The sequence below is a fragment of the Citrobacter youngae genome, assembly GCF_003818115.1.
In the GTDB taxonomy this organism is placed as follows: domain Bacteria; phylum Pseudomonadota; class Gammaproteobacteria; order Enterobacterales; family Enterobacteriaceae; genus Citrobacter; species Citrobacter youngae.
On record NZ_RPOI01000014.1, the window covers coordinates 114,152 to 167,841 of the forward strand.

Consider the following 53,690-nt stretch of genomic DNA (forward strand, 5'->3'; position numbering starts at 1 on the left):
CGGGAGACCGGAGCGATGCAATAACTGTATGGCGAGGCGGGAACAAAAAAATCATTCGTCTTTTTGTTCTGATATGAAACAGATAAAAATGACATGCGTTCCATATTGAAACGGTTAACCCTGAAAATACTAAGGTTTGCGATCCCGATCCGTTCATTTTCCGATAAATCCTTGCAGAACGCGAAAATCAAATTCCCTTTGCCCCTCTCTGACGCCGTTAAAAGCAGTAACAAAACGTTTACTGTGCGGTGTGGCCAGCATTGAAAAGGCGATAAAAAAGTCGAGCGGGCTCGCATTGTGATCGTTCATCTCACAAATGCGTTCCATTACGGAACAAAAAATAACAATTACGTTCCGTAATGAAACTCATTTTGTCGCTGTTTTTTTCCACGCTGACTCCGCCAGAATCTCCCCATCGCCTCCGCACCATGACAATGCATTCGGGGGTTTGTCTTACACTCAACCTCGAGGAGCCGTTATGTCTCAATTCTTTTTTAATCAGCGTACCCAACTCGTTAACGACGTCATCGACGGTACGATTATCACCAGTCCGTGGAACAATCTGGCGCGTCTGGAAAGCGATCCGGCTATTCGCATCGTGGTACGTCGCGATCTCAACAAAGATAACGTGGCGGTCATTTCTGGCGGCGGTTCGGGACACGAACCTGCGCACGTTGGTTTTATCGGTAAAGGCATGCTCACCGCTGCGGTTTGCGGCGACGTGTTTGCGTCCCCGAGCGTAGATGCAGTGCTGACCGCAATCCAGGCGGTAACTGGCGAGGCAGGCTGTCTGTTGATCGTTAAAAATTACACCGGCGATCGTCTTAACTTCGGCCTCGCCGCCGAAAAAGCACGCCGCCTTGGCTATAACGTCGAAATGCTGATTGTCGGCGACGATATCTCCCTGCCGGATAACAAGCATCCTCGCGGGATTGCGGGCACCATCCTGGTTCATAAAGTGGCAGGCTATTTCGCTGAACGCGGCTACAACCTCGCTACCGTCCTGCGTGAAGCGCAGTATGCAGCAAGTAACACCTTCAGCCTGGGTGTCGCCATTTCCAGTTGCCACCTGCCGCAGGAAACCGACGCCGCACCGCGCCATCATGCGGGCCATGCCGAACTGGGCATGGGCATTCACGGCGAACCAGGTGCTTCGGTTATCGACACGCAAAACAGTGCGCAGGTGGTGAATTTGATGGTGGATAAACTGCTGGCGGCACTGCCCGAAACCGGCCGTCTGGCAGTAATGATTAATAACCTGGGCGGCGTGTCCGTTGCTGAAATGGCTATTATCACTCGGGAACTGGCAAACAGCCCACTGCATCCGCGTATCGACTGGCTGATTGGCCCGGCCTCGCTGGTCACCGCCCTGGATATGAAAGGTTTCTCGCTGACCGCCATCGTACTGGAAGAGAGCATCGAAAAAGCACTGTTAACCGAAGTAGAAACCAGCAGCTGGCCAACCCCGGTCCCACCACGCGAAATCAACTGTGTGCCGTCATCGCAGCGCAGCGCGCGTGTCGAATTTCAGCCCTCAGCCAACACGCTGGTTGCCGGGATTATTGAGCAGGTCACCGGAACGCTTTCCGATCTGGAAACACACCTCAACGCTCTGGATGCCAAAGTAGGCGATGGTGATACGGGTTCAACTTTTGCCGCTGGTGCACGTGAAATCGCTGACCTGCTGCATCGTCAGCGACTGCCACTGGATAACCTTGCCACGCTGTTCGCCCTGATCGGCGAACGCCTGACCGTGGTGATGGGCGGGTCCAGCGGCGTACTGATGTCCATCTTCTTTACCGCCGCCGGGCAGAAACTCGAACAAGGGGCTAACGTTGCCGAGGCGCTGAATACGGGCCTGGCGCAGATGAAGTTCTACGGTGGTGCAGACGAAGGTGACCGTACGATGATTGACGCGCTGCAACCCGCACTGACGTCTCTGCTGGCACAACCGCAAAACCTGCAAGCCGCTTTTGACGCCGCACAGGCAGGCGCAGAACGTACCTGTCTGTCGAGCAAAGCCAATGCGGGCCGCGCATCGTATCTCAGCGGCGAAAGCCTGCTGGGCAATATGGATCCCGGCGCGCACGCCGTAGCGATGGTGTTTAAAGCACTGGCAGAGAGTGAGTTGGGATAAGCCATAAGTGCCTGATGCGCTGCGCTTATCAGGCCTACGAGTGCAAAGCTTTGTAGGCCTGATAAGGCAACGCCGACATCCGGCGGAACGTTAACGATAAACGCGGATCCCGCCTTCTACGCCCCGGCTAAACAGTACTTGCCACAGCTCAATATCTCTGGCGCGGAACGCACCAGCACAAGCGCACAGGTAATAATTGAACATCCTTCTGAAAGTCGCGGAATAACGCGATGACAGCTCCGGCCACGCCTGATTAAACCGCGCATGCCAGGCCATCAGCGTTTTATCATAGTCACTGCCAAAGTTATGCCAGTCTTCCATCACGAATCGCGACTCGCTCGCTTCAGCAATATGAGAAATCGCCGGTAAGCAGCCATTCGGGAAAATATATTTATTGATCCACGGATCGACGCTCATCCCTTTTTTATTGCTACCAATAGTATGTAACAGGAACAGCCCATCCGGTTTTAAACAACGGTCGGCGATGCTGAAATAGGTGTCGTAGTTTTTCGGCCCTACGTGTTCAAACATCCCCACGGAGACAATACGATCGTAGTGTTTATCGAGGTCGCGATAATCCTGCAGCAGAATATTAACGTCCAGCCCTTCACAGCGCTGCTGCGCCATTTTTTGCTGCTCTTTCGAGATAGTGACGCCTTCTACCGCCACGCCGTAATGACGCGCCGCATATTCGGCCAGCCCGCCCCAGCCACAACCAATATCGAGTAAACGCATACCCGGTTTCAGTTGCAGCTTCTCGCAAATCATTTTTAATTTGGCGTTTTGCGCGTCTTCTAAAGTGGTTGCCTCTTTCCAGTAGCCACAGGAATATTGCATGTGGGGATCCAACATGAGTGCAAAGAGATCGTTGCCAATATCGTAGTGTTCTTTACCGACAATCCACGCACGACTGCGAGACTGCAAATTAAACAGGCGGGCGCTGGCAATACGTAATATATCTTTCAGATTTCCCGGCATTTGCTGGTCGAGTTTTGCTTTCAGAATTTTGCAAAACAGAACATCGAGGCGTTCACAGTCCCACCAGCCTTCCATATAGCTTTCGCCAAGCCCCAGGGAGCCTTGTTGCAGCACCCGTTTAAAGAAACCGGCATGATGAAGTTGAATGTCCCAGGGGCGGGAACCATTGATCTGAATATCTGCTTGCTGGAGCAGCTCTTTTCCCATTCGGGTCCAGTTATCATTTGTTTCATTGACGATGACAGCATCTGAACAAAGCGTGTTCATGGTATTTACCAAAAGTGGGCTATTAATTATTACGCAAGATTATTATGGAAAAAAGAATGTATGTATTATGATTTGCGGACAAGATCTATCGAACAGCGGCCACACCACCGGGAGCATTGACGATTTATTTATGGAAACTCTCGCGCAAAAACATTGGAATTCCTTCCCGGACGATTCCATGGCAGAACTGCCGCAGGACGTTTACTTTCGCTCTTATGTCCTGGAAGCCAACCACCATGTTCCGCAGCACTCGCACGCTTTTATGCAGTTTCATTTTGCCCGCAAAGGCAGTATGCGCATTGATGTCGCCGGCAAGTGCTGGATAATCCCCGCGCATTACGGCATCTGGATCCCCAATAATACTGAGCATGCAGTTTGGGCGCTGGATGATGTGCATTTAGAGAATCTGGATATTAAACCGGGTTTTCTCGAAGAAAGTATCCATGAGTGTAAAGTCGTGGCGATCAGTGATTTCGCCAGAGAGTTTATTCATTACGCCACGAATTCAATTTCAGGCCATTATGATAGCCAGTCAAAAGAAGGCAAACTGGTCAGTGTGCTGGTTGACATTATTCTGCAATTACCAGAGGTCGCCTTTGTATTACCCTGGCCGCAGGATCGTGAATTAACCCATGTGTGCCGAACAATACAAGCGTCACCGGCGCTGGAACATTCAGTAGAGTATTGGGCACAACATTTGGGTATGTCTGCCCGTACCTTTTCGCGTCATTTCAAAAAAGAAACCGGATTACCCTTCAGCGTCTGGAAGCAAAAAATGCGAATTCTGGAGTCTGTACTCATGCTGAAGAAAAATAAAAGCGTAACCGCCGTGGCGCTCGATGTGGGATATTCAAGCACCGCAGCGTTTAGTTATGCATTCCGCCAGGCGTTTGGCGTTTCACCGTCACATTATTAATTAACGTTCCGACGTTGATGCCAGTAAGCCGCGGCACGCACCAACTGCTGATCGAAAGCCTCAGTAGCAAAGCGGGCGCTCAGGTTTTTCACCACTTTTCCTTCGCCAGTTATCCAAATGAAATAATCCTGTGCAGGTACGGTCAGCTGTGAAAGCTGATCATTCACTGCCTGTTCGTCATGGCCGACAAACCACTGAATCGTAAAACCATCGAGATGAGCGAAATAATCCTGATACGCTGCATCGTGTACGCTAACCAGCGCCGTGACGTTTGGACGTACCGCTAAACGACCGATCGCCTCCAGCCGACGACGTAGCGCAGGCATTCCAGATTCATCACACACGTAAACCTGGTACGCATAATCTTCTGGTACCACCAGCGAGCCACGCGGTCCGCCAATCGTCAATTTGTCACCTTCACGCGCATTCATCGCCCACGTACTCGCCACGCCGCCGTCGTGGATATAAAAATCCAGCGCCAGTTCATGGCGTGCCTGGTCATACAACGGCGTGTAATCACGGGATACCGGACGCACACCCTCCGGCCAGACAATCCCCTCATCCGTCACTACGGGCGGCACAAAGTGACTGCCCTGCTCAGGGAAAAAGACCTTGGTGTGGTCGTCAAAACCATGTGAGCTAAAACCATCCAGAGCGTCACCGCCCAGTACAATGCGCTGGAAACCCGCGCTGATACGTTCAACCCGCAGGACGGTCAGTTCACGGAAGCGCAGCTCATTGCGAACGCGCTGTGGATAGCGTGGAATGTTATTTGTCATTTTTTCGCCTTCGTGACAGAGATTAGATATATCTAAATAAATTTTAAATGATAATGATTGCTAATTGAGAATATTGCAAGAACTTTTTTGATAGAGTATGGATAGCGCCCCTCAAACGTGAAACAAAAAAAATAAATATATAAATCAATAAATTAAATTAATATTTCTGCATGCACTTGCAAATAGAAAAAGTTTAGATATAAATTAGATATATCTAAATAACGTCAGGAGATGAATGATGCAAGATCATCATGAAGGGTGCTGCAAACATGCAGAACACCAGCACGAAGGCTGCTGTAAAGGTGAAGAACGTCATCACGAAGGCTGTAACAAAGAACACCACCATGAGCATGGCTGCGGACACCGCCACGGTCGCGGCGGCGGTGGCGGTCGACGTCAGCGTTTCTTCGGCCACGGCGAATTACGGCTGGTGATTCTCGATATTTTGACCCGCGATGCCAGTCACGGTTATGAGCTAATCAAAGCCATTGAAACATTGACTCAGGGTAATTACACCCCAAGCCCGGGCGTGATTTATCCGACACTGGATTTCTTGCAGGATCAGTCGCTTATCGCCATCCGTGACGAGGAAGGCGGACGTAAGCAAATCACAATCACCGAGCAAGGCCTGCAATGGCTGGAAGAGAACCAGGAACATCTGGAACATATCCACGAACGTATTAAAGCACGCTGTGTCGGCTTTGAATTACGCAAGAATCCACAGATGAAAAGAGCACTGGAGAATTTTAAAGCCGTGCTGGATCTGCGGGTCAATCACGGTGACACCAGCGAAGCGCAAATCAAGAAGATCATCGGTATTATCGATCGCGCATCGCTGGACATCACCCAGCTTGATTAAGCAGGCTGCGCGTCCTCTTTACGTACGCGGAACACTTTAATCATCTCTTTTAAGTGTAATGCCTGTTCGTTTAATGACGCCGCTGCCGCAACGGACTCCTCTACCAGACAGGAGTTCTGTTGCGTGGTGGTGTCGATCAGGCCAATCGCACTGTTAATCTGCGAAATACCGTCCGTCTGCTCGCGGCTGGCCTGACCGATTTCCCGCAATATCACATCCATTTCTTCAACGTTAGTGACCATTCCATTGATCAACGCGTTGGCTTTTTCAACCAGCACCAGTCCTTCCCGGGTTTGACTGGTGGAGTCTTCAATCAGATTGCGGATCTCACTGGCAGACGATGCGCTTTTTTGCGCCAGTTGACGCACTTCTCCGGCTACTACCGCGAAACCACGTCCATGCTCACCGGCGCGCGCCGCTTCGACAGCCGCATTCAGCGCCAAAATATTGGTTTGAAAAGCAATCGAATCTATCAGGTTGATAATCTCTGACATACGGTTAGAGGTTTCATTAATCACGCGTATTTTCTGCGTCACCTGATTCATCATCTCACCGTTGTTTTTCACCACCGCCGCCGCTCCCGTAGACAGCTTCGTCGCTTCATGGGTATGGTCTGCCGTCGTTTTGACCGTCGCGGTAATTTGTTCCATTGACGCCGCAGTCTGTTCTACCGAGCTTGCCTGTTCTTCGGTACGCGCAGCCAAATCCTGATTACCCGCGACAATCTGCGCCGCCGCCGCAGAGATATTTTCGGAGCCGTTTTGCACGTCCTCGACAATCTCTAACAGTCGGGTTTTCATTGCCATCAGCGCTTGCAGCAGCACACCGGTCTCATCCTTCTGTTCCATACTGATGTTGCGAGTAAGGTCGCCCTGCGCAATCGCCTCGGCAAACTGCACGGCTTCATTAAGAGGTCGGGTAATTGAGCGCACAATATACCAACCCATCACACAACCGGCGGCAATGCTTATCAGCGCCAGAGTAATCAACAGCGCGCGATTGGTGTGGAAATCATATTCCACCTGAGCGCCCGCCTTCTGCATCTGGGCATCTTCAATGGCGATCAATTCCTGCACTTTTGCTTTATACGCCTGCTGCACATTCACCGTGCGGGTCATCATCTCGTGCATCGCACCGGAGCGATCGTGATTCTGCAGCGCCTGCAGAATGCGGAATCGGGAAGCCAGATACTGCTCACGCACATCGCGGATATCCGCAACAATTTTTTTGGATGCATCATTGAGAGGTGCAGCACTCAGCGCATCCAGCAGAGCAGAAATTTGCTGGCTGATGGTATCGAGCTTTTTCTGGGACGCCTGGGTCCATTTGCCTTCCTCATCCAATAACATCAATTGTTGAGTACTGACAAACTCCTGAAAATTATCAATGAGCAGATTGGCTTTTACCGTAATCGGATAGTCATTGGTAATGATGTTCTGCATCCCACTGTTACTACGATCCAGACTCAACAGCGAAAGGCCCGAACTCACCATCATCAGTACAATAAACAAACCAAACGCGATAAATAATTTCGAGCGAATCTTTACGTTATGCAAGAACATATTTTCTCCCTGGAGACAGTTTTCTTCAGACAGATATCCTTATCGGTCAATACTCACCTAACTTTATGATATTGATCGTTTTTTAATTTTCATCAATGTTACGAAATAGTTTTTGACGATGAATAAAGCAAGACCGATCGTTATATAAGCGATATTTAACAATATTTAAAAACAGGACGCTCGCGGTCAGAACGGAATAAGGAAAATAGAATCGTAATACCAAAGTGGTATTATTTAATATATGATTAACAAAATCATTACAAAAAACGCCTACCGGGGACGATAAGCGTTTGGCGGGAAAATGGGATAGGGTGAGAATTAATGCAGCACGGTCACCGCATCTTCCAGGCGACCGGCACGATGTTTCACCATTGCTGAAATCTGCGCGCTCTCTTCGACCAGTTCGGCATTTTTCTGCGTAATATTGCTCAACTCATTTACGGCACGGGTCAGGCTGGAAAGACCATCTGACTGCTCCAGCGTTGAATGGCTGATTTGAGCAATCAACTGCGTCACATTCTGGACCTGCGCCACAATATCATCCATTGTCCGCCCTGCGGCATGAACCTGATCGGAGCCGGACTGCACCTTGTCGGCGCTGGCATCAATCAGTTTACGGATGTCATTTGCTGCGCTTGCACTACGACTGGCAAGATGGCGTACCTCTCCGGCCACCACCGCAAATCCTTTTCCTTGTTCGCCAGCCCTGGCCGCTTCAACCGCCGCATTCAGCGCCAGAATATTTGTCTGGAAGGCGATATCGTTAATCAGGGTCGTGATAGTGCCGATCCGTTGGGTGCTGTTGGCAATATCGTCCATTGTTTTAATGACTGTATCCATCGCCTCACCGCCCTGTGTCGCTGCGCTGCTGGCGGCAATAGACAGCTTGTCAGCCGCCGCTGCTGTCGCAGAGTTTTGCTTCACCGATGCCGCCATCTGATTCATGGTGGTGACCGTTTCCTGCACATTTTCTACCGTCTGCTGCGTATGCTTGTTTAAATCATCGCTGCCTTTCGCCAGCGTTTCACTGTCGTTACGCACACAGCTGACCTGACTCGACACGTCATGAATAAGCCAACGGCACATTAACCCTAGCTGCCCCACCGCCCGTAGCATCAGACCCAGTTCATCGCTACGGTTAAGATGGGTCACGCTGTTGCGCTCACCGGTCGCGACTTTCAGTGCCTGCTGGGCAACATTCTCAATGGGGCGCACAATCTGCCATTCGAAAATAACCGTCGCCAGCATCATCACCAGCGCGCTCACCAACAGTTGCGGCCATTCAGCGCCCATCTGCTGTAGCGCAGTTGCCAGGATGACAAACATAAAAGCCATGACACTGCGTACCCGCCAGCGAACCGGAAGCGACGGGAGTTTACCCAACCAGCCTTTACGTACCACCAGCCCCTTATGGACGCGCCGATGACAACGGCCTTCATTGAGTGCTTTATATAAAGGTTCGACCGCCGCGATTTCCGCTTCCGTCGCCCGGGTACGGATCGACATATACCCGGTTACGCGTCCTTCCCGCACCATCGGCACCGCATTGGCCCTCACCCAGTAGTGATCGCCATTCTTCCGCCGGTTTTTCACAATACCGCTCCACGGTTCCCCCTGTTTCAGGGTGTACCACATATCCGCAAACGCCGCTTTCGGCATGTCCGGGTGACGAACCAGGTTGTGCGGCTGAGCAAGCAATTCATTCAGTTGATAGCCGCTGACCTGAACAAAGGTATCGTTCGCATGGGTGATATAGCTTTGTAAATCGGTGGTCGACATGAGGGTGATATCATCATCCAGCGGTGTATTTTGCTGACTAACGTAGGGATGAGAAGACATGGTTGCGTCCTGTGCAGGTTATCTGGTTGTTAACTCTTTCGGCTTATGTTATTTCGGCGCTAATCTTTTTAACTTTAGTTGTTAAATTTGATTTAGATCGCAATTTGCGATTAAACCTCAAAATTTGTATGTTTTCTAATTCATTGATTTAAAATACTTTCATTGCGTAACTATTCAACGCGCCTTCACTCAGCGCACCGCAATAGTGCAATTTTCGCCCACTTTTAGCGCAATAACGCGTTTTTCTCGTCGGTTTTACGCGCGTAAACCTGGGCAAAATGCCAGCAAATGTTAATGTTTGAGATTAAATGTTGTACAAGCAAGATCTTCCCTGGTGTTTATCCCGATTTTCGTTAAGCGCGTCGGGATGGCGCAATCCCTGCAATACTTAATTCAGTATCATGTGATACGCGAGCTCCGGGAGCATATTTTGAACAGGTTACCTTCCAGCGCATCGGCTCTGGCCTGCAGCGCACACGCACTGAATCTCATCGAGAAGCGAACGCTTGATCATGAGGAAATGAAAGCACTAAACCGAGAGGTGATTGATTACTTCAAAGAGCATGTCAATCCGGGGTTCTTAGAGTATAGAAAATCTGTAACTGCCGGCGGGGATTACGGAGCCGTAGAGTGGCAAGCGGGAAGCCTGAATACGCTTGTCGACACCCAGGGACAGGAGTTTGTCGATTGCCTGGGAGGTTTTGGAATTTTCAACGTGGGGCACCGTAATCCAGTAGTGGTCTCCGCCGTACAGAATCAACTCGCGAAACAACCTCTGCACAGCCAGGAATTACTTGACCCATTACGGGCCATGCTGGCAAAAACGCTTGCTGCACTGGCTCCCGGAAAGCTGAAATACAGTTTCTTCAGTAACAGTGGGACCGAGTCGGTTGAAGCGGCGCTAAAACTGGCGAAAGCGTATCAATCGCCGCGCGGTAAATTTACATTTATTGCCACCAGCGGAGCCTTCCACGGTAAATCGCTGGGGTCGCTATCCGCCACCGCTAAATCAACCTTCCGCAAACCGTTTATGCCGCTGCTGCCGGGCTTCCGCCATGTTCCTTTTGGCGATATTGATGCCATGCGCACCGTCCTGAGCGAATGCAAAAAGACCGGCGACGATGTTGCCGCCGTGATTCTGGAGCCAATCCAGGGGGAAGGAGGCGTGATCCTGCCGCCGCAAGGGTATTTAACCGCGGTACGTAAACTTTGCGATGAGTTTGGCGCGCTGATGATCCTCGACGAAGTGCAAACCGGCATGGGGCGCACCGGCAAGATGTTCGCCTGCGAACATGAAAACGTGCAGCCTGACATTCTGTGTCTGGCCAAGGCGCTTGGGGGTGGCGTAATGCCAATTGGCGCGACCATTGCCACTGAAGAAGTGTTCTCCGTCCTGTTCGACAATCCTTTCCTGCATACCACCACATTCGGTGGCAACCCGCTCTCATGCGCGGCGGCGCTGGCGACCATTAACGTCCTGCTGGAGCAAAATTTACCCGCTCAGGCAGAGCAGAAAGGCGATATGTTGCTGGATGGTTTCCGTCATCTGGCGCGTGAATATCCGGATCTGGTACACGACGTTCGCGGCAAAGGCATGCTGATGGCGATTGAGTTTGTCGATAATGAGATTGGCTACAGCTTTGCCAGTGAAATGTTCCGTCAGCGAGTGCTGGTCGCCGGAACACTGAATAACGCGAAGACGATCCGTATCGAACCGCCGTTAACATTAACGATCGAGCAATGCGAACTGGTATTGCGATCAACCCGCAAAGCCCTGGCCGCATTACGGGTGAGCGTGGAGCAGGTGTAACCACTGCCGGATGGCGATACTAACGTATCTTATCCGGTCTACTAAAGGACCTCCTTTGTAGGCCGGTTAAGGACCGGAAGGCTGGTCACCGCTGTTTAACGGTGCGGCCACACAATCCCATGCGGATGCGGTAGTTAGCGTGATGCTCGATCCGAAAGAGTTCAACACATATGTCCCACTTGGCACCGCAGCACTGACCAATCCAGCCTTCGGCGCGGACATATACTGGCGCGGACGCGTCTGGGTGGATCAGTTCTGGTTCGGGCTAAAAGGGATGGCGCGTTATGGCTATCGCGCTGAAGCATTAAAACTGGCCGATACTTTCTTCCAGCATGCCAAAGGGCTGACGGCAGAAGGTCCAATTCAGGAAAACTACAACCCGTTGACCGGCGCACAGCAGGGCGCACCTAACTTCTCCTGGAGCGCCGCGCATCTCTACATGCTGTATAACGATTTTCTTAAACAGCAGTAACGTCGATTGGCTCTCCTGAAAAGGAGAGCCTCTTTTTTGAATCCCATCACAATCACGGCATTCCCCTTTTCCCTTTTACGCGGCGACGGCTAAATTAGTAACTCATCCGACCACATAACAATAATTTTACATACTGGACACCTTTATGAGCTATCCGTCGCTGTTCGCCCCGCTCGATTTGGGATTCACCACGCTTAAAAACCGCGTGCTGATGGGTTCAATGCATACCGGTCTGGAAGAGTATCCTGATGGTGCAGAACGGCTGGCCGCGTTCTATGCTGAACGCGCTCGTCACGGCGTAGCCCTGATTGTGACCGGAGGAATTGCGCCCGCGTTATCGGGCGTGGGTATGGAAGGCGGGGCGATGCTGAACGACACCAGCCAGCTCGCACACCATCGCGTCATTACCGATGCGGTTCACGATGAAGGCGGGAAAATCGCCCTGCAAATCCTGCACACTGGTCGCTACAGCTATCAACCGCATCTGGTTGCGCCTTCAGCCATTCAGGCCCCTATTAACCGCTTTACGCCGCATGAGCTGACGCACGATGAAGTGCTGCAACTGATTGAAGATTTTGCCCATTGCGCCCAACTGGCGCGGGAAGCGGGCTACGATGGCGTGGAAGTGATGGGATCCGAAGGGTATCTGATCAACGAATTCCTGACTCTGCGCACCAATCAGCGTAATGATGAATGGGGCGGCGAGTATGCCAACCGCATGCGTTTTGCCGTTGAGGTGGTACGGGCGGTACGCCAGCGCGCCGGCAATGACTTTATCATTATCTTCCGCCTGTCGATGCTCGACCTGGTGGAAAACGGCGGAACCTTCGACGAAACCGTCCAGCTTGCACAGGCGATAGAAGCTGCAGGCGCCACCATTATTAACACCGGTATTGGCTGGCATGAGGCACGCATTCCCACTATCGCGACCCCGGTACCGCGCGGCGCGTTTAGTTGGGTGACGCGAAAGCTGAAAGGGCATGTGACGATCCCACTGGTCACCACCAACCGCATTAACGATCCTCAAGTCGCCGATGATATTCTGGCCCGTGGCGATGCCGATATGGTGTCGATGGCTCGCCCGTTCCTCGCCGATGCCGAACTGCTGTCAAAAGCGCAAACCGGACGAGCGGATGAGATCAATACCTGTATCGGCTGTAACCAGGCCTGCCTGGATCAGATCTTCGTCGGCAAAGTCACCTCTTGCCTGGTCAATCCGCGCGCTTGCCATGAAACCAAAATGCCGATCGTTGCGGCCACTCAGCCGAAAAATCTGGCGGTGGTCGGCGCGGGCCCTGCGGGTCTCGCCTTCGCCATTAATGCCGCCGCGCGCGGGCATCACGTTACGCTGTTTGACGCATATGGCGAGATTGGCGGGCAGTTTAATATCGCCAAACAGATCCCCGGCAAGGAAGAATTCTATGAAACCCTGCGCTACTACCGCCGGATGATCGACGTGACTGGCGTGACCCTGAAACTGAATCACTTTGTCAGCGCACGCGATCTGCACACCTTCGACGAAGTGATCCTCGCCAGCGGGATCGAGCCGCGCATGCCGCCGATCGAGGGGATCGATCACCCTAAAGTGCTGAGCTATCTCGACGTCCTGCGCGATAAGACGCCAGTGGGTAAACGCGTGGCGATCGTTGGCTGTGGCGGGATCGGTTTTGATACCGCCATGTATCTGAGCCAGCCTGGCGATCCCACCAGCCAGAACATTGCCGAGTTCTGCGTGGAATGGGGAATCGACACCAGTCTGCAACAGCCCGGCGGTTTATGTCCGGAAGGCCCACATCTACCCCGCAGCCCACGCCAGATAGTGATGTTGCAGCGTAAAGCCAGTAAACCAGGGCAAGGTTTAGGCAAAACAACGGGATGGATCCACCGTGCTACCCTGCTTTCACGCGGCGTAAAAATGATCCCGGCGGTGAGCTATCAGAAGATCGATGATGACGGGTTACACGTGATGATCAACGGCGAGCTACAGATCCTGAATGTGGATCACGTGGTGATTTGCGCCGGACAAGAGCCACGCCGTGAACTGGTCGATCCGCTGCACGCGGCAGGTAAAACGGTGCATCTGATCGGCGGCTGCGATGTGGCAATGGAACTGGATGCCCGACGCGCTATTGCACAAGGCACCCGACTGGCACTGGAAATTTAACGTCACGTCTTTCGTAGGCCGGATAAGGCGTTAGCTGCTATCCGGCACACGCGATTAGCGGCGACGACCGGTTTTGACCGCTTTCAGCACCACGAATTTATTATTGGTGGCGATGGTCACGCAGTTGCCGAAAATCTTCTTCAGCTTATGGAAGTAGTCGAGGTGGCGGTTGGCCACGATGTACAGTTCACCATTGATTTTCAGGCAGCGGCGCGCGTGGTGGAACATCTCCCAGGCGATATTATCGGTCAACGCATGCTTCTGGTGGAATGGAGGGTTGCAGAACACCGCGTTGAAGCGGAACGGTTCTACGCCGGAGAGCGCGTTATTAATCATAAATTCGCTGCGATCCAGCGCGTCCGGCAGGTTGGTTTCCACGTTAAGACGGCTGGAAGCGACCGCCATCGGTGATTCATCAACAAACACCACGCTGGCTTCTGGATTCTTCGCCAGCAGCGTCATGCCCAGCACGCCGTTGCCACAACCGAGATCGACAATCTCGCCTTCCAGGTTTTCCGGCAGATGTTCCATAAAGAAGCGCGCGCCGATGTCCAGCCCGGTACGGGAGAAGACGTTGGCGTGGTTGTGGATGGTCCAGTCGGTGCCTTCCAGCTTCCAGCTCAACGTTTGCGAGGCAGCGGCCAGCTCAGGTTTGCTGAACGTACAGTTGATCAGACGGGCTTTTTTCCACGCCAGCGTCGTGGTGGTTGGCCCCAACACTTTTTCGAACAGCTCCAGCGTCGAGGTATGCACATCGCGCGCCTTCGCGCCCGCGATGATGCGCGTTTGTGGCGTCACCACTTCACGCAGCGCGCGCAGTTGCTGTTCCAGCAGCGCCATGGTTTTTGGCAGCTTAATCAGCACCACGCCCGGCGCCTGCGGATATTCAGCGGTACTGTCGAGGAATTTGACGCTCGACTCGGCAATATCGTTGTGACGCAGGTTCTCGCGTGTGGCAAGCTCGCTGAGATAAGAGTCGCCAATGCTATACGGCGTATGTTCCGCCAGCGCACAGCCCAGCGCGCCGAAAGTATCATTCAGGAGAAGCACCGGGCCGCTAATCTCGGTATCGTCCAGCTGTTGCAGCAGATATTCATCTGCAGCTTCCCACGCCAGCAGCGGGTTAACGTCATCCGTCTCCGGGAAACGTTTAAGTGACAGCGAACGGAAACCGTTGTCTATGTGGCTCATCGGCCCTCCTGAATGGTAAAATTTCGGCGTATCCCTGAAAAGGGTGCGTGAGTATACACTTTTTATACTTTATATGGGGCACTAATGAGTCAGTTGACCTATCTGCAAGGCTACCCGGAGAATTTACTTTCCCAGGTTCGTACGCTGATTGCTGAACAGCGTCTGGGGGCGGTGCTGGAGAAGCGCTATCCGGGTACGCATGACTTCGCGACCGACAAAGCGCTCTGGCAATATACCCAGGATCTGAAAAATCAGTTTCTGCGAAACGCCCCGCCGCTGAATAAAGTCATGTATGACAGTAAGATACACGTGCTGAAAAATGCGCTGGGGATGCATACCGCCGTCTCCCGCGTGCAGGGCGGTAAGCTAAAGGCTAAAGCGGAGATCCGCGTGGCGACCGTTTTTCGCAATGCCCCCGAACCCTTTTTACGCATGATCGTCGTGCATGAACTGGCGCATCTGAAAGAAAAAGAGCACGACAAAGCGTTTTACCAGCTCTGCTGCCATATGGAGCCTCAGTATCACCAACTGGAGTTCGATACCCGCCTGTGGTTAACGCAACAATCGTTAAAGCAAACTGCGCCGTAGCGCACTGGCTTTGTCTTCAGGGCATGCTAAATTGACGCAAGGATCCCTTTTCGCAGCCTGAAGGCCTTTATGATACGTTTCGCAGTAATTGGCACAAACTGGATCACCCGCCAGTTTGTCGATGCCGCCCATGAAACCGGCAAGTATAAGTTAACCGCAGTCTATTCCCGTAGCCTTGAGCAGGCGCAGACCTTCGCCAACGATTACCCCGTCGAGCATCTGTTTACCTCGCTGGAGGCCATGGCGCAAAGCGACGCGATTGATGCCGTTTACATTGCCAGTCCGAACTCTCTGCACTTCCCGCAGACAACGCTGTTTCTACAGCACAAAAAGCATGTCATTTGCGAGAAACCGCTGGCCTCAAACCTGGCGCAAGCCGAAGCCGCTATCGCCTGCGCGCGTGAAAACCAGGTGGTGCTGTTTGAAGCATTTAAGACCGCCAGCCTGCCTAACTTCCTGCTGTTACAGGAATCTCTTCCCAAAGTTGGAAGAATCAGAAAAGCGTTTATCAATTACTGCCAGTACTCCTCGCGTTACCAACGCTATCTCGACGGTGAAAATCCCAATACGTTTAATCCGGCGTTCTCCAATGGCTCGATTATGGATATCGGTTTTTACTGCCTGGCCTCGGCGGTTGCGCTGTGGGGCGAACCACAGAGCGTTCAGGCCAGCGCCAGCCTACTGGAAAGCGGCGTGGATGCCCACGGCGTGGTCGTACTCAATTACGGCGATTTTAGCGTCACGTTGCAGCACTCGAAAGTCAGTGATTCCGTACTGGCCAGCGAAATTCAGGGCGAATCAGGGTCACTGGTTGTCGAGAAAATTTCCGAGTGTCAGAAAGTGTGCTTTATTCCGCGCGGGGGCAAAACGCAGGATCTTACGGTGCCTCAGCACATCAATACTATGCTGTATGAGGCAGAGGCGTTTGCCCATTTGGTTGAATCCGGCGAAGTGGATCACCCGGCACTGGCCGTCAGTCGTATCACCGCTAAACTGCAAACGGAAATTCGCCGCCAGACCGGCGTGGTTTTCCCGGCAGACGAAACGGTAATCCCGCTGACTGCGTAAAAGTGTGTAAATGGAATGTTGCAGGCCATTGACTGAAAACATGGCCTGTAATATTTTGTAACCCGCAAAGGGGAGTAACTTCGTTGTCGGTTGATCGTCATTACGATGTGTGAAAAACCACATCCGGTCACCGGGCGATAACAAAGGAATACGCCATCGTATTCCTTTGTTGTTGTAAGTGAGACCTTGCCGAATGGCAAGGTCTATGCATAAAAAGCAGCGGCTAACGTCATTCGGCGTTGGCCGTTTTTTTATGCATGGGGAAATAAAATGAATACTGTCGGCACACCGTTGTTATGGGGTGGCTTCGCTGTTGTGGTGGTCATTATGCTGGCCATTGACCTGCTGTTGCAGGGTCGTCGTGGCGCGCACACGATGTCGATGAAGCAGGCTGCGGCCTGGTCAATCGTCTGGGTAACGTTGTCGTTGCTGTTTAACGCGGCATTCTGGTGGTACCTGGCTGAGACTCAGGGTCGCGCCGTTGCCGACCCGCAGGCGCTGGCGTTCCTGACCGGTTATTTAATTGAAAAATCGCTGGCAGTAGATAACGTCTTTGTCTGGTTGATGCTCTTCAGCTACTTCTCAGTGCCGCCTGCGTTGCAGCGCCGGGTACTGGTGTATGGCGTGCTGGGAGCAATTGTTCTGCGTACGATCATGATCTTCACGGGCAGCTGGCTTATCACCCAGTTTGAGTGGCTGCTGTACGTGTTCGGCGCTTTCCTGCTGTTTACCGGCGTGAAGATGGCGCTGGCAAAAGAAGATGCCTCCGGTATCGGCGACAGACCGTTAGTACGCTGGCTGCGCGGCCATTTACGCATGACCGATACCATCGAAGATGAAAAATTCTTCGTGCGTAAAAACGGTCTGCTGTTTGTCACGCCGCTGATGCTGGTATTGATCCTGGTTGAGCTGAGCGACGTGATTTTCGCCGTCGACAGTATTCCGGCAATCTTCGCCGTCACCACCGATCCGTTCATCGTGTTGACCTCGAACCTGTTTGCTATTTTAGGTCTACGCGCGATGTACTTCCTGCTGGCAGGCGTTGCAGAGCGTTTCTCCATGCTGAAGTACGGTCTGGCGGTCATTCTGGTGTTTATCGGTATCAAGATGCTGATCGTCGATTTCTACCATATCCCGATCGCTATTTCGTTAGGCGTAGTGTTCGGTATTCTGTTTGTAACGCTGATTGTGAACGCGTGGGTCAACCACCAGCACGATAAAAAGCAGCAAATACAGTAACGTTATCTGCTAGCTGAAAAGCCCGACGGCACACTATGTGCGTCGGGCTTTTTGTTCATCATGTCAAAACAATGTTAATTCAAAGTTATAAAATATGATCTCAACGGGGAATCCAGGATATTTATCTTCCCGAAGCGTTATCTTTCCTTATACTCAACCGCGCAAACACTTTGTTACATCCAGAAAGATGCGTCGTAAGAGCGCAGGATGGATGAGCAACAACACAATGAAAGGATCACGACATGACTACGCAACGTTCATCGGGGCTACTCTCGCGTTTGGCGCAAGGGAGCCTGGTTAAACAAATTTTGATTGGCCTGGTACTGGGGATTTTACTCGCACTGGTGTCAAAACCTGCGGCAGAAGCCGTTGGTCTGCTGGGTACGCTGTTCGTCGGCGCATTAAAAGCCGTCGCGCCAATTCTGGTTCTGATGCTGGTCATGGCCTCTATCGCCAACCACCAACACGGGCAAAAAACCAATATCCGCCCGATTCTGTTCCTCTACCTGCTCGGAATGTTTTCAGCCGCGTTAGCGGCCGTCGTTTTCAGCTTCGCCTTCCCGTCGACACTGCACCTTTCCAGCAGCGCTGGCGATATCGTGCCGCCGTCCGGCATTGTTGAAGTAATGCGTAGCCTGCTGATGAGCATGGTTTCTAACCCCATTGATGCCCTGGTTAACGCCAACTATATCGGTATTCTGGTCTGGGCCGTCGGTCTGGGCTTTGCGCTGCGCCACGGTAATGAAACGACCAAAAATCTGGTCAATGATATGTCCAATGCCGTCACCTTTATGGTGAAGCTGGTGATCCGTTTCGCCCCGATCGGCATCTTCGGTCTGGTCTCCTCCACGCTGGCAACCACCGGTTTTGCCACGCTGTGGGGCTACGCTCAACTGCTGACCGTGCTGGTCGGCTGTATGCTGCTGGTGGCGCTGGTGGTCAACCCGCTGCTGGTATTCTGGAAAATTCGCCGTAACCCGTATCCGCTGGTGCTGGCCTGTCTGCGCGAAAGCGGCGTGTACGCTTTCTTTACCCGCAGCTCTGCCGCCAACATTCCGGTGAATATGGCGCTGTGTGAGAAGCTGAATCTGGACCGTGACACCTACTCGGTATCTATCCCGCTGGGCGCCACCATCAATATGGCGGGCGCGGCGATCACCATTACCGTACTGACGCTGGCGGCAGTGAATACGCTGGGGATCCCGGTTGATTTACCGACGGCGCTGTTGCTGAGCGTGGTGGCGTCGCTGTGCGCCTGCGGCGCATCGGGCGTAGCGGGTGGCTCCCTGCTGCTGATCCCGCTGGCGTGCAATATGTTCGGTATCCCGAATGACATCGCCATGCAGGTGGTGGCCGTTGGCTTTATCATCGGTGTATTGCAGGATTCCTGTGAAACAGCGTTGAACTCTTCTACTGACGTGTTGTTTACCGCAGCAGCCTGCCAGGCTGAAGACGAGCGTCTGGCAAACAACGCCCTGCGCGGCTAATCGTTTCTCCCCTCCGTCAGCGGGCGGAGGGGTTATCTTGCTGTACGCTTTTTTCAATTTTGAACGGATCAATTCCGCGCTTTTGCATCCGCCGAAAGCGGATAATGTTCAGGCCGTTCATCACCAGAAAGCTGCCTTCGATCATCGTCCCGCCAATCGATCCTAACCAGAAATTATGAACAACCCAGCAGGCGGTTGCACACCACATCACACAGCGCACGGTTAGCCCTTTGCAACGAAACAGTGCCCAGGTACTGGCAAGCGTGCCAATAATAGGCAGTAGCTCCATAGCATGCTGCAATTTTGCCAACCCAAGAACCAGCGTGAGGACAATAAAAACGGTCATTACCCACAGTTTGCGGGTATGCATTGAGACGAGCGTGCGGATGGTATTAAGCTCAGCGCTCATTCCCGCGGGCCAGGCCCCCATCAGGAAAAAATGCACGCCAATGGTGGCGCTATAGACGGCGAGCTGTAGCCGGAACCGGCGCTCGTCACGATTAAAAAAAGTGGTAATACCGATCAGAAAGGCGATGACACCTACGCCCTGGGCCAGCCAATACGCGGTCATGCAAGCAACCCCAACTCCATTTTGTAGGCCGGATAAGGCGCGTTCGCCAGCATCCGGCAACGGTTTGTGCCTGATGGCGCTACGCTTATCAGGCCTACGGTTTGCGCAGACCTGCAGGCACCATCAGGGATTTATTACAGCGTCACTCCCGACTTAAACAGCGCGAGTTCCCGGAAATCGTTGCGCTCATTGCAGGTTTGCTTGCCGTTAGCAAACTCAACGATGGTATCGACAAACTCGTTCAGCAGTTGCAGCATCGCTTTACCGTGGATTAGCTGCCCGGCATCAAAATCGATCCAATGCTTTTTCTTCGCGGCCAGCTCGCTGTTGGTCGCGATTTTCACCGTCGGTACAAAACCGCCGTACGGTGTACCGCGCCCGGTACTGAACAACACCATATGACAGCCCGCCCCCGCCAGCGCACTGGTCGCAACGGCGTCATTACCCGGAGCACTTAACAGATTCAGACCAGGCGTTTTCAGGCGTTCACCGTAGCGTAGTACATCGACAACTTTGCTGGAACCCGCTTTCTGTGTACAGCCCAGTGATTTATCTTCCAGCGTGGTGATACCACCCGCTTTGTTCCCCGGCGATGGGTTCTCGTAGATCGGCTGGTCGTGAGCAATGAAGTATTGCTTGAAGTCATTGACCATGGTCACCAGCTTACCGAAGGTTTCTTCATCGCGGCAGTGGTCCATTAATAGCTGCTCGGCACCGAACATCTCCGGAACTTCAGTCAGCACGGTAGTCCCGCCGTTGGCGATCACGTAGTCAGAGAAACGTCCCAGCATCGGGTTAGCGGTGATCCCGGACAAGCCGTCAGATCCGCCACATTCCAGACCAAACTTCAGCTCGCCGAGCTTACCCGGCTCGCGCTTATCGTTACGCATCACGTTGTACAGCTGATGGAGATGTTCAATCCCTGCTTCCACTTCGTCTTCCTGATGCTGGCAGACCATAAAGTGAACGCGGTCAGGATCATACTCCCCTAACGTTTCGCGGAAAGCATCCACCTGGTTGTTTTCACAACCGAGGCCAACCACCAGCACCGCCCCCGCATTCGGGTGACGCACCATGTTTTGCAGCATGGTGCGAGTGTTGATGTGGTCATCGCCAAGCTGCGAGCAGCCGTAGGTGTGGCTGAAGAGATGCACGCCGTCGATACCGTCAGCGTCATTCGTTTCTTTCAGGAAACGGTTCTGCATCTGGCGCGCCATGGCATTGACGCAGCCTACGGTTGGCAGGATCCACAGTTCATTACGCACCCCAACGTCACCGTTCGCGCGACGATAAATCTGCACATCGCGATCGGCAGGTTGCGCGACTTCCGGCTGGAAATCAGGTTGGTAGCGATACGTGTCCAGGTCGCTCAGATTGGTGCGCGTGTTATGAGCATGAATATGCTCACCCGCCGCAACGTCCGCCAGCGTATGGCCGATTGGCAAACCGTATTTAATGACGTTTTCGCCTTTCGCAATATCGCGTAAAGCGAATTTATGACCGCGAGTCACCGCCTGGCGCAGGGTGACGACCTGACCATCAACGGTAACTTCCGTCCCTTCAGCCAAATCAGCGAGCGCTACCGCGACGTTATCCAGCGCATGGATCTTGATGTATTGCATATCAACCCGGACCTTAGAGCCTATCTCAGTAGGCGTATATTGTCGCAGCCAGTTTGGACACGGACAGCGCGCAAAAACCGGAGCGTACACGCAGTACGTGAGGATTTTGAGCACTGCCCAGGTTCAAACTGGCAAGTAAAATAGCCTAATGGATAGGCTCTTAGTTCAGTTCAATGGCGAAGTAATCACGCGCATTGTTGAAGCAAATATTTCTCACCATCTCACCCAGCAGCTGGATGTCGGCAGGTGCTTCACCGGCGGCAACCCAACGGCCAATCATCTGGCACAGAATACGGCGGAAGTATTCATGGCGCGTGTAAGACAGGAAGCTGCGGCTATCAGTCAGCATACCCACAAAACGGCTCAGCAGACCGAGCTGTGCCAGTTGGGTCATCTGACGTTCCATCCCGTCTTTCTGGTCGTTGAACCACCAGCCGGAACCGAACTGCATTTTGCCCGGCATACCTTCGCCCTGGAAGTTACCGATCATGGTGCCCAGCACTTCGTTATCGCGCGGGTTCAGGCAGTACAGGATGGTTTTCGGCAGCAGGTTCTGTTCATTCTGCTTGCTTAGCAGTTTGGACAGTTCTTCAGCCATCGGACGATCGTTAATGGAGTCGAAACCGACATCCGCGCCCAGCAGTTTGAACTGACGCAGGTTGTTATTTCGCAGTGCGCCAATGTGGTACTGCTGCACCCATTCGCGACGTGCGTATTCAGCGCCAAGGAACACCAGTACGGCAGTTTTGAACTGGGCAACTTCATGCTCGCTCAGGGTTTCACCCGCCAGACGACGCGCCAGGATGTTATCCAGTTCAGCTTCGTTAGACTCGGCAAACAACACCACATCCAGCGCATGGTCGGAGACTTTACAGCCGTGCGCAGCAAAGTGATCAAGACGTTTAGTAAGCGCGGTTTGCAGGTCGGTAAAGCGGCGGATCTCGGTGTCGGACACTTCACCGAGCTTCGCCATGTAATCGTTAAAGGTCGCCAGTTCAATGTTGAAGGCTTTATCCGGACGCCAGCTTGGCAGCACTTTGATAGCAAAGGTGCTGTCTTTCGCGACCGCTGCGTGATGCTCCAGAGAATCGATCGGGTCATCGGTGGTACCGACCATTTTCACATTCATCTGCTGCATGATTCCACGTGCGGAAAACCGATCCTGCGCCAGCAATTCGTTGCACTGATTCCAGATTTCATCGGCAGTTGCAGGAGACAACAGCTTACCTGTAATACCAAATGGGCGACGCAGTTCAAGATGCGTCCAGTGGTAGAGCGGGTTACCGATGGTGTGTGGGACCGTCGCGGCCCATGCATCAAACTTCTCGCGATCGGACGCATCACCGGTACACAAGCGTTCAGCGACGCCGTTAGTGCGCATGGCGCGCCACTTGTAGTGATCACCTTTCAGCCAGATGTCATACAGGTTATTAAAACGGTAGTTATCCGCGATTTGTTGCGGCGGCAAATGGCAGTGGTAGTCGAAGATTGGCTGGTCTTTAGCGTAATCATGATACAGACGGCGGGCAAATTCGGTATCCAGCAGGAAATCTTCAGTCATAAACGGGGTCATTATCGTCTTCCTCTCAGCGAGTGCGTCAGATTGCTTATGTTTTGATGTTGTCAAAGTTATCACACCAATTTCCATGCGCTGAAGATATTTTCGTGAGTTAGATCAACAAATGATGACAAAAAAATTACTCTCAAAGAGGTAAAACTCACGGCAAGCCGCGCCAGCACTGGCTTTGCTGAATCGAATTAATGACCACACGAAGATTCACACTTTTGTGATGGCACTCACCTTTTAAAGCTGTATGACAAGTTATCTTTTTGCCGTCGCGATACATAAGCCGACGGAATGCAAATTACCGATGGTCCGCCATCGGATTGACCGGTACGGAAACCGAATTAGCACAATCATTGACATGGCAAAGTTCGGGGCAGTGCCGGTTTTTTTTCGGTCACGCCCTTCGTAAAAGAACATCCTCCGCCCTGGACTGGAAGATGACCGCTCGTTAGCGGACATAACAAAACGATGAGGTTTTACATGCGTAAAATTAAAGGGTTACGTTGGTACATGATCGCACTGGTGACGCTTGGCACCGTGCTGGGTTACCTGACACGTAACACTGTGGCGGCAGCTGCGCCAACTCTGATGGAAGAGTTACACATCTCCACTCAACAGTATTCCTATATCATCGCAGCGTATTCTGCTGCTTACACCGTAATGCAACCCGTTGCTGGCTACGTGCTGGATGTGCTCGGCACCAAAGTAGGCTACGCGATGTTCGCCGTTCTGTGGGCCGTCTTCTGTGGTGCCACGGCTCTGGCTGGTAGCTGGGGTGGACTGGCACTGGCACGAGGCGCAGTCGGTGCCGCAGAAGCCGCGATGATCCCTGCGGGTCTGAAAGCCAGTTCAGAATGGTTCCCGGCAAAAGAGCGTTCGATTGCCGTAGGTTACTTTAACGTCGGCTCTTCTATTGGCGCGATGATCGCTCCGCCGCTGGTCGTGTGGGCTATCGTCATGCACAGCTGGCAGATGGCGTTCATTATTTCTGGTGCCCTGAGCTTCATCTGGGCGATGTCCTGGCTTGTCTTCTATAAGCACCCGCGCGACCAGAAAAAACTGTCTGACGAAGAGCGTGATTACATCCTTAACGGTCAGGAATCACAGCATAAAAACAGCACAGCGAAGAAAATGTCGCTTGGCCAGATCCTGCGTAACCGCCAGTTCTGGGGTATCGCACTGCCACGTTTTCTGGCAGAACCAGCCTGGGGGACATTCAACGCCTGGATCCCGCTGTTCATGTTTAAAGTCTACGGCTTTAACCTGAAAGAGATCGCGATGTTCGCGTGGATGCCAATGCTGTTCGCTGACCTGGGCTGTATCATCGGGGGTTACTTACCGCCACTGTTCCAGCGCTGGTTCGGCGTAAACCTGATCGTGTCCCGTAAAATGGTCGTCACCATGGGTGCACTGCTGATGATTGGCCCAGGGATGATTGGTCTGTTTACCAGCCCGTATATTGCTATTGCCCTGCTGTGCGTCGGTGGTTTTGCTCACCAGGCACTGTCTGGCGCGCTGATTACGCTCTCTTCTGACGTATTTGGCCGCAATGAGGTCGCGACAGCTAACGGCCTGACGGGGATGTCAGCCTGGCTGGCGAGTACTCTGTTTGCCCTGGTCGTTGGCGCCCTGGCTGATACCATCGGCTTTAGCCCGCTGTTCGCCGTACTGGCAGTATTCGACCTGCTCGGTGCGTTAGTCATCTGGACGGTACTGCAGAACAAATCGGCAAGCGAGATTGATTCAGGTCCGCAAACCGGCTCTCCCGCTACGCAAAATTAACCTGACGCTAGTCGTCATAGGTATATAATGCAGAGCCGCCAGTTAACTGGCGGCTTTTTTGTCGGTGCGAGTAGAGCCGCCATCGCAAAAGTGGTATAACAAATATAGTCTGCTGTATCATGCCTGGAGTGCATATGGAAATCACTGAACCACGACGTTTGTACCAACAACTTGCTGCCGACCTAAAAGAACGCATCGAGCAAGGCGTCTATCTGGTGGGCGATAAACTTCCCGCCGAGCGCTTTATTGCCGATGAAAAGAATGTCAGCCGTACCGTGGTTCGTGAAGCGATTATCATGCTCGAGGTTGAAGGCTACGTTGAGGTGCGTAAAGGATCAGGTATCCACGTCATCTCTAACCAACCCAAACATTATGTTGCTCCCGACGAAGGTCTGGAATTCGCCAGCTACGGTCCTTTTGAATTGCTGCAAGCGCGTCAGCTTATTGAGAGCAACATCGCCGAGTTTGCCGCCACCCAGGTGACCAAGCAGGACATCATGAAACTGATGGAAATCCAGGAGAAGTCGCGCAACGAAAAAAGCTTTCGTGACTCCGAATGGGACCTGCAGTTCCATGTTCAGGTCGCGCTAGCGACGCAAAACTCAGCTCTGGCCGCCATTGTTGAAAAAATGTGGACTCAGCGCGTTCACAACCCCTACTGGAAGAAATTGCACGATCACATTGATCTGCGCACGGTAGACAACTGGTGTGATGACCATGACCAGATCCTGCGGGCATTAATTCGCAAAGATCCGCATGCAGCCAAGCTGGCGATGTGGCAGCACCTTGAGAACACGAAACAGATGCTGTTTAACGAAACCAGCGATGATTTCGAGTTCAACGCGGATCGTTACCTTTTCACGGAAAATCCGGTCGTTCATCTGGATACCGCGGCAAACAGCACAAAATAAACGTTCTGACTTTCACAGGCGCGATAACAGCGCCTGTTTCTGACACTCAGTAAGCATTAGGTATAAAGTGTCAGCCTGTGTAAATCCTCTCGCCTCACTCCCTTGCGATCAGCAAAATCAGAGTTCAACCACCGTAATTTATATAACGGACAACGTTGACCTTTGTTACAATTAGATGCTATTTGAATTTTTATGTTTGAGAGCTTGCTTACTTCACAACTTTACAGGGAATAGTTCAGGCCGTGAATTTGTGTCAGACCGCGAACCATGTAAAAAACACCAATAAAATTGCGGCGTTACAAACTCCAGAAAACCGGCATGACAACAACCGATTCTCCAGGAATATTGAATGGAACTACTGACTCAATTATTGAATGCTTTATGGGCTCAGGATTTTGAAACTCTGGCCAATCCTTCCATGATTGGTATGCTGTATTTTGTACTGTTTACAATTTTGTTTCTGGAAAATGGGTTGCTACCCGCGGCCTTTTTACCTGGTGACAGTTTGCTGGTACTGGTCGGCGTTCTTATTGCCAAAGGCGCAATGGGTTTTCCGCAAACGGTACTGCTACTCACCACCGCAGCCAGCCTCGGTTGTTGGCTCAGCTATATTCAGGGCCGATGGTTGGGTAATACCCGCACTGTGCAGAACTGGCTTTCACATCTTCCGGCTCATTATCACCAACGCGCGCATCATCTTTTCCACAAGCATGGCTTATCCGCGCTGTTGGTCGGTCGCTTCATTGCGTTCGTCAGAACATTACTGCCGACCATTGCCGGGCTGTCAGGCCTGAATAATGCACGTTTTCAGTTCTTCAACTGGATGAGCGGGCTATTGTGGGTACTGATTCTGACCACGCTAGGCTATCTACTGGGCAAAACACCTGTTTTTCTTAAGTATGAAGATCAGTTGATGTCTTGCCTGATGCTGCTTCCTGTCGTATTACTGGTGGTTGGCCTGGCCGGTTCACTGGTTGTACTCTGGAAAAAGAAATACGGGAACCGAGGGTAAATTATGCTGAAATCACGCATAACGATCCGACGACTGGCCTGGTCCACCACCTTTATGTTGTTTATCGGCGCGTTGCTCCTGACCTGGTCGGTCATCCGCCAGCAGGAGTCAACGCTTGCCATTCGTGCTGTAAACCAAGGAGCCAGCATGCCTGATGGCTTCTCTATCTGGCATCACCTGGACGCCAACGGCATTCGCTTTAAAAGCATTACTCCGCAAAATGACGCGCTGCTGATCACCTTTGATTCCAGCGCGCAGAGCGCAGCCGCAAAGGTCGTGCTGAACCGAACGTTGCCACACGGCTTCGTTATCGCTCAACAGGATGATGACAATCAGGCAGTGCAGTGGTTATCTCGTTTACGGGATACACCGCATCGCTTTGGTTAATCTCCAGGAATCTGAATTAGATCACTCACTTTGGTGATTTCACCGTTTAGTGCCTATGATTAATAAACTGAAGTTATGACCTACAGCTTTATTATTCTGGAGCATCGACCACAAAACATCGGGTCGCATCACAATGGAAGGTTCAAGAATGAAATACCGCATCGCTTTGGCCATTAGCCTTTTCGCACTCAGCGCCGGCAGCTACGCGTCCACCCTCTGTCAGGAAAAAGAACAAGATATTCAGCGGGAAATTAGTTATGCCGAAAAGCACAATAATCAGAGCCGCATCAATGGGTTAAACAAAGCGCTTAGTGAAGTTCGGGCAAACTGTACTGACAGCAAACTGCGCGCGAATCACCAGAAAAAAATCGCAGAGCAGAAAAATGAGATAGCCGAACGTCAGCGTGATTTAGCCGAAGCTAAGCAAAAAGGCGATGCGGATAAAATCGCAAAACGCGAACGTAAGCTTGCAGAAGCTCAGAAAGAGCTGAAAGAACTTGAGACCCGCGATTACTAAGTAAGGTAACTACCCACTCACCTGGAGAAAACTATGTCAAAAGATAACGCTACGGAAAATCTGCGCGCTGAACTGAAATCCCTTGCGGATACGCTCGAAGAAGTACTGAGCTCCTCTGGCGATAAGTCGAAGGAAGAGATGAGTAAAATTCGCAGCAAAGCCGAACATGCGCTGCGCGAGAGCCGCCATCGTCTGAGCGAGACCAGCGATGTGATTGCTAAGCAAACCCGTGAAGCGGCCGCTAAAGCCGACAACTATGTGCGCGAAAACCCATGGACAGGCGTCGGCATTGGCGCTGCGGTCGGTGTGGTGCTTGGTGTACTGCTGTCGCGCCGCTAACAATGGCTGACTCTCAACACGCACAAGGTCCAGGCAAAAGCGTCCTGGGGATTGGACAACGGGTCCTGACGATTTTTGTTGAGATCGTAGAGACGCGGCTGCGGTTGGCCGTCGTTGAGCTGGAAGAGGAAAAAGCCAATCTCATCCAGATCCTGCTGATGCTTGGGCTGACCATGCTGTTCGCGGCGTTTGGTCTGATGAGCCTGATGGTGCTTATCATCTGGGCCATCGACCCTCAATATCGCCTGAACGCCATGATTGCCACTACCGTTGTGCTGTTGCTTTTAGCGCTTATCGGTGGGCTATGGACGTTGCGGAAAGCGCGTAAAACAACGCTGCTGCGCCATACGCGCAATGAACTCGCTAACGACAGGAAGGCCCTGGAGGATGAGGCATAATGAGCAGTAAAGTCGAACGTCTACAGCGTAAGGCGCAACTGCTTGGACAGATCCAGCAGCAACGGCTGGATCTGTCAGCCACTCGCCGCGACTGGCTGGAGGCTACTGAAGTCTACGATCGCGGCTGGAAAACGCTGTTGAACCTGCGTGGTTGGGTGTTAGTCGGGAGCAGTATTATGGCGGTTCGCACCATCCGTAATCCGAACCTGCTGGTACGCTGGGCCAAACGCGGCTTTAGCGCCTGGAGCATCTGGCGTCTGGTGAAATCGACCATCAGACAACAGCAGTTGCGCGGCTGATCCCCTCACCTTCCACCTAACCTCAAATTTTTTGAAAATTTCTGACAGTTTTCCTTGCTAACAATTCTCATTAGCCACGTTTATTATTCTCTTCATCGACAGCAATGACGCCCTCTGCGGCGTCGTTGCACAAAAAACACAATAAGCCGCCTGAGTGGTTTCCTGGAGAGTATGATGAAGAAATTAGAAGATGTTGGTGTACTGGTAGCGCGCATTCTGATGCCAATCCTGTTTATTACCGCAGGTTGGGGAAAAATCACCGGATATGCGGGTACCCAACAGTACATGGAAGCCATGGGCGTCCCAGGATTTATGTTGCCGCTGGTGATTCTGCTTGAGTTTGGCGGCGGTCTGGCAATTCTGTTCGGTTTCCTGACCCGTACTACCGCGCTGTTCACCGCAGGCTTCACGCTGCTGACGGCATTCCTCTTCCACAGCAACTTTGCGGAAGGTGTGAACTCTCTGATGTTTATGAAAAACCTGACCATCTCAGGCGGCTTCCTGCTGCTGGCTATCACCGGTCCGGGCGCATTCAGTATTGACCGCGTACTGAATAAAAAGTGGTAAGCAAACTATACTGAACACATCAAAAAGCGAGGAGATATCTCCTCGCTTTTGCTATCTGAGGAGCGAAAATTATGGGACAACTCATTGACGGCGTCTGGCATGACACCTGGTACGACACCAAATCAACCGGGGGGAAATTTCAACGCTCTGCATCGGCTTTCCGTAACTGGCTCACCGCGGATGGCGCCCCAGGCCCAACGGGTGAAGGTGGCTTCGCCGCCGAAAAAGACCGCTATCACCTGTACGTTTCTCTGGCCTGTCCGTGGGCGCATCGCACGCTGATTTTGCGTAAACTCAAAGGGCTGGAACCATTTATTTCCGTTTCCGTTGTCAATCCGCTGATGCTGGAAAACGGCTGGACCTTTGATGACAACTTCCCAGCGGCCACCGGCGATACGCTTTACCAGCACGAGTTTCTCTATCAACTGTATTTACACGCCGATCCGCACTACAGCGGCCGGGTAACGGTTCCGGTGCTGTGGGATAAAAAAAATCACACCATCGTGAGCAACGAATCTGCAGAAATCATCCGCATGTTTAACACTGCGTTTGATGCGCTGGGTGCGAAAGCCGGGGATTACTATCCACCGACTCTGCAAAGTAAAATTGACGATCTGAACAGTTGGATTTATGACAACGTCAATAACGGCGTATATAAAGCCGGGTTTGCCACCAGCCAGGAAGCTTACGACGACGCCGTAGAAAAAGTCTTTCAATCGCTGGCGCGACTGGAGCAGATCCTGGGTCAGCATCGCTACCTGACCGGCGACCAGCTAACCGAGGCCGATATTCGCCTGTGGACCACGCTGGTACGTTTTGATCCGGTTTATGTCACCCACTTCAAGTGCGACAAACACCGCATCAGTGACTACCTGAATCTGTACGGTTTTCTGCGTGATATCTACCAGATGCCAGGCATTGCGGAGACCGTCAATTTCGATCACATCCGCAATCACTACTTCCGTAGCCACAAAACGATCAACCCGACCGGTATTATTTCAATCGGCCCGTGGCAGGACCTCAGCGAACCTCATGGACGTGACAGCCGTTTTGCATAATTTACACAGGTCTCCTTGGGGGGAATGCTTGTCAGTTAAGCATTCTGCAGAACATGAGATTTCGACTCAGGGTTCCGTTCACCTCAGCGGTATCACTTTTCTGAAGCGCTGATACCCGTGAACGTGCAAGGGAGGCTCACCGCCGCCTCCCTTGCAACCCAGGCTCCCGGCGGGAATGTAAAGGGCGTGGCGGAGAACGCCCTTTACACGTTCACAGGAATCGGTGTTTCAGAGAAACTATGAACATGAGGTGAACGGAACCCTTTCTCTGAGAGAGCATATTCATAACTTCTACCCACACAGGCGATACTTTCTGAAACTGAGGCGTTAACTGAATAGCATTACCCATCTGCAGGCCAAATAATTAATACTACAAACATTTACCAGCATTCCATTCGCAGCTATTCTTAATTTGATTGCTTTAAAAACAAGTAATTGAACGCAGAACGAGGCGAAAATGGATTGGTATTTAAACGTATTAAAGAACTACTTTGGTTTTGGTGGTCGTGCACGGCGCAAAGAGTACTGGATGTTTATTTTGGTCAACATCATCTTTACGTTCGTGCTGAGCGTGTTAGACAGGATGTTTGGCTGGCAACGCACCGGGGGAGAAGGCGTATTAACAACGATTTATGCAATTCTGGTTTTTATACCGTGGTGGGCGGTACAGTTCCGGCGTTTACATGACACCGACCGTTCAGCCTGGTGGCTACTGGTGCTGCTGATCCCGATCGTCGGCTGGTTGGTCATCATTATTTTCAACTGTCAAAACGGCACACCGGGGAGCAACCGCTTCGGCGCTGACCCCAAACAGTTGTCCTGAATTTAAATACGCCCCTTCCGTTGAAGGGGCGTATTTCTTATTTCCCGGCAAACAGCTTGGGGATTTCCCGCAAACACCAGGACTTCGCTTCGCCCATACTGTCCCGACGCCAGGCCATGATGATATCTATTTCGTTTGTCGATTCCGGGCTAACCACACGCAGCCGGCCAGCCGCAATATCCGCTTCCACCAGCGGGTATGGCATCGTCGCCACGCCAAGTCCAGCCAACAGCGCCTGGCGTTTATCTTCTATCGTACTCACCGTCAGGCGTGGTTGTTTATCGAGAAGCTGAACTGTCAGCACCGGGCGCTCACGGGCAGTATCCGCCACCGCTATGCCCCGGTACTTCACACGAGTGACTTCTGACAACGGTTCCGGCTCCTGGTGGATCGGGTGATCCGGCGCCGCCACATACACGTTCATCAGCGAGTACAGCTTGCGCGAGTTAATTTCTGATGATGAGCGGAAATGCATATCCGGCGCGATCACGATATCCGCTCTGCCCTGCTCCAGACGCTCCCACGCCCCGGCCAGCACTTCAGTGATGACGGAAAGCTGCGTGTTCGCCTTTCCGGCAAGGCGGTCAATAAGCGGGAAGAATGCCGCCGTTGGCACCAACGCTTCAGTGACAATCGTCAGATGCGTTTCCCAACCACGGGCCAGTGCTTCAGCATCGGTCGTCAGTTTATCCGCAGCCTCCAGCAACACGCGGCCACGTTCAAGCAGCATACGCCCGACGTTGGTAAATTTTGTGCGGTGACCTGAGCGGTCAAACAGCACCACGTCCAGCTCTTCTTCCAGTTTCTGCATGGTGTAGCTGAGGGCGGAAGGTACGCGTCCCAGTTCATCTGCCGCGGCGGCAAAGCTGCCGCGCCTGTCTATTGCGTCCATGACGCGTAACGCTTCAAGCGTTAAAGCCCGTTCTTTGGCCATCTCGTTCTCATTCAGGAAATTTGAACATACCGGGCAGAATATCTGGCTAACAATGCAGCGTCTAGCCATTTAACATAAAAGGAAGTAAAGAGAGGTCAAGAACTATGATTACTACCCGTACAGCCAAACAATGCGGGCAAGCAGACTACGGCTGGCTGCAGGCCCGTTATACCTTCTCCTTTGGACACTATTTTGATCCTAAACTGCTGGGTTATGCCTCGCTGCGTGTTCTGAACCAGGAAGTTCTGGCACCGGGGGCCTCTTTCCAGCCACGTACCTATCCAAAGGTTGATATCGTCAATCTGATCCTCGAAGGGGAAGCAGAGTATCGCGACAGCGAAGGTAACCATATTCAGGCCAAAGCCGGAGAGGTGTTACTGCTCGCTACGCAACCTGGGATCAGCTACAGCGAGCACAATATCAGCAAAGATAAGCCCCTGACCAGAATGCAGCTATGGCTGGACGCCTGCCCGCAGCGCGAAAACACCTGCGTGCAAAAAGCGACGCTGAATGCCGGCAAACATCAACTGCTTGCTTCACCTGACGGTGAACAGGGTAGCCTGCATCTTCGCCAGCAGGTCTGGGTACATCATGTTGAGTTGCAAAAAGGTGAATCACTGAGTTTTCAGTTACATGGACCTCGCGCGTATTTGCAGTCGATCCATGGCACGTTCCACGCGGTCACTTCAGGTGCCGAAAAAGAGGCGCTTACCTGCGGTGATGGCGCATTTATTCGTGATGAAACTAACATAACGTTAGTTGCCGATACCCCATTGCGCGCTTTGCTGATAGATTTGCCCGTATAGTCATTGGAATCAAGGGAGTACGACTATTGAGCAAGAAGTCATCAAAAAAACGCCAGCCGCAGGCTGCGCCGGAAAAACGGGAGACAGTTCCCTTCGGCTATGAAGAAATGCTGACAGAGCTGGAAGCGATTGTGGCCGATGCCGAGCTACGGCTGGAAGACGAAGAAGCCGCCTGAAAAGGCGGCTTTGACTTAGGCCGGGTGACGACTCCGCCTTACCCGGCCTGAAGATTAATGTGCCTTACTGGCCATGATCTCAATGATCTGCTTGTCGGTTTCCTGCATCGAACGACACGCCAGCGCACACAGGTTAGAGATAGATTGCTCCACGTTATGCGCCACAATGCCTTCATTCCCCGTCACTGCGGTATCGTCCAGCGCCATGAGTACCGCTTTCCAGGCTGCTGACGCACTGGTAGAGACTTTCATTGCGCAACTGTTCGAGGCGCCATCGCAAATCATCCCACTCACGTCGCCAATCATGCTGCTGATCGCCATCGCGATGGTGTTGTAGCGACCATCCACGATCCATGCCATCCCCGCCGCGGCGCCCATTGCGGCCGTGGTTGCCGCGCACAGCGCAGACAAACGCGGAAGCTGATGATGGATGTAAATAGCGCTCAGGTGAGACAGCATCAGCGCACGCGCCAGTTTCTCCTCATCTGCGCCAAAATGCTCAGCTACCACCATCACTGGGACGGTGGCGGTAATCCCCTGATTACCAGAACCGGAGTTGCTCATCGCCGGCAGCGTCGCCCCGCCCATTCGCGCATCCGATGCCGCGCTGGTACGAATAAGAATGGCAGTGGAGAGATCGTTCGCCAGCAGACCACGTGCGCACTGCTTCTCCAGCGTAGTTCCGATGTGCAAGCCCCAGTTGCCGCGCAGTCCTTCCTGAGACAGCGCACCGTTCAGTTTTGCCGCATCAAGAATAAAGCGAATAGCGTCAAACGGCACAGCATTCACAAATGCCACAATCTCTTCCAGCGATGTGTGAGACAGTACCGCCAGCGGTGACTCTTGCTTCTCTTCCTCAGCGTTCTGTTCTGTTGTGAACACCACGCCGTTATTGGTCTCGATGTGTACAATGTTGGTATGACCGCCGACAATCGTCACGCACGCCCATCCTTCAGCACCGTAAACCTTCGCTCGGGAAAAGAGGATGTCCTCGCAAGGCTCCTGCAGCATCACAGCAACCTTCCCTGCGTTAAGCATCGTTTTCGCATCAGCAATCGCTTGTGGTGACGCGTCTTTCAGTACTTCTAACCCAGCCCCGGCATTTCCCCCCAAAGCCCCCAGCGCAGCCGCTACGGGAAGACCTACCATCCCGGTACCCGGCACGGTAACGCCCATGCCGTTTTTCATCAGGTTTGGTGAGACCCACGCATCAATGCGTTCCACCGCGCCGTCCAGCTCAGAGGATGCGACCGCTGCCGCCAGAGCCAGAGAGATAGGTTCAGTACAACCCAGCGCAGGTTTTACTTCTTCCTGCACCGCGCGAATAAAACTATCCCATAATGGATTCAATGTAGTCTCAAACATAACAACAACCCTTGCTCAGATAACTCAGGAAAATGCCAGGAACGGAGAAACGCACAACAACAGGCCGGTGACGATAATCAGGTATAGAGAGGCGCCTTTGTATTTGTGCAATGCAGGAACTTTGTAGACCAGCCATGCCGGGATCAAGCAGCCCACCATGCCGAAGATTGGGCTACAAATAGAGGTAAAGCTCAGCACCGGCGCATTGAGCACAATTGCACTCCAGGCCAGCAGGATGGCGAAAACCATAATGCCGCGCTGAACCAGGGTTTCGTTGATTTTCTCGGCTGGCATTTTGCGGCGCAGCACGTTCATTACGATCCCCTGAGTCGCTTCACGAAAGCCTAAGTAAACACCGAAGAAGGCGGTCATCACGGCGAAAATGTTCAGGATAACGCTGACGATTTTCACCCAACCTGCACCATCACCACTGATAAACTGCGCAGCAATCGCCAGAGCGGAAATGTTCTGCTCATAGGCTTTAACCGCTTCGTCATGCCCCATCGCCAGCGTGAAGGAAACGGCGTAGAAAAAGACGGTGACAAACAGAATACCGAATGCGATGTTCATAGCACGCAGAGCTTTATGGCGTGCCACCTCAATCGATTTCTCACGAGAGCGGTACGAAATAACCATCGGGCTTAGCGTCTGAATAAACAGAATTGAAGTCAGGGTAAACGGCAGCGTGATAATTGCGTTTTTGATCAGCAGCGCCATCGGCGGCAGTGAGCCCGCGTTATACAAATGCCACATTCCCACCATCGATACACCAAGCGCAGCCACCACCAGCAGCTTGGTCAGCACCATGCCGGTGGAGATTTTAAACAGCAGTTTTTCTCCGCGTGACGAGATGGCCACCAGGATGCAAATCAGCACCAGGCCATAGAACGGGCTGTCGGACAGTAAACCTTCAGTAACGCCAAAAGTGTGCAGATAAGAGGCGCTATCGTTAGTGATAGCCGTGGAGTAGACGAACATCCAGATTACCAGCATCACAAAATATAATGCGCCTAACAGGATGCCCCAGTTTTTACCCAAATAGCCGCTGATTACGCTCGGGTAGTCTTTGCATTCCGGAGATTCCGCCAGCGTGTTAATAAACAGGCGCTGGAATAAATACATCGCAGGATAGCCGATAATGGAGGAGAGCAAGAAAACCCACAGCCCCATCAGACCCACCTGAACGGGAAGGAAAACAATCCCCGCACCAATCGCCATCCCAATACTCATAATGACCCAGCCGGTGTCCGTGCTGTCGAACTTAATAGCTTCCCGCCATTCGCTTTCGGTCATTCCCGCCCGACGCGCAGGCGCTGATGCGTCGAGTATTACGCTGTTATTCGTTGCCGTTTCCATAAAAATCTCGCTCAAAATGTAGGGTAAGGTTTTATTATTTTTCCGTTCCGCATCAATGCGATACGCGGTACGAGTCGTGCAGGCGAGTTCGTTAGAATGGAGAAATCATACGCCGAGGGTCAGAGAAAAACTTCACATAAATACCCCTTCATTTCATGATGTTTAATAAAATTATTCTATTTTATATTTACAAAATGGGATTATTTTCTATTTTTGAAGCAGATCACAACAAAAAAAAGGGCGCACTCAAGTGCGCCCAAAGGAGAAATAAACACAAATTCAGTTAAGTGCAAATCACTTTGATAGCCAGGCCTCCACGTGAAGTTTCACGGTATTTGTCGTTCATGTCTTTGCCCGTCTCATACATGGTCTCGATCACTTTATCGAGCGAAACGCGTGGTTCTGACGTCCTACGTAGCGCCATGCGCGCGGCGTTGACGGCTTTCACTGCGTTGATCGCATTACGTTCAATGCACGGGATTTGCACCTGCCCGGCCACCGGATCGCAGGTCAGCCCCAGGTTATGCTCCATAGCGATTTCCGCCGCAATACACACCTGAGACGGGCTACCGCCAAGCAACTCTGTCAACCCGGCAGCCGCCATTGAACAGGCTACGCCAATTTCCCCCTGGCAGCCGACTTCGGCACCCGAAATCGAGGCATTCATCTTATACAGCGCACCTATCGCCCCCGCGGCCAGCAAATAACGGGCGATGGAGTTGGCATTCACCGGACGGCGGAACTTGTCGTAATAGGCCAGGACGGCGGGAATAATCCCGCATGCACCGTTGGTCGGTGCGGTCACCACCCGACACCCGGCGGCGTTTTCTTCGCTCACGGCCAGCGCGAACATGTTGATCCAGTCAATGACGTTCATCGGGTCGCTGGACAGGTTGTCGCTGGAAACCAGCAGCCGACGCAGTGCCACGGCGCGACGCGGTACATTAAGCGGGCCCGGAAGCACACCTTCGGTATTCATGCCGCGCTCAATCCCGGCATGCATGACGTCCCAAATGGCAGCAAAGCCAGCATCGATTTCTTCTTTGCTGCGCATCGCCAGTTCGTTTTGCATCATCAGGCCGGAAACAGACAGCCCGTTGCGCTCACACAGTTTCAGCAGTTCGCTGGCGGAATGAAAATTGTAGGGCACGTGTGCTTCAACATCATGCGCCTGACCAAATTGCTCCTCTTCAACGATAAAACCACCGCCGACGGAGTAATAGGTTTTGCTTAACAGCGTCTCGCTGCCGTTCCACGCGGTGATACGCATACCATTTTCATGGCGTGGCAGCGTTTCGGCGTGAAAGAGAATATTTTCGTCTGGGGAGAAATCGACAATATGCGTGCCCTCTGCCACCGGTAAACGTCCGGTACGGGCTACTTCCTGAGTAAAACCAGCGATTGAATCTATATTAACGTTTTGCGGACTGTTACCGGCCAGCCCCATCATGATGGCGACATCTGTCGCATGACCTTTTCCGGTCAGGGAAAGCGATCCATAAAGATCGACCACAATATGTGTGGCCCTGGGAAGTTCCCCGCTGCTGACCAACAGATCAATAAAGCTTTTACCTGCATTCATTGGCCCCACGGTATGGGAGCTGGAAGGTCCAATGCCAATCTTGAAAATATCGAATGCGCTAATCATATCCACACCCTCGGATTGCCGTTCAGTGAAGACCAGGTTTCACACTCATTAAGGATCGGGGCGATCCTGAGATCGCCCCGCAAGGGATTACAGCATGTCGCCACGTACGGCGATGGCTTCAATCTCCAGCTTCACATCCTTCGGTAAGCGAGCGACCTGCACGCAGCTGCGCGTAGGGTAGATTGCCTTATGCTCATCAAAGAACTGCTGGTACACCTGATTGATGGTGGCGAAGTCGTTCAGGTCGGAAACGAAAACGGTGGTCTTCACGATATCGCTCACTTTCAAACCTGCAGACTCGACAATCGCTTTCACGTTCTCCAGGCTTTGACGCGCCTGATCGGCTACGTTTTCCGCCACTTCACCGGTCTGTGGACACACCGGGATTTGACCTGACGTCAATACCATGCTGCCCAGATCCACACCCTGTACGTAAGGCCCAATCGCCCCTGGCGCACATTCGGTTGCAATAACTTTTCTCATAGTCCCTCCGGCGTCAGAGCGCCTGGGTGAAAGTACGTGAAATAACATCCTGCTGCTGTTCGCGGGTCAGCGCGTTGAAGCGCACCGCATAGCCAGACACGCGGATCGTCAGGTTCGGATAGTTTTCCGGGTGCTCAATGGCATCCATCAACATTTCACGGTTCATGACGTTAACGTTCAGATGCTGCCCGCCTTCCACATGCGCTTCATGATGGAAGTAACCGTCCAGCAGACCGACCAGGTTGGTTTTACGTACGCTGTCCTCTTTGCCCAGCGCTGCCGGCACAATGGAGAAGGTGTACGAGATACCGTCTTTGGCATAGGTAAACGGCAGTTTGGCGACCGAGGTTAACGACGCCACCGCACCTTTACGATCGCGGCCATGCATCGGGTTCGCCCCTGGCGCAAACGGCGTACCTGCGCGACGTCCGTCCGGCGTGTTACCGGTTTTCTGTCCGTACACTACGTTGGAAGTGATGGTCAGGATGGACTGCGTCGGCACCGCGTTACGGTAAGTTGGCAACACTTTAATTTTCTTCATAAAGCGTTCGACCAGGTCGCAGGCAATGCTGTCCACGCGCTCGTCGTTGTTGCCGTACTGCGGATAGTCGCCTTCGATTTCGAAATCAATTGCCAGGCCGTTTTCATCGCGAATCGGTTTCACGCGGGCGTACTTAATAGCCGACAGAGAATCCGCCGCTACGGACAGACCCGCCATGCCGCAGGCCATCGTGCGATAGACATCACGATCGTGCAGCGCCATCAGCGAGGCTTCGTAGCTGTACTTGTCGTGCATGTAGTGGATGATGTTCAGCGCACTGATGTACTGCACGGCCAGCCAGTCCATAAAGTGGTCCAGGCTCTCCATCACCGTATCGTAGTCCAGCACGTCATCCATCATCGGTGCTGTTTTCGGCCCGACCTGGATTTTCAGCTTCTCATCCACACCGCCGTTGATTGCGTACAGCAAAGTTTTGGCGAGGTTGGCACGCGCCCCGAAGAACTGCATTTGTTTGCCGATAACCATCGGGCTGACGCAGCAGGCAATGGCATAGTCATCGCTGTCAAAGTCGGCACGCATCAAATCGTCGTTTTCATACTGCAAAGACGAGGTGATGATAGACACCTGGGCGGCGTACTTTTTAAAGGCGATTGGTAGCTGTTCAGACCACAGCACCGTCAGGTTCGGCTCTGGTGCCGGGCCCATGGTGTGCAGCGTATGCAGATAGCGGAACGAGTTTTTCGTCACCAGCGTGCGGCCATCAAGCCCCATACCACCGATAACTTCGGTCGCCCAGATAGGGTCGCCTGAGAACAGGGTGTCGAATTCCGGCGTACGCAGGAAGCGTACCATACGGATCTTCATAATGAAGTGGTCGATCAGCTCCTGCGCCTGCTGCTCGTCTAAAATTCCCGCTTTGAAATCGCGCTCAATGTAGATGTCGAGGAACGATGCGGTGCGACCCAGCGACATCGCGCCGCCGTTCTGCGATTTCACCGCAGCCAGATAAGCAAAGTACACCCACTGTACCGCTTCCTGCGCATTACGCGCCGGGCGGGAGATATCGCAGCCATATTTCGCCGCCATTTCCTGCATTTGCAGCAGAGCGCGACGGTGCTCAGACAGCTCTTCACGCAGACGAATCGTGGCTTCAAGATTCTGGCCCCACTCCAGGTTCGACTGGAGATCGGCAAACTGCAGTTCACGCTCGCGCACCAGGTAGCGAATACCGTACAGCGCCACGCGGCGATAGTCACCGATGATACGGCCACGACCATAGCCGTCCGGCAGACCGGTCAGCACGCCGGATTTACGGCAGCGCAGCATATCCGGAGAGTAGGCGTCGAATACACCCTGGTTATGGGTTTTACGCAGTTCAGTAAACTGGTACTCAAAATCAGCATCCATTTCACGGCCATAAGCATCAAAAGAGCTTTTGATCATGTTGATGCCGCCAAACGGATGCAGAGCACGCTTGAGTGGCTTATCCGTTTGCAGACCGACGATTTTTTCCAGTTCCTGTTCAATATAACCCGCATCGTGTGCGGTAATTGTCGTCGCAATATTGGTATCAAAATCAACCGGCGCATGCGTCGAGTTTTCAATACGGATGCCCGCCATGACTTTTTCCCACAATGCTGTGGTCGCAGGCGTGGCTTCGGCGAGGAAAGATTCATCCCCTTCATAAGGTGTATAGTTGTGCTGAATAAAATCACGGACATTAATTTCTTCTTTCCAGTCCGTACCTTTAAAGCCATTCCAGGCTTCGGCATACAGCATATCGCTGGTATCGATATTTACCTTCATGAAAAATAATCTCTCTGCTGAAAATTAATTATGCAAATTCTACTGGTGTATTAATTTTGCCTAACGCAATGGCATCACGCGCAATCATTTTCTCTTCATTCGTGGGAATAACCGCACAAATAACATGAGCATCTTTATTGGAGATAATTCTTTCGCCATGGGAATTTGGCAGACTATTCATTTCACTGTCGATATTCACACCTAAAACAGCAAGGTGCTCAATCACCAGGCGGCGAATTAATACCGAGTTTTCACCTATTCCACCGGTGAAAATAATCCCATCAAGACGATGCAGCGATGCGGCATGCCCGGCGATATGACGCGCGATACGATGCACAAACGTTTTAATCGCCAGTTGCGCACGCTCATGTCCCTCGTGCCAGGCTTTTTCCAGCGTACGTAAGTCGGACGACAAACCGGAAATACCCAGCAGGCCAGATTCCTTATTCACTACGCGTTCAAGGTCGCTTAGCGTCTGGTTGGTTTCACTGGCGATCCACGCCATCGCACCGAAGTCCACATCACCGCTGCGTGTCCCCATCATCAGGCCTTCCAGCGGCGTCATCCCCATCGAGGTATCCACGCTCTGTCCATTACGCACCGCACAGATAGACGCCCCATTCCCGAGGTGAGCCACAACCAGGCCAGAATCATCGTGCGGTAGCTCAAGCAGCTCATGCGCACGTTGAGAAACATAGCGATGCGACGTGCCGTGGAAGCCGTAACGACGAACACCCAGCTCCTCAAAATATTTCCACGGTAAACCGTACATATACGCTTCAGGCGCCATTGTCTGGTGGAAGCTGGTATCAAATACCGCAACCTGCTGCACGCCTGGGAAAAGATGCTGAGCAGATTCGATTCCGCTTAAGTTCGCATAATTATGTAAAGGCGCTAAAGGCGATACCCGGCGGATATTTTCGATAACTTCATCAGTAATAATGGCTGATTCGGTAAAGATATTTCCGCCGTGGGCAATGCGGTGGCCAATTAAGGCCACGCTGTCCATTAAATTACGTTTCTCCAGTTCAACGGCAATGGCTTTTAATGCGTCTTCGTAGCTGTGGTGAGCCAGCTTAGCTGGCTCTCCTCCATTAATTGCTATGAACGCATTTTCAGAGTTAATACCGTCTGCAATTCCCGCCAGTAAAACTTCACAGTTTGCTGCATCCAGCACTGAGAATTTAATGGAAGATGAACCACAGTTAATAACCAGTACTACCGGAAACTCATTCATTTCACTACTCCGCTCATCCTGAGCTTATGGATTAAAACAGTTTGTAGACAATGTTCAGGATGGTCAGCAGACCAATCGCGGTAACAAACACGTTATCCAGACGGCCACGGTATTTCGCCAGTGACGGCGCTTTACGGATGGCATACATCGGCAGCAGGCAGAGCAGTGAGGCGATAATCGGCGCGCCCATTGCTTCAATCAGGTCCAGGATGTTCGGGTTGGCGTAAGCCACAACCCAGGTGGAGCCCATGATGAAGATCATGCTGATGGTGTTCAGTTTGCCGACGGAAACTTTCGTTTTATCGCCTTTGTAACCAAACTTCAGCACCAGACCGTTCAGACCTTCCAGCGTACCCAGATAGTGGCCGAAGAAAGATTTGAAGATAGCGACCAGGGCGATGATAGAAGCACCGTACTCCAGAACGGTCGCGAAGGTGGACTTCGTACCGGACAGTGACGCGAAGTGGTTCGCCAGGTAAGACAGTACTGGAATGTTCTGTGCTTTCGCATCCGCCATGTTTGCCGGAGACAGCGTAAACAGGCAGCTAAAGGCGAAGAACATAACCACGGCAACCATCAGCATACTGGCGCGGGAGATGATTTTGGAACATTTCTGCTCGGTAAATTCGCGACCGAAATCTTTCTCATACTCTTCGCGTTTAGAGACCACGAAGGAAGAAACGATTGGCGAGAAGTTGAAAGAGAACACCATGATGGAAATACCCAGCCATACGGTAACCAGGATGCCGTCATGGCCAGTCAGTGCGATATTGCTGAGATCAACCTGATCGATAACCGCAGAGTTCCAGTAAGGAATCAGTGACAGAGAGATTAGCACCAGGCTGGCGATAAACGGCCATACCAGGTAGCTCATCACTTTAACCATCAGATCTTTACCGAACCAGATGACGAATGCCATCAACAGCAGCAGGAACAGTGCCACGAAGCCACGGTTTAACGCGGGCATCTGCAGCTGGTTTTCCCAGAAGGTCATAAAGGTGTTGGTAATGGTGACGCCATAAATCCACAGCAGCGGACAAATCGCAAAGAAGTAGAGGAACGTGATAACCACGCCGCCCGTTTTACCAAAGTGCTCTTCAACCGTTTCTGTGATGTTACCGGAAGGATTAGAACCGGAAAGACACAGGCGTGCCAGCGCACGGTGGCAATAGAAGGCGATGGGGTATGCTAACACCAGCATGATCAGAATGGGGATCAGTCCGCCAAAACCTGCGCGGATAGGGAAGAACAGCACCCCTGCGCCGATGGCTGTACCAAATAAACCCAGTGTCCAGGTGGTGTCCGATTTGCGCCAGGACGACTGTTTTGTCTGGCTGGATACAATGCTATCAGTAGTACTCATATCCTATCCTCAACGAAGTATATTAAGCGTCAACTAAACCAGTAATTTGAGATACACGAGAAAGGTCGATATTACCGCCAGAAATAATGCTGACTGTTTTTCTGTTCTGGATATAGCTATCTAATTTCCCGCTTAATAATGCTGCGCATGCCAGCGCACCGGCACCTTCAGTCACAACTTTATTTCGCTGAATTAATGCCACCATGCTGTTGCGAATTTCATCTTCGCTGACCAGGACAATGTCATCCACCAACTCACGAACAATTTCATACGTTAAAGTACCCGGGCGAGAGACGTCACAACCATCCGCCAGGGTGCCGGTCGTTCGGTGCGTGGTTATTTCTCCAGCGTGGAAAGATGCCGCCATGCCGTGAACGTTTTCAGACTGCACACCAATAATTCTAATTGTTGGGTTGATAGATTTAATTGCTACGGCAATACCCGCAATCAGTCCGCCACCGCCAATTGGTACAATCACGTTATCGACATCGTACAGATCTTCTAAAATTTCCAGGCCAATCGTTCCCTGGCCCGCAATAACTTTCGGGTCATCGTATGGCGGAATAAAGATACGGCCTTCCGTTTCCACAATCTCGCTGACCTTCGCGATGGTGTCGTTGAAGTTGTCGCCGTGCAGCACAACTTCTGCGGAATAATCGCAGGTTGCCGCCACTTTAGACTTCGGCGCGCCTTTTGGCATCACCACTTTGCCGTCGATACCGAGCATAGCGCAGGAGAGAGAAACGCCCTGCGCATGGTTACCTGCAGAACACGCCACCACGCCCTTCATTCTTTCTGCTTCAGTTAAGGAACTGAGCTTGTTAAAAGCGCCACGGATTTTAAATGAACCGGTACGCTGCATGTTTTCAAACTTGAGGAAAATTTCCCCTTTGCAACGTTCACTAAAATAGTTAGAGCGAGGCATTCCCGTTTTATAAATTTTCCCCGCCAGTCTTTTTTTCGCTTCGAGGATATCTTCAATTGCAACTGGGAGATCGTATGTAATGTGCATTAGAACCTCTTACCTGGGTATTAAAGTAAATAGATAGCCGTGACCAACGTCTGATATAGACCGATGGCGTTAATTTCTCATTAAAACAAGTTCAATCTTTAATCAATTTCAATTAATTGCTTTCGCCTACAAGAATTATATGATGAATATTCTTTGGCTAATTCAACCAAAATAGATGCTGCTTTTTTTATTCGATATTTTTTAGACCAAACGGCGGCATAACGTGCAACCGGTAAGGCTTCTTCTACCGGGATAGTAATAAACTGGTCTGAACCAAATGGGGCGGTCATATCACAGGGAATTACTGTTAAGAAATCAGCATTGAGAACAAGATTATAAATCGTGACAACGGAGTCTGTTTTAACGATGTTTTCACTGCTGATGCCATTATTTTGTAACGTGGTGAGAAGTTCGCTGTAGTAACCCATATTCGTTTGTGGCAACACCCACTGTTCGTTTTTCAACGCGCTCAGCGAGGTGATGCCGGTGCATGTTCGGGACTTACTGGCCACCAGAATAAACTCTGACTCAAAAAGCGGCTCAACATGGAGGTCCTGCAGTTTCATCTCATCGCTCAGCGTACCAATGGCGAAATCCAGACGCCCATCGCGTACCGCAGGTAAGAAAGAGGAGAGCTGAGCCTCATACATGGAAACCTGCGCTTTCGGGAACACCTCTTTAAATTTTTTTATCATGCCGGACATGATGGTAAAGGCGATCAGTGAAGGGAAGCCAAACGACACATCAACGACCGCGTTGCTGGTCATGCTGTTCATCTCATCAACCATGTTTTTCATTTCGCGGGTAATGGATTCAGACCATGAAAGCATCACCTGACCTGCCTGGGTCAGTGTCACACCGGTATTTTTACGTACGACTAACTCAATGCCAAAATAAGCCTCAACATCGTTAATGATTTTGCTGACAGCGGGTTGAGTTAAACCTAATTCTTTTGCAGCCGAGCCGATAGAACCACTTCTAATGACTTCCTGAAAGACCACTAAATGCTGTGTTTTAGGGAGAGTAATAGTATTCATATCGACCTGCGTTAATTACTTTGTTGACGGCAGGAAGTGTACCAAATTAAGCAATCGAGGATATGTGCGACCACTCACAAATCCCCTTCACTTACATTTTGTAAGATTATTATTAAACAATAAAATTCTTTATAATCAATAAATTACAAAAACACGATCTCACTTTAACCTGACTTTAATCAAAAAAAGATGGGGGGATAACGGAATTTTATGGCAATAACACACCTGTTTTTTCCGCTATTTCCAAAAATCGCGAAAGGCTATATTTCAATCAATTACAGAGCAATTATCCGGCAAAATGATGCTTAAATTTAATAAGCAACTTATCAAATTTAATTATATTTTAATTGTAACCATGAATAAATAACGCCATGCATCACATTTTTTCGCCTTATTTGTTTGTAAAGAAACATTGCATTTATTAATATTTAAACCAAATCACACATAAAATTATCATATGCAACATTGTATTAACACTGATTTTGTGCGATTTATCAGCGAGTAATTTTGTGATGGCGATCGATTGCGTTCATTTATTCTCGAGAGAAACGTATCGCACAGCGTTTTGTGTTGGTTGTCACAAAACGGGAAATATCCACCAGTACCTTTTACCAGATAAAGAACGTTATCCCCTTCAATAAAGGGAAGGCCACTTCTCATTGCGAGCCACCGGGTTACATCATTAACGCCATACTTAAATGCGCTGTCACTTCATGAAGGGGGATTTGCACCCAGCAATGGTTTTCTTCATCACAAAAAGTGACCTCATTGTCGCTGCCGTCTATAAGCAAAATAAAACGTGCTCCCTGGCGTTGCGCGTTCTTCTGCCGGGTCGATAAGCGTAGCGTGGAGCAGTCATTGACAATGCTCAAATGCGGGAAATTACGCCTGAGCCGGCGGCCAAGTAGTATTGCCTGATCCCGTGCCCGTTCCTGGCTGGGTATGATGACAACATCGACATGCTTAGCATAATCGCTGCTTTTTTTCGTAGCGGTAAGCAACTGCATAATCGGTTCCAGCATGAAAGCGAAGCCGCATGCAGAGACAGGATGCCCAATTAGCCGACTGGCGCTATTGTCGTAACGCCCGCCCCGACACAGTAATTTATTGTGATGCAACGAATCCGCATACCATTCAAAAAGCTGGTCGTTATAGTCATTTACGGGGAAGAGATTTTTATCGTGGGTAAAAGGGATATTCAGTGCAGTCAGTGAGTCGCAAAGGTGCGTAAAACGCTGACGGGATTGTAATGACAGGCATGCTTCAAGTTGCGGTGCCTTTTCTGCCAGCCGCAGCATCAAATTATCTTTATCACTCAGTAAGCGCTCAGGATGTTGCTCCAGGCAAGCTAACTGTCTGGCATTAAGCAGTGATGCCAGCGACTGATAGTATTGCTGCAAGTGACGGCGAAATTGAGTGAACTCTTCGACATTGCCTAATGTATTGATTTTGAGTTCGACAAACGGCAACAGTTGTAGCGATTTGAAAAAATCGTACTGTAAGGAAATGAGTTCAATCTCAATGCCAATATCTGGATAGCCAAACGCTTCCACGCCCAATTGATGAAATTGGCTGATGTTCTGCTGGTTCTGACGGCGGAACATTGCCCCCAGATACCATAATCGTGTGCCAATTTGTAAATTCTGATATTGCGATAAAAGCCGTAGACAGCCCATCGTTCCATCACCGCGAAATAACGCCTGATGATTAAGCATTAGCTCATCACTTTCACCGGAAAAAGACCTCGTAGCGTTTTCTTCCAGCCTTTCAAGAAGCGGCATGCGGATCTCCTTGTAGCAATACTGCTGCAATAAATACTCCGCTTTTTTTTCCAGCCACTCCCAGTCCGCGGCGGGGTTCTGGTAATGCTTACGTGGACGACCACTTTTTCGTGGCCGCAGATTCCGCTGATATTTTTCTTCCAGCGACTGAGAGTAAGGTGTCGTTGCCAGTAGGCAGTTTTGCGCCAGTGATGACTCAATACGCGTAATGACTGCCGGAACAATCATCCCCAGGCAAAAGCGCTGGTAGGCACCGGAACGCTGCGCCGCATTTTCTCCGAGGCGCAGGTACTCTTCATGGGGAGTGATCCGCACTTCGGGGGAATCAGCAAAACTATGATGCGGAGTTTCATCCACGCAATGGCATTCAACGTATTTTTTTGTCAGTAAGAAATAGGCGTTGGGTTCGACGGGGCAGCAATTGTATCGACTATCCCAAAGCGTGCCATGGCGTTGGTGACGGTGGTTGAAGTAGTGGGTGTAACCTTTGGCGATATATTGCATAAAACGCCCGAGGCATTCTTTATCAGGAGCGGACAGAAATAAAAATATTTTCTTTGATGAAAGTGAATACGCATGTAATCTTACCGCATAGATACTCATTGCAGTATCGACGCATTGATAAAAATACTGGTAATCTTCTTCACCTTTAAAAATAGTTTCATCATTATGCCCGCACAATTGCACGAGGTGAGGAATTCCATCGATAAATAATCGGTTTTTTCGTGGCATAGGAATAATGTTTAAATAATATTTAAGTTGGCTAAATAGTGTTTTTTATTAGTGCATAAGCCACGTCTGTTAATATATTAGGATTTCTAGAGAATCTTACAGGAGCTACCAAAAGACAACAAGATGACCTTTTGATAGCCCAGTTCACTTATTTCTGGTTAAGCTCATCAAGTCGTAATGCAATATCTTGAATCGCTAGTAAATTTTGCTGGTTATTTTGTAAATCCCAAAGACGAATTTGTTGATCAGCATTAATGGTCAGAATAAAACGACAACCGCTCTTAAGGGCATTTTGATGCTGTCGTTTAAGTTTGGTACCGCTACAATCAGTGAGGACACGTAAACCAGGCAAGTCTCGACGAAGCGCGCAAGCCAGCACTTGCACCTGTATGCCCCCATCCTCCAGCTCGCTGGTAATCACAACGTCAGGATGGAATTGCCACTGAGGATTCAGACCGTCATAAACAGTCTGCAGCAGAAGCAACAATCGCTCGATACCTATGGCAAACCCACAGGCGGGCAATTTCTTACCATTAAATAACTCAGCCAGACCATCATAACGACCACCACCGCAGACTGTCCCCTGAGAACCTAAGTCATCGGTAATCCATTCAAAAACAGTGCGTGAATAGTAATCCAACCCGCGCACCAAGCGTGGGTTAATGTGATAGGTTATATTGGCATTGTCGAGCAGAGTCCGCAACGTATTGAAATGCCGCTGTGAATCATCCTCCAGAAAATCCAGTAAACGAGGTGCGTTCTCTATCATTTCTTGCATTTCAGGGTTTTTACTATCGAGGATACGCAGAGGGTTTACGTCCAGACGCTTGATGCTGTCTTCGTCCAACAAGTCTCTATGTTGAGTAAACCAACTCACCAGTTCCCTGCGATGTGCCTGGCGTTCTTCCGGCGTCCCTAATGAGTTAATTTCCAGCCGGACGTTCTGTGATATGCCTAAATCTTCAAATAGATCGCGCACCATAAAGATCAGTTCAGCATCAACATCGGCACCGGACATTCCGAAGGCTTCGACGCCAAACTGCGTGAACTGGCGTAACCGCCCTTTTTGCGGACGCTCGTAACGAAACATCGGTCCCTGATACCACAAACGCTGTGACTTGTTGTAACACATGTTATTTTCCAGGACCGCACGCATACATCCGCTGGTCCCTTCCGGACGCAAGGTAATATGCTCACCGCTTTTATCGGTAAAATCGTACATTTCTTTTGAGACGATATCGGTCGCTTCACCCACCGCACGTTCAAAGAGCGCAACGGGCTCCAGGAGCGGCAGACGCATTTCCTGGTATCCATAACGAAACGCCATTTGATGAAATTTACGCTCCAGCCACTGCCACATTGGTGTTTCGTCAGGCAGCACATCGCGCATACCTCGTATAGCCTGAATTTTGCTCATGACAACTCCTTGCTTAATAAAGAAAAAGATTGTTCAGTCAAATTGTGCTGCGGGACACCCTTGTTCAGACGATGGCGCCGGGCAACATAAAGAAGGTAAAGAGGGATGGTGATCATCTGTAAAATAATGCCCCATACCACGGTAGAGGCACTCTCTGTCATTAGCGCCAGTGCAATAAAGCTCAACGCAACCAGGCTGAGGCAGCAATAACTCCAGAAACTGGCATCACCTCCCCGGCGATGAACAACTATCATGACCGGCAGTGATACTGCAGCAAATGCATAGGGGAGTAAGCTGGCAGAGATGGCCAATGTAATCACGCTCTGGAACTGGTTCTGCAGATTTGGCGACAATGTGAATAGCAGGAGCGCAGTCATCAGCGCTGCAGTAAAAATCAACCCACACCAGGGAACACCATGGCGGTTAGTACGGGCAAAAAAAGCAGGGAGTAAATTATCTTCCGCCGCAGCCCTGGGCACTTCAGTTTGCAGGATTTGCCAACCAGGCATCGCCCCGAGGCAAGCGATAACGACCATGGCTGAAATAATCGCCCCAACCGTACTTCCCCACATTGCTTTTGCGCTGTCGGCAAAAGGAGAGGAGGAGTTCATCAGCACATCATGGGGGAGTAGCCCCATCATGACATTGGTTGAACTGGCATAACATAACCCAGCGAGCCCCAACCCTAACAAGGTGGCCAGAGGTATTGTGCGGCGTGGGTTTTTCACTTGGCTAAACGAGACAGATGCAGATTCAATGCCCAGAAAACCCCATAATGAGATAGTTGCCGCGTTAATGATTGCCTGATGATCACTGACGCCACTAAGATTCCAGGCTGCCTGATAACGCGCAACGTCAAAATGTCCCCAGCCCATGACGCCGATGCTGAGGATCACCAGCACCATGCAGCTGCCCGTGAACATTTGCATATAGCCAACCCGTTTCGCTCCACGTAATCCCCAAAGAACAGAGCACCAAAGCAGCACAATGCATGCTGTCGTACCATAAAGTGGGTTGTGTAATACCGGGAAGAAGAAAGAGAGATATCCCACGCCGGCTAACAGCAGCGCGCAGTTGCCAATCCACGTTGACAACCAATAGAACAATGTCATTTGTAGGCCGATAAAGGGGCCAAAGCTGGCAGTAATACTGGCTATGATGCCGCCATTGCGCGGAAATAACTCACTCATTTTGCAGAAAATGAGTGCCAGGGCAGCAATCGCTAAAAACGCGAGTCCCCATCCCCAGACAGAGATTGAACCTATTCTCGCAAGCGTGGCAGGCAGCATAAACACACCGCTACCCATCATATTTGATGCTGTCATCATGGTCAGCGCAAGCAGACCCATTTGGTTTGTCTTCGCGCAACATTTATCCATGCCAGTCCTCATTTAATAGATCATAGTGAGATGAACGGGACTCCTCCCGCGCATGTCCAGGGCCAAAGTTTGTCGTTACAACCCATCGGTAAAGCGTTAATCTCGTTGAAGGCTCTGTAAGAACAGAGCCTGATAGACGCAACCGATAATGATTGGTCTCGGCATCGGTTGCGCCGCCCCTGAGGGCAGTGATGATTATCACTGCCCTTTCTTCATGCGGCCTGCTGGTTCAGGTCAGCAATCACATCGTCAATCAGCTCATCAATCTTGCTGGAGTCAAGGTGGTGCGCAGTGGTAATCAGGTGAGCGATGTCACCGGAGGTGGCCAGACAGTGCTTCTTCCAGACGACTTCTGACGGACAAGGGAAAACCACGGTAATAGAGTTTTTATTGCGCCAGGCATCAATACCAGCAGCCTGTAAGCGATCGACTGCGTACTGCGCCATATTCAGGCTATGTTCAATGCGGCGTTGCCAGTCGCTCCAGGAATGGCTGCGAATAGCTTCCCACATCATTAGCGGTGTATGGCCGTTACGAGAACCAGAAATGGTTTTATCGTGTGCAGAGATGTAATCAATTTCGACAGAAATCCGGTCAACGTTTTTCCTTTTCGCTACCACGATGCCGCAGGGAATAGGCGAACCAATCATTTTGTGACCTGAAACGCCAATAGAATCAATACCATCAGCGAAGTTAAAAGGCTGCGGATCGTTCACAAACGGCAAAATCATACCGCTCAACGCAGCATCAGCGTGTAGATAATAATCGTCACGTTTGATACCCAGTTGACCAATCCGTTGTTGGATCTCAGCAATATTATCAATAGCGCCACGAACGGTTGTGCCGATATTTGCAAAAATAATCGGATGTTCTTCGTTATCGCGTTGAATTTTACGAATCAAATCATCATAGTCCATCTCACCATTCGGCTGTGATTCCACCAGACTTGATTTAATGCGCAACAACTTAACAATTTTCGCAACGGAATAATGAGTATCTTTCGAGTAATAAAGCGTACCTTCTGGAAACAGTTCACGCCCCAGATAGCAGCCAAACATATTACCTTCAGTTCCCCCATTGGTAACGTAACCCCAGCTTTCTTCAAATGGGATTTTGAAAATACTGGCGAAATACTCCATTACTTCTTTTTCAAAATCAAACGAGTTCAGCAAATAATTGCAATACTCCCCCCAGTCACCACAATTATTTATGGAGAAACGCATAAACCGTTCCAGTATCGTGTAATCGAAGTCGGCTGACTCCGGATAACCTATATTAAAATACTGATTTTTTACGCAATATGACCAAAAAGCATCGAGCTTATTCTGATCGACAATAGATAATGTCATTTTAAACTCCCGTGGATAAAACCAATACAGTTGGATACGTTTAGATACGTTTATCTAAATAAAGAATATCCTGACCTTTCTTACTACGCCCGGCAGCAACAAATGAGAACAATGGAATGGTTACCATCATCATCAAGATGCCCCAGAATATGGAGTCGCTGCCAGAACCAAGCAAAGCAAAAATGCAGTAAATCATGCCAATAACAACCAACGTGCAGTAAAACATAAACGATCTTCCACGATTGGCTTTCTTTGAAACAAGGATAATTGGAAGCGAAATCAGGGCGTACATATATGGCAGAAGAGAAGCAAATACCGACATCAAGATTACAGCCTGGAATTGTTTCGCCAGATTCGGAGATGCCGTCAGAAGCAAGACAATACTCATTAATACACCGGTAAAAACGAGGCTTTTCATCGGGACATCTTGCTTGTTGGTTTCTTCAAAGAATTTCGGGAAAAGTCCTTGTTGAGCACCTGCGCGCGGGCCTTCTGACTGAAGTATCAACCAACCTGAAATTGAGCCAAAGCAGGCAATGATGCTCAGTGCGGAAGCAATGTTCCCTGCCGTATTACCGAACATATAGCGTGCGGCATCAGCAAAAGGTGCGGCTGAATCTACCAGAACATTATGTGGTACCAACCCCATAATAACAGTGCAGCTACCAACATAGCATACGGAAGCGATTAATAACCCCATAACGGTAGCCCGAGGAACCGTGCGTTCAGGATCTTCGACCTGACCGGTAGAAACGACTGCAGATTCAATACCAAGGAAGCCCCATAGCGCAATCGACGCAGCAGAAATAATTGCCGAGGAATCACTATGTCCCGTTCCATTATAAACTTCAGTATAGAGCGACGGGTTAAACCAGAACCACCCAATAAATCCTACGCCTAATATTACGATTAACCCACAGGTTGCGGTAAAGGATTGTGCCCGCCCCGCAACTTTGGCACCAAAACTAGCAAGGAAAACAAATGCCCACAGAATAATAATTGCGGCAATACAACCGTAAGTTGGATTTTTAAGCTCCGGGAAAAAGAAACTGAGATAGCCGACTCCTGCGACCAATAATGCAACGTTACCTACCCATGCGCTGATCCAATAGCACATTGTTGTCTGAAACCCAATGAATGGGCCGAAGGCATCACTGGCATAAGCAACGATACCGCCGGTACGAGGTGTAATTAAACTGGTTTTAGCGAAAACTAATGCAAGTGCAATAACACCGATGATGGTAAATACCCATCCCCATATTGAGATGGAGCCTATGCCTGCGAGATTAGTTGGCAACATAAATACGCCAGACCCCATCATATTTGATGCAGTCACTAACGTTAGGGCAATGACTCCCATTTTATGAGCAGAGCCTGAGCTTACTGTTCCCATAATGGTTTCCTATTAATTTAAAATTTTGCAATAAGTGGAAATTCGTACTGAATTCGTGGGTCATTGTTATGAATAGAAATGTCCATTATTGTGACAACAATCAAAAATAATAATGAATCAATTTTTTTTGAGCGGTTTTTCCGCTCACTTTTTAACCATTTTATTAATAATTGACTCTGTCCCCTTTTATTCGACCTGAATAAAGAAAAGGCGACACTAAAATAATCAGAAAAAAATCACGACGATAATTTATTAATAATGTAATTTTTTGTTGATGGTATTGCTTTAATGTTAAAGATCATGAGTAATTTAAAGACACCCTGTTTATCACGCCAAAAACGGGTATTTCTGATATGAATAAAGTAGAAGATGGCAATTCAAAGGAGAGAACATAATTTATGTTACAACGGACAGAATGATGACTTCCTGTGGGCTACGCCACAGAAAGCAAAAACCCCGCCGGAGCGGGATTCTATAAAGAGTGAAGCTGACCGATAAGCCGCGTTCTTTTGAGCGTAGCGTCGTGGACAGTCATTCATCTATTCTGTCTCACAAAGCAAAAACCCCGCCGAAGCGGGGTTCTATAAAGAGTGAAGCTGACCGATAAGCCGCGTTCTTTTGAGCATAGCGTCGTGGACAGTCATTCATCTACTCTGTCTCACAAAGTAAAAACCCCGCCGAAGCGGGATTCTATAAAGAGTGAAG

45 protein-coding genes and 1 pseudogene are annotated in these 53,690 nt (G+C 50.9%); 23 read left to right on the forward strand and 23 right to left on the reverse strand.

The annotated features are described in order from the left end of the window. Positions 1-478: 478 nt before the first annotated feature. On the forward strand, positions 479-2,137 hold the full coding sequence (locus EHN13_RS11940; RefSeq protein WP_048213326.1) for a glycerone kinase: 1,659 nt from the start codon (positions 479-481) through the stop codon (positions 2,135-2,137). Between the two features lie 90 nt (positions 2,138-2,227). Here EHN13_RS11940 and cfa read toward each other — a convergent pair whose 3' ends face one another. Further along, positions 2,228-3,382 carry a cyclopropane fatty acyl phospholipid synthase gene (gene cfa, locus EHN13_RS11945; protein ID WP_048213327.1) on the reverse strand — a complete coding sequence of 385 codons (1,155 nt, stop codon included), beginning with the start codon at positions 3,380-3,382 and terminating at the stop codon, positions 2,228-2,230. Positions 3,383-3,449: 67 nt separating this feature from the next. Between cfa and EHN13_RS11950 the strand changes: the two genes are divergently transcribed. Further along, a complete protein-coding gene (locus EHN13_RS11950; RefSeq protein ID WP_040230561.1) occupies positions 3,450-4,298 on the forward strand; it encodes a helix-turn-helix domain-containing protein in 849 nt (282 codons plus the stop codon). On the opposite strand, the gene EHN13_RS11955 is transcribed toward EHN13_RS11950, so the two are convergent. After that, entirely contained in the window at positions 4,295-5,077 is a 783-nt protein-coding gene (locus tag EHN13_RS11955; protein ID WP_061068652.1) for a siderophore-interacting protein, read from the reverse strand. The two genes, EHN13_RS11950 and EHN13_RS11955, sit on opposite strands and share 4 nt — an antisense overlap. Positions 5,078-5,315: 238 nt before the next feature. Here EHN13_RS11955 and EHN13_RS11960 point away from each other — a divergent pair, with 238 nt between their 5' ends. Then, entirely contained in the window at positions 5,316-5,936 is a 621-nt protein-coding gene (locus EHN13_RS11960) for a PadR family transcriptional regulator (RefSeq protein ID WP_124021455.1), read from the forward strand. On the opposite strand, the gene EHN13_RS11965 is transcribed toward EHN13_RS11960, so the two are convergent. Beyond that, the gene (locus tag EHN13_RS11965; RefSeq protein ID WP_124021441.1) at positions 5,933-7,498 is read right to left on the reverse strand and encodes a methyl-accepting chemotaxis protein; all 1,566 of its coding nucleotides are present in this window, start codon (positions 7,496-7,498) and stop codon (positions 5,933-5,935) included. The genes EHN13_RS11960 and EHN13_RS11965 overlap by 4 nt on opposite strands. Before the next feature lie 318 nt (positions 7,499-7,816). Further along, on the reverse strand, positions 7,817-9,337 hold the full coding sequence (locus tag EHN13_RS11970) for a methyl-accepting chemotaxis protein (RefSeq protein WP_048213331.1): 1,521 nt from the start codon (positions 9,335-9,337) through the stop codon (positions 7,817-7,819). Between the two features lie 430 nt (positions 9,338-9,767). On the opposite strand from EHN13_RS11970, the gene ygjG reads away from it, so the two are divergent. The 3 genes and pseudogenes from ygjG (at position 9,768) to EHN13_RS11985 (ending at position 13,783) form a co-directional block, all read left to right on the forward strand. After that, positions 9,768-11,147 (forward strand): putrescine aminotransferase, encoded by a 1,380-nt coding sequence (gene ygjG, locus EHN13_RS11975; RefSeq protein ID WP_167335587.1) that lies wholly within the window; start codon positions 9,768-9,770, stop codon positions 11,145-11,147. A gap of 70 nt (positions 11,148-11,217) precedes the next feature. Continuing rightward, a pseudogene (locus EHN13_RS11980) lies at positions 11,218-11,619 on the forward strand (MGH1-like glycoside hydrolase domain-containing protein); the annotation flags it as partial. A 145-nt stretch (positions 11,620-11,764) separates the two neighbouring features. Further along, positions 11,765-13,783, forward strand: a complete 2,019-nt coding sequence (locus EHN13_RS11985; protein WP_124021442.1) for an NADPH-dependent 2,4-dienoyl-CoA reductase — start codon at positions 11,765-11,767, stop codon at positions 13,781-13,783. Between the two features lie 54 nt (positions 13,784-13,837). Here the strand turns inward: EHN13_RS11985 and rlmG are convergent, their stop codons facing one another. Beyond that, positions 13,838-14,974 (reverse strand): 23S rRNA (guanine(1835)-N(2))-methyltransferase RlmG, encoded by a 1,137-nt coding sequence (gene rlmG / locus EHN13_RS11990; protein ID WP_115642805.1) that lies wholly within the window; start codon positions 14,972-14,974, stop codon positions 13,838-13,840. A gap of 84 nt (positions 14,975-15,058) precedes the next feature. Between rlmG and EHN13_RS11995 the strand changes: the two genes are divergently transcribed. The 4 genes from EHN13_RS11995 (at position 15,059) to sstT (ending at position 19,356) form a co-directional block, all read left to right on the forward strand. Then, complete coding sequence (locus EHN13_RS11995) at positions 15,059-15,562, forward strand: M48 metallopeptidase family protein (protein ID WP_101742433.1); 504 nt, start codon at positions 15,059-15,061, stop codon at positions 15,560-15,562. A 69-nt stretch (positions 15,563-15,631) separates the two neighbouring features. Then, positions 15,632-16,630, forward strand: coding sequence for a Gfo/Idh/MocA family protein (locus EHN13_RS12000; protein ID WP_101742432.1), 999 nt, complete (start codon positions 15,632-15,634; stop codon positions 16,628-16,630). Between the two features lie 270 nt (positions 16,631-16,900). Next, a complete protein-coding gene (locus tag EHN13_RS12005; protein WP_124021443.1) occupies positions 16,901-17,869 on the forward strand; it encodes a TerC family protein in 969 nt (322 codons plus the stop codon). A gap of 242 nt (positions 17,870-18,111) precedes the next feature. Continuing rightward, entirely contained in the window at positions 18,112-19,356 is a 1,245-nt protein-coding gene (sstT, locus tag EHN13_RS12010) for a serine/threonine transporter SstT (RefSeq protein ID WP_124021444.1), read from the forward strand. 16 nt (positions 19,357-19,372) lie between these two features. On the opposite strand, the gene EHN13_RS12015 is transcribed toward sstT, so the two are convergent. The 3 genes from EHN13_RS12015 to uxaC all read right to left on the reverse strand — a co-directional run bounded on the left by EHN13_RS12015 (position 19,373) and on the right by uxaC (position 23,122). Further along, positions 19,373-19,927, reverse strand: coding sequence for a YgjV family protein (locus EHN13_RS12015; RefSeq protein WP_048213339.1), 555 nt, complete (start codon positions 19,925-19,927; stop codon positions 19,373-19,375). 134 nt (positions 19,928-20,061) lie between these two features. Further along, positions 20,062-21,549: a UxaA family hydrolase gene (locus tag EHN13_RS12020; RefSeq protein WP_124021445.1), complete on the reverse strand. Its 1,488-nt coding sequence runs from the start codon at positions 21,547-21,549 to the stop codon at positions 20,062-20,064. Between the two features lie 160 nt (positions 21,550-21,709). Next, on the reverse strand, positions 21,710-23,122 hold the full coding sequence (uxaC, locus tag EHN13_RS12025) for a glucuronate isomerase (protein ID WP_048213341.1): 1,413 nt from the start codon (positions 23,120-23,122) through the stop codon (positions 21,710-21,712). Positions 23,123-23,596: 474 nt separating this feature from the next. On the opposite strand from uxaC, the gene exuT reads away from it, so the two are divergent. From exuT to EHN13_RS12085, 11 genes are all read left to right on the forward strand, one after another. Beyond that, positions 23,597-24,898: a hexuronate transporter ExuT gene (gene exuT, locus EHN13_RS12030; protein ID WP_048213342.1), complete on the forward strand. Its 1,302-nt coding sequence runs from the start codon at positions 23,597-23,599 to the stop codon at positions 24,896-24,898. Positions 24,899-25,032: 134 nt separating this feature from the next. Beyond that, the gene (gene exuR / locus EHN13_RS12035; RefSeq protein ID WP_005131459.1) at positions 25,033-25,809 is read left to right on the forward strand and encodes a transcriptional regulator ExuR; all 777 of its coding nucleotides are present in this window, start codon (positions 25,033-25,035) and stop codon (positions 25,807-25,809) included. Between the two features lie 349 nt (positions 25,810-26,158). After that, on the forward strand, positions 26,159-26,821 hold the full coding sequence (gene yqjA, locus EHN13_RS12040) for a DedA family general envelope maintenance protein YqjA (protein ID WP_005131462.1): 663 nt from the start codon (positions 26,159-26,161) through the stop codon (positions 26,819-26,821). 3 nt (positions 26,822-26,824) lie between these two features. Further along, the gene (gene mzrA / locus EHN13_RS12045) at positions 26,825-27,208 is read left to right on the forward strand and encodes an EnvZ/OmpR regulon moderator MzrA (protein ID WP_124021446.1); all 384 of its coding nucleotides are present in this window, start codon (positions 26,825-26,827) and stop codon (positions 27,206-27,208) included. 148 nt (positions 27,209-27,356) lie between these two features. After that, entirely contained in the window at positions 27,357-27,725 is a 369-nt protein-coding gene (locus EHN13_RS12050; protein WP_048213344.1) for a DUF1090 domain-containing protein, read from the forward strand. 33 nt (positions 27,726-27,758) lie between these two features. After that, a complete protein-coding gene (locus EHN13_RS12055; RefSeq protein WP_003024832.1) occupies positions 27,759-28,064 on the forward strand; it encodes an ElaB/YgaM/YqjD family protein in 306 nt (101 codons plus the stop codon). Positions 28,065-28,066: 2 nt separating this feature from the next. Next, positions 28,067-28,462 (forward strand): phage holin family protein, encoded by a 396-nt coding sequence (locus tag EHN13_RS12060; RefSeq protein WP_124021447.1) that lies wholly within the window; start codon positions 28,067-28,069, stop codon positions 28,460-28,462. Next, entirely contained in the window at positions 28,462-28,761 is a 300-nt protein-coding gene (locus tag EHN13_RS12065; RefSeq protein ID WP_048213346.1) for a YqjK-like family protein, read from the forward strand. Before EHN13_RS12060 ends, EHN13_RS12065 begins: the two co-directional genes overlap by 1 nt. Positions 28,762-28,935: 174 nt before the next feature. Beyond that, the gene (locus EHN13_RS12070; RefSeq protein ID WP_048213347.1) at positions 28,936-29,328 is read left to right on the forward strand and encodes a DoxX family protein; all 393 of its coding nucleotides are present in this window, start codon (positions 28,936-28,938) and stop codon (positions 29,326-29,328) included. Between the two features lie 71 nt (positions 29,329-29,399). After that, positions 29,400-30,386 (forward strand): glutathionyl-hydroquinone reductase YqjG, encoded by a 987-nt coding sequence (gene yqjG / locus EHN13_RS12075; protein ID WP_061068661.1) that lies wholly within the window; start codon positions 29,400-29,402, stop codon positions 30,384-30,386. A 457-nt stretch (positions 30,387-30,843) separates the two neighbouring features. After that, positions 30,844-31,209, forward strand: a complete 366-nt coding sequence (locus EHN13_RS12085) for a DUF805 domain-containing protein (protein ID WP_048213349.1) — start codon at positions 30,844-30,846, stop codon at positions 31,207-31,209. Positions 31,210-31,246: 37 nt separating this feature from the next. Here EHN13_RS12085 and yhaJ read toward each other — a convergent pair whose 3' ends face one another. Next, entirely contained in the window at positions 31,247-32,143 is an 897-nt protein-coding gene (gene yhaJ / locus EHN13_RS12090) for a DNA-binding transcriptional regulator YhaJ (RefSeq protein WP_048213350.1), read from the reverse strand. A 104-nt stretch (positions 32,144-32,247) separates the two neighbouring features. On the opposite strand from yhaJ, the gene EHN13_RS12095 reads away from it, so the two are divergent. Together EHN13_RS12095 and EHN13_RS12100 are read left to right on the forward strand one after the other, a co-directional pair. After that, on the forward strand, positions 32,248-32,949 hold the full coding sequence (locus EHN13_RS12095; RefSeq protein ID WP_101742427.1) for a pirin family protein: 702 nt from the start codon (positions 32,248-32,250) through the stop codon (positions 32,947-32,949). A 26-nt stretch (positions 32,950-32,975) separates the two neighbouring features. Then, complete coding sequence (locus tag EHN13_RS12100) at positions 32,976-33,125, forward strand: hypothetical protein (protein ID WP_086523462.1); 150 nt, start codon at positions 32,976-32,978, stop codon at positions 33,123-33,125. Positions 33,126-33,179: 54 nt separating this feature from the next. Here EHN13_RS12100 and EHN13_RS12105 read toward each other — a convergent pair whose 3' ends face one another. The 14 genes from EHN13_RS12105 to hdcC all read right to left on the reverse strand — a co-directional run bounded on the left by EHN13_RS12105 (position 33,180) and on the right by hdcC (position 52,985). Further along, on the reverse strand, positions 33,180-34,490 hold the full coding sequence (locus EHN13_RS12105; protein ID WP_124021448.1) for an L-cysteine desulfidase family protein: 1,311 nt from the start codon (positions 34,488-34,490) through the stop codon (positions 33,180-33,182). A gap of 24 nt (positions 34,491-34,514) precedes the next feature. Then, positions 34,515-35,846 carry an SLC5/6 family protein gene (locus tag EHN13_RS12110; protein ID WP_048213353.1) on the reverse strand — a complete coding sequence of 444 codons (1,332 nt, stop codon included), beginning with the start codon at positions 35,844-35,846 and terminating at the stop codon, positions 34,515-34,517. 283 nt (positions 35,847-36,129) lie between these two features. Further along, entirely contained in the window at positions 36,130-37,494 is a 1,365-nt protein-coding gene (gene tdcG / locus EHN13_RS12115) for an L-serine ammonia-lyase (RefSeq protein ID WP_061068663.1), read from the reverse strand. A gap of 87 nt (positions 37,495-37,581) precedes the next feature. After that, complete coding sequence (locus EHN13_RS12120) at positions 37,582-37,977, reverse strand: enamine/imine deaminase (protein ID WP_048213355.1); 396 nt, start codon at positions 37,975-37,977, stop codon at positions 37,582-37,584. Positions 37,978-37,990: 13 nt separating this feature from the next. Then, positions 37,991-40,285, reverse strand: coding sequence for a formate C-acetyltransferase (gene pflB / locus EHN13_RS12125; protein ID WP_124021449.1), 2,295 nt, complete (start codon positions 40,283-40,285; stop codon positions 37,991-37,993). 28 nt (positions 40,286-40,313) lie between these two features. Beyond that, positions 40,314-41,522 carry a propionate kinase gene (gene tdcD, locus EHN13_RS12130; RefSeq protein WP_115642798.1) on the reverse strand — a complete coding sequence of 403 codons (1,209 nt, stop codon included), beginning with the start codon at positions 41,520-41,522 and terminating at the stop codon, positions 40,314-40,316. A 31-nt stretch (positions 41,523-41,553) separates the two neighbouring features. After that, positions 41,554-42,885, reverse strand: a complete 1,332-nt coding sequence (gene tdcC / locus EHN13_RS12135) for a threonine/serine transporter TdcC (protein WP_005131699.1) — start codon at positions 42,883-42,885, stop codon at positions 41,554-41,556. 22 nt (positions 42,886-42,907) lie between these two features. Next, complete coding sequence (tdcB, locus tag EHN13_RS12140; protein ID WP_048213358.1) at positions 42,908-43,897, reverse strand: bifunctional threonine ammonia-lyase/L-serine ammonia-lyase TdcB; 990 nt, start codon at positions 43,895-43,897, stop codon at positions 42,908-42,910. Between the two features lie 98 nt (positions 43,898-43,995). Then, positions 43,996-44,934, reverse strand: a complete 939-nt coding sequence (tdcA, locus tag EHN13_RS12145) for a transcriptional regulator TdcA (protein ID WP_124021450.1) — start codon at positions 44,932-44,934, stop codon at positions 43,996-43,998. A gap of 674 nt (positions 44,935-45,608) precedes the next feature. Next, the gene (locus tag EHN13_RS12150; RefSeq protein WP_124021451.1) at positions 45,609-47,447 is read right to left on the reverse strand and encodes an ATP phosphoribosyltransferase regulatory subunit; all 1,839 of its coding nucleotides are present in this window, start codon (positions 47,445-47,447) and stop codon (positions 45,609-45,611) included. Positions 47,448-47,595: 148 nt separating this feature from the next. Beyond that, entirely contained in the window at positions 47,596-48,864 is a 1,269-nt protein-coding gene (gene hisS / locus EHN13_RS12155) for a histidine--tRNA ligase (protein WP_101742422.1), read from the reverse strand. Then, positions 48,861-50,243, reverse strand: coding sequence for an amino acid permease (locus EHN13_RS12160; protein ID WP_048213362.1), 1,383 nt, complete (start codon positions 50,241-50,243; stop codon positions 48,861-48,863). The genes hisS and EHN13_RS12160 overlap by 4 nt, the downstream gene beginning before the upstream one ends. Before the next feature lie 212 nt (positions 50,244-50,455). Beyond that, on the reverse strand, positions 50,456-51,592 hold the full coding sequence (locus tag EHN13_RS12165) for a histidine decarboxylase (protein ID WP_124021452.1): 1,137 nt from the start codon (positions 51,590-51,592) through the stop codon (positions 50,456-50,458). Between the two features lie 40 nt (positions 51,593-51,632). After that, entirely contained in the window at positions 51,633-52,985 is a 1,353-nt protein-coding gene (gene hdcC, locus EHN13_RS12170; protein WP_048213364.1) for a histidine-histamine antiporter, read from the reverse strand. Positions 52,986-53,690: the final 705 nt, after the last annotated feature.

Excerpts from the sequence above, each read along its gene's own strand:
- EHN13_RS11940 (WP_048213326.1), top strand. The coding sequence starts at position 479 with ATGTCTCAATTCTTTTTTAATCAGCGTACCCAACTCGTTAACGACGTC.
- cfa (WP_048213327.1), bottom strand. The coding sequence starts at position 3,382 with ATGAACACGCTTTGTTCAGATGCTGTCATCGTCAATGAAACAAATGAT.
- EHN13_RS11950 (WP_040230561.1), top strand. The coding sequence starts at position 3,450 with ATGATTTGCGGACAAGATCTATCGAACAGCGGCCACACCACCGGGAGC.
- EHN13_RS11955 (WP_061068652.1), bottom strand. The coding sequence starts at position 5,077 with ATGACAAATAACATTCCACGCTATCCACAGCGCGTTCGCAATGAGCTG.
- EHN13_RS11960 (WP_124021455.1), top strand. The coding sequence starts at position 5,316 with ATGCAAGATCATCATGAAGGGTGCTGCAAACATGCAGAACACCAGCAC.
- EHN13_RS11965 (WP_124021441.1), bottom strand. The coding sequence starts at position 7,498 with ATGTTCTTGCATAACGTAAAGATTCGCTCGAAATTATTTATCGCGTTT.
- EHN13_RS11970 (WP_048213331.1), bottom strand. The coding sequence starts at position 9,337 with ATGTCTTCTCATCCCTACGTTAGTCAGCAAAATACACCGCTGGATGAT.
- EHN13_RS11985 (WP_124021442.1), top strand. The coding sequence starts at position 11,765 with ATGAGCTATCCGTCGCTGTTCGCCCCGCTCGATTTGGGATTCACCACG.
- rlmG (WP_115642805.1), bottom strand. The coding sequence starts at position 14,974 with ATGAGCCACATAGACAACGGTTTCCGTTCGCTGTCACTTAAACGTTTC.
- EHN13_RS11995 (WP_101742433.1), top strand. The coding sequence starts at position 15,059 with ATGAGTCAGTTGACCTATCTGCAAGGCTACCCGGAGAATTTACTTTCC.
- EHN13_RS12000 (WP_101742432.1), top strand. The coding sequence starts at position 15,632 with ATGATACGTTTCGCAGTAATTGGCACAAACTGGATCACCCGCCAGTTT.
- EHN13_RS12005 (WP_124021443.1), top strand. The coding sequence starts at position 16,901 with ATGAATACTGTCGGCACACCGTTGTTATGGGGTGGCTTCGCTGTTGTG.
- sstT (WP_124021444.1), top strand. The coding sequence starts at position 18,112 with ATGACTACGCAACGTTCATCGGGGCTACTCTCGCGTTTGGCGCAAGGG.
- EHN13_RS12015 (WP_048213339.1), bottom strand. The coding sequence starts at position 19,927 with ATGACCGCGTATTGGCTGGCCCAGGGCGTAGGTGTCATCGCCTTTCTG.
- EHN13_RS12020 (WP_124021445.1), bottom strand. The coding sequence starts at position 21,549 with ATGCAATACATCAAGATCCATGCGCTGGATAACGTCGCGGTAGCGCTC.
- uxaC (WP_048213341.1), bottom strand. The coding sequence starts at position 23,122 with ATGACCCCGTTTATGACTGAAGATTTCCTGCTGGATACCGAATTTGCC.
- exuT (WP_048213342.1), top strand. The coding sequence starts at position 23,597 with ATGCGTAAAATTAAAGGGTTACGTTGGTACATGATCGCACTGGTGACG.
- exuR (WP_005131459.1), top strand. The coding sequence starts at position 25,033 with ATGGAAATCACTGAACCACGACGTTTGTACCAACAACTTGCTGCCGAC.
- yqjA (WP_005131462.1), top strand. The coding sequence starts at position 26,159 with ATGGAACTACTGACTCAATTATTGAATGCTTTATGGGCTCAGGATTTT.
- mzrA (WP_124021446.1), top strand. The coding sequence starts at position 26,825 with ATGCTGAAATCACGCATAACGATCCGACGACTGGCCTGGTCCACCACC.
- EHN13_RS12050 (WP_048213344.1), top strand. The coding sequence starts at position 27,357 with ATGAAATACCGCATCGCTTTGGCCATTAGCCTTTTCGCACTCAGCGCC.
- EHN13_RS12055 (WP_003024832.1), top strand. The coding sequence starts at position 27,759 with ATGTCAAAAGATAACGCTACGGAAAATCTGCGCGCTGAACTGAAATCC.
- EHN13_RS12060 (WP_124021447.1), top strand. The coding sequence starts at position 28,067 with ATGGCTGACTCTCAACACGCACAAGGTCCAGGCAAAAGCGTCCTGGGG.
- EHN13_RS12065 (WP_048213346.1), top strand. The coding sequence starts at position 28,462 with ATGAGCAGTAAAGTCGAACGTCTACAGCGTAAGGCGCAACTGCTTGGA.
- EHN13_RS12070 (WP_048213347.1), top strand. The coding sequence starts at position 28,936 with ATGAAGAAATTAGAAGATGTTGGTGTACTGGTAGCGCGCATTCTGATG.
- yqjG (WP_061068661.1), top strand. The coding sequence starts at position 29,400 with ATGGGACAACTCATTGACGGCGTCTGGCATGACACCTGGTACGACACC.
- EHN13_RS12085 (WP_048213349.1), top strand. The coding sequence starts at position 30,844 with ATGGATTGGTATTTAAACGTATTAAAGAACTACTTTGGTTTTGGTGGT.
- yhaJ (WP_048213350.1), bottom strand. The coding sequence starts at position 32,143 with ATGGCCAAAGAACGGGCTTTAACGCTTGAAGCGTTACGCGTCATGGAC.
- EHN13_RS12095 (WP_101742427.1), top strand. The coding sequence starts at position 32,248 with ATGATTACTACCCGTACAGCCAAACAATGCGGGCAAGCAGACTACGGC.
- EHN13_RS12105 (WP_124021448.1), bottom strand. The coding sequence starts at position 34,490 with ATGTTTGAGACTACATTGAATCCATTATGGGATAGTTTTATTCGCGCG.
- EHN13_RS12110 (WP_048213353.1), bottom strand. The coding sequence starts at position 35,846 with ATGGAAACGGCAACGAATAACAGCGTAATACTCGACGCATCAGCGCCT.
- tdcG (WP_061068663.1), bottom strand. The coding sequence starts at position 37,494 with ATGATTAGCGCATTCGATATTTTCAAGATTGGCATTGGACCTTCCAGC.
- EHN13_RS12120 (WP_048213355.1), bottom strand. The coding sequence starts at position 37,977 with ATGAGAAAAGTTATTGCAACCGAATGTGCGCCAGGGGCGATTGGGCCT.
- pflB (WP_124021449.1), bottom strand. The coding sequence starts at position 40,285 with ATGAAGGTAAATATCGATACCAGCGATATGCTGTATGCCGAAGCCTGG.
- tdcD (WP_115642798.1), bottom strand. The coding sequence starts at position 41,522 with ATGAATGAGTTTCCGGTAGTACTGGTTATTAACTGTGGTTCATCTTCC.
- tdcC (WP_005131699.1), bottom strand. The coding sequence starts at position 42,885 with ATGAGTACTACTGATAGCATTGTATCCAGCCAGACAAAACAGTCGTCC.
- tdcB (WP_048213358.1), bottom strand. The coding sequence starts at position 43,897 with ATGCACATTACATACGATCTCCCAGTTGCAATTGAAGATATCCTCGAA.
- tdcA (WP_124021450.1), bottom strand. The coding sequence starts at position 44,934 with ATGAATACTATTACTCTCCCTAAAACACAGCATTTAGTGGTCTTTCAG.
- EHN13_RS12150 (WP_124021451.1), bottom strand. The coding sequence starts at position 47,447 with ATGCCACGAAAAAACCGATTATTTATCGATGGAATTCCTCACCTCGTG.
- hisS (WP_101742422.1), bottom strand. The coding sequence starts at position 48,864 with ATGAGCAAAATTCAGGCTATACGAGGTATGCGCGATGTGCTGCCTGAC.
- EHN13_RS12160 (WP_048213362.1), bottom strand. The coding sequence starts at position 50,243 with ATGGATAAATGTTGCGCGAAGACAAACCAAATGGGTCTGCTTGCGCTG.
- EHN13_RS12165 (WP_124021452.1), bottom strand. The coding sequence starts at position 51,592 with ATGACATTATCTATTGTCGATCAGAATAAGCTCGATGCTTTTTGGTCA.
- hdcC (WP_048213364.1), bottom strand. The coding sequence starts at position 52,985 with ATGGGAACAGTAAGCTCAGGCTCTGCTCATAAAATGGGAGTCATTGCC.